Below are 57,054 nucleotides of genomic sequence, written 5' to 3' on the forward strand. Positions count from 1 at the left end.
CTCGGAAAGGGTTCGGCGATGTGGGCCGAAAGTCGGGCGCTTTTCCCGGTGCGGGTCATGGTGTGCCAATGATCGCGCACGCGACCGGTATTGAGGATTAGCGGGAAATCGAGGCTGGTGCGTACCGGCAGTTTTGCCGGCGTTGCAATGAAGCGTGCGCGGCGATCCGCATGGTAGAAATGGCCGTCGGCGAAGAAGCGCGTGTCGCCAGATGGCTTGCCGACCTGCTGCGGCCATTGGAAGGGGCGCAAGCTGTCATAGTCGTCTTCATCGATCGCGGCGTAGGCACCAATGTCGAAGTCACGTTCGTCATCATTCTCGAAGGCCGACAAGGCTGCATGTTCGGCAAAGATTTCGCTCGGCGAGGTGTAGTCGAATGCCTTGTCGAAGCCCATGCGCCTGCCGACTTCGGCAAGCTGCCACCAGTCGGGTCGTGCTTCGCCGGGTGCAGTGAGAAAAGGGCGCTGGCGCGATATGCGGCGTTCGGAATTGGTGACCGTGCCGGATTTCTCACCCCAGCCGGTCGCCGGCAAAAGAACGTCTGCCAGACGGGCAGTGTCGGTGTCCTTGAGGATATCCGAGACGACGACGAAGGGGCAGGCTTCGATGGCCGCCTTGACGCGGTCGGCATCGGGCATGGAGACGACCGGATTGGTGGACATGATCCACAGCGCCTTGATGCGGCCATCGGCGACGGCATCGAACATGTCGACAGCCTTGAGGCCGGCCTTGTCGACGATGACCGGCGATTGCCAGAAGCGCTGAACCCTTTCGCGATGGTCTGGGTTTTCGATCGCCATATGCGCAGCCAGCATGTTGGCGAGACCGCCGACCTCGCGGCCGCCCATGGCATTCGGCTGGCCGGTGAGCGAGAAAGGTCCCATGCCGGGACGGCCGATGCGACCTGTCGAGAGATGGCAATTGATGATCGCATTGACCTTGTCGGAGCCGACGGATGACTGATTGACGCCCTGGCTGTAGCAGGTGACGGTTTTTTCCGTCGTCTGGAACAGGTGAAAGAACTGGCGGATCTGCATGGCCGGCAGGCCGGTTGCCTCGATCAGGTCGGCCATGGACATATCCGCTTCGGCAAAAGCCTCGGCGAAGCCGTGGGTATGGGCGGCGATATAGCTCTGGTCGATCGCATTGTGCTGGACGAGATGGGCGAGCAGTCCGTTGAACAGCGCAACATCGCCATCCGGGCGAACCGAAAGGTGGAGATCGGCGATATCGGATGTCGCCGTGCGGCGCGGATCGATGACGACGACCTTGAGCGCGGGGCGAGCCGCCTTGGCTGCCGCCAGCCGTTGATAGAGGACCGGATGGCACCAGCCCATGTTGGAGCCGACCAGCACGACGAGATCGGCCAGCTCCAGGTCTTCATAGGTGCCAGGGACTGTATCGGCACCGAATGCGCGGCGATGTCCGGCAACCGACGAGGCCATGCAGAGGCGGGAATTGGTGTCGATATTGGCGGAGCCGATGAAGCCCTTCATCAGCTTGTTGGCGACATAATAGTCCTCGGTCAGCAATTGACCGGAGACATAGAAGGCGACCGAGTCCGGGCCATGCTCCGCGATCGTCTGGCGGAAAGTCTGCGCCACTATGTTGAGAGCCGTGTTCCAGCTGGTTCTCTTACTCATGATCTCGGGATGGAGGGCACGGCCGTCGAGGTCGAGCGTCTCGGCAAGGGCCGAGCCCTTGGAACAGAGCCGGCCGAAATTGGCCGGATGCTCCGGATCACCTTTGACGCTGACCTCGCCATTGTCGTCGACCCTGGCGATGACGCCGCAGCCGACGCCGCAATAGGGGCAAGTGGTTTTGACTTCAGTGGACATGCGTGTCTCCGCTAGTGGTTGCCGGCACCCCATTCGGGGTGCCGGCGCGGCAGGACGATTACTCGGCGGCGATCAGCGCCCGTTCGAGCGACATCGACAGTTGGCCATCGATGTTGCGCAGGGGAATGGTGCGCACGGCACCTTCGTCAGCGCCCATCGCCCGGCCGCTTTCCAGCGAGATCACCCAGTTGTGCAGGGGGCAGGTAACGGCCTTGCCGTGGACGATGCCCTGGCTGAGCGGCCCGCCCTTGTGCGGGCAGTGGTCCTCGATGGCAAAGACCTCGTTGTCGGCGGTGCGAAAGACGGCGATCTTGCCTTGCGGGGTCTTCACGCAGCGTGCGCCGCGCAACGGGATATCGTCGATATGGCCGATGTCGATCCAGTTCTGGTCCATGATCTTACTCCGCTGCCTGGCTGTAGCCGATGGTCGCCATCGGCTTGAACTCGTGCTTGTCCTTGCCGGAGACGCGCTCCGACCAGGGGTCCATCTGGGCGAAGGACTGGCTGAAGACGAAGCGCTCGTAATAGCCCTTGCGCTTTTCCTCGTTGGTCATGATTTGGCGGCGGATTTCATCCAGCCCGATGCGCTTGGCCCATTTGTAGATGCGCTCGAGATAGCGGGCCTGCTCGCGGTACATCTGGGTCAGGGCGACGATGTACTCGAGGGCTTCGTTCTCTGTCTTCACCAGGCCGAGCACTTCGGTGCCCTTGATGTCGAGGCCGGCGGCGCCGGCGAAATGGATATCGAAGCCACTGTCCACACAGATCACGCCGATATCCTTGCAGGTGGCTTCGGCGCAGTTGCGCGGACAGCCCGAGACGGCCAGCTTGAGTTTGGCCGGCGTCCACGAGCCCCACATGAATTTTTCGATGCGGATGCCGAGGCCGGTCGAGTCCTGCGTGCCGAAGCGGCACCAGTCGGAGCCGACGCAGGTCTTCACCGTGCGAAGGCCCTTGGCATAGGCCTGTCCGGAGACGAAACCTGCCTTGCCGAGATCGGACCAGACCGCGGGCAGGTCTTCCTTCTCGATGCCGAGAAGATCGATGCGCTGGCCACCGGTGACCTTCACCAGCGGGATCTCGAACTTGTCGACAACATCGGCGATGGCGCGCAGTTCGGCTGCATTGGTGACGCCGCCCCACATGCGCGGCACGACCGAATAGGTGCCGTCCTTCTGGATGTTGGCATGCACGCGTTCATTGATGTAACGCGACTGATAGTCGTCGGCATATTCGTCCGGCCAGTCGCAGACGAGGTAGTAGTTGAGCGCCGGGCGGCATTTGGCGCAGCCGCATGAGGTCTTCCACTCCAGTTCCTGCATGACAGCCGGAATGGTCTTCAGGCCCTTGGCCTTGATCAGGCGGCGGACGTCGTCATGGCCGAGTTCGGTGCAGGTGCACATCGGCGTGACCGCGGCCGGGTTGTAGCTGTCGCCCAAAGTGAGGGTCATAAGCTGTTCGACAAGGCCCGTGCAGGAGCCGCAGGAGGCGGATGCCTTGGTATGGGCGCGCACGTCATCCAGCGAGGTCAGGCCCTTGGACGAGATCGTGGATGTGATCTTGCCCTTGCAGACGCCGTTGCAGCCGCAGATTTCTGCATCATCCGGCAAGGCTGCAACGGCCGCCATAGGGTCCAGCGGGGTGCCCCCCTGGTAGGACTGGCCGAATATCAGGGTTTCGCGCATCTGCGAGATGTCGGTTCCGCGTTTCATCAGGTCGAAGAACCAGGAACCATCTCCCGTTTCGCCATAGAGCACGGCGCCGAGGATCTTGTTGTCCTTCAGCACGAGGCGCTTGTAGATGCCGGCAGAGGCATCGCGGAGCACGATTTCCTCACGGTCCGGCGCTTCGGCGAAGTCGCCGGCTGAGAACAGATTGATGCCGGTGACCTTGAGCTTCGTGTTGACGACGGAGCCATGATATTCGGCCGAACCACCGGTCAGCCGATCGGCGAGAACCCGGGCGGCCTCGTAGAGTGGCGCGACGAGGCCATAGCAGGTGCCGCGGTGTTCGGCGCATTCGCCGAGCGCAAAGACATTGGGGTCCGAGGTCATCATGCCGTCGTCGACGACGATGCCGCGATTGACGGCGATGCCGGCGTCCTTGGCAAGGCTCGAGGCCGGGCGGATGCCGACGGCCATGATCACCATGTCGCCGGCGATGACGCGCCCATCTTCCAGCTCGATGCCCTCGACCTTGTCGGTTCCGAGGATCTGCTTGGTATTGGCCTTGGTGATGATGTCGATACCGCGTTCGGTCAGCGCCTTTTCCAGCAGATAGGCGGCGGCCGGATCGAGCTGACGCTCCATGATCGTCGGCATCAGGTGGATGACCGTGACGTCCATGCCTTGGCGCTTCAGGCCATAGGCCGCTTCCAAGCCGAGCAGGCCGGCGCCGATGACGATGGCGCGGCCCTTGCCTGCGGCGATCTTCAGCATGTTGTCGACGTCATCGAGATCGCGGTAGGCCAGAACCCCAGGCAGCTGGTGGCCGGGAACGGGAATGATGAAGGGCAGCGAACCGGTGGCGATGACGAGCTTGTCATAGGAAGCGGTGATGCCGTTGGCCGAGGTCACTGTCTTGGCATGGCGATCGACCTCCGTGACCTTGGCGCCCTTGTGCAGGGTCACGCCATTGGCCGCATACCAGCCGTCATTGTGGATGACGATGTCTTCGTAGGCCTTTTCGCCGGAGAGGACCGGCGAGAGCATGATGCGGTCATAGTTGACGCGCGGCTCGGCGTTGAAGATCGTGACATCGTAAAGGCCGGGTGCCTTTTCGAACAGTTCTTCCAGCATGCGGCCGGGGGCCATGCCATTGCCGATGATGACGAGTTTTTCAGCCATTGATTTCACTCCGCGGCTTCGACGAAGCGGTGGCGTTCGTAGAGGAACTTCAACACGGCTTCGCGGGATTTGAGGTAGGTGCGGTCGGCAGCGAGCGCGATGCGGTCGCGCGGACGCGGGATCGGGACTTCGAGCACTTCGCCGATGCGCGCGGCCGGGCCGTTGGTCATCATGACGATGCGGTCGGAGAGCAGCACGGCTTCATCGACGTCATGGGTGATCATGATCATCGTGTTGCCGAGGCGGGCGTGGATCTCCATCACCGCATCCTGCAGATGGGCGCGGGTGAGCGCGTCCAGCGCGCCGAAGGGCTCATCGAGCAGCAGGATCTTCGGCTCCATGGCAAGCGCCCGGGCAATGCCGACACGCTGCTTCATGCCGCCGGAGATTTCCGCCGGGCGCTTGTCCTTGGCGTGACCCATCTGGACGAGATCCAGATTGCGCATCACCCATTCATGCTTTTCCGCTTTTGTCTTGCGGCCGGCAAAGACCTTGGAGACGGCGAGGTTGACGTTTTCATAGACGGTCAGCCAGGGCAGGAGCGAATGGTTCTGGAAAACGACGGCGCGTTCCGGGCCCGGTGCATTGACCTCGACGTTTTCGAGCAGGACGGCCCCCGCAGAAACCCGTGTCAGCCCGGCGATCAGGTTGAGCAGGGTGGACTTGCCGCAGCCGGAATGGCCGATGATCGAGACGAATTCACCCTTGTCGATGGTCAGGCTGACGTCTTTCAGGACTTCCGTCTTTGTGCCGGCACGTTCGAAGTTCTTGTCGATATGGTCGATCTTGAGATAGGCGCTCATGGGTATCGTCTCCTCAGTTCTTCGCGGTGCCGCGGGTGATGACACTGCCGAGCAGTCCGACGAGCTTGTCGAGGACGAAACCGGTCACGCCAATATAGGCGAGCGCCACGATGATGTCGGAGAGACGCGAGGAGTTCCAGGCATCCCAGATGAAGAAGCCGATGCCGACCCCGCCGGTGAGCATTTCGGCGGCCACGATCGCGAGCCAGGAGAGGCCGATGCCGATGCGAAGGCCGGTGAAGATGTAAGGGGCCGCCGCCGGCACCATGATGCGGATGAAGAATTCCAGCGGGTTGAGGCGCAGGACGCGGGCGATGTTGCGGTAGTCGTCCGGAATGTTGCGCACGCCGACCGCGGTGTTGATGATCACTGGCCAGATCGAGGTGATGAAGATGACGAAGATCGCGGACGGATTGGAATTCTGGAAGGCGGCCAGTGACAGCGGCAGCCAGGCGAGCGGCGGTACCGTGCGCAGGATCTGGAAGATCGGATCGAGACCGCGCATGGCCCAGACCGACTGGCCGACGACGGCGCCGAGGAAGACGCCGACGACGGCGGCAAGGCCAAAGCCGATCGCGACACGCTGCAGCGAGATGAGAACACGCCAGGCAAGGCCGATATCCTGCGAGCCATAATCAAAGAACGGAAAGGCAATCAGGTCGTAGCTGTCGATCCAGACCTGCGACGGTGGCGGCAGGGTGGCGCCAGGATGCGAGCAGGCGATCTGCCAGATGGCCAGCAGCGCGATCAGCACCACGAGCGGCGGCAATACATTGCGACAGATGGCCGCCAGCGCCGGCTGGATGTTAAGCTTGCGGGCCGGGCGCTGCGCCATCACGACGACTGTCGCACTTTTGTCAGACGACACTTGGGACACCGCTTTCGGTGTCGCCGTCTGGTCTGCCTTGCGGGCTGTTGCGGTCATGGTGTGATCCTGTTTCGAGTGGTGTTCGTTGCGGTGGAGCGTAGCCCCTCATCCCCCCTGCCGGGACCTTCTCCCCGTGAACGGGGAGAAGGGGATTTTGGCGAGGCCTTGGCTCCATCTCCCCTCGCCCCGCTTGCGGGGAGAGGGTGGCGGCAGCCGGGTGAGGGGCAGGCCCTTTACGCGCCGGCCTTGATCGACAGGCTGTCGAGATAGGCCTGCGGGTTTTCCGGATCGAAGACCTTGCCGTCGAAGAAGGTTTCGACGCCGCGGGAGCTCGATGCCGGGATATCGGCGGCAGCAACGCCCAGATCCTTGGCGGCTTCGCGCCAGATGTCTTCGCGGTTGACCTTGTCGACCAGCGCCTTGATGTCGGTGTCGGCTGCGAACTTGCCCCAGCGGACGTTCTCGGTCAGGAACCAGGCGTCGTGGCTCTTGAAGGGATAGGACGCGTGGTCCTTCCAGAACTTCATTTCGAGCCCGGTGTTTTCGACGAGGCGGCCGTTGCCGTAGTTGATCGTGCCTTTCAGGCGGCCAGCAACATCCTTCGGCGGCACGTTGAACCACTGGCGCTTGCCGAGGATCGCCGACATCTCTTCCTTGTTGTCCATGCTGTCGGCCCAGATCTGAGCTTCCATGACGGCCATCATCAGGGCCTTCGCGGCATTCGGGTTCTTCTCGATCCATTCGGTGCGCAGACCGAGCGCCTTTTCCGGATGGCCCTTCCACAGCTCGCCGGTGGTGCAGGCGGTAAAGCCGATGCCCTGGTTGACGAGCTGCTCGTTCCAAGGCTCGCCGACACAGAAGGCGTCCATATTGCCGACCTTCATGTTGGCGACCATCTGCGGCGGCGGCACGACGATGGTGGAGACATCCTTGTCCGGGTCGATGCCGCCGGCGGCCAGCCAGTAGCGGATCCAGAGATCATGCGTGCCACCGGGGAAGGTCATGGCGACCTTGATCTCGTTGCCGGCAGCCTTCTTGGCGGCGAAGGCTTCCTTGAGCTTGGAGGCGTCGAGCTGGACGCCGGTTGCGGCATATTCCTGGGCAACCGAAATGCCCTGGCTGTCGAGATTGAGCCGGGCGACGATCGACATCGGCACCGGCACATTGTTCTGCGTCACCTTGCCGGTTTCCATCAGGTAGGGCATCGGGGTGAGGATATGCGCGCCGTCTATGCCGTTGGCCTCGCCGCCGAGCACCAGATTGTCGCGGGTGGCCCCCCAGGAAGCCTGCTTGAGCACTTCAACATCGGCCATGCCGTGCTTCGCGAACAAGCCTTTTTCCTTGGCGATGATCAGCGGTGCGGCATCGGTGAGCGCGATGTAGCCGAGCTTCAGCCCGGTGACTTCAGGGCCGGCGGAAGCCGCGAAGGCGCCGGATGGGAAGGCGGAGCGCACCGCGCTGACCAATGCGGCCGCGGCGGTGGTCTTGAGGATATTGCGACGGCTGATGCCCGTTCCTGTAGTCTTCGTCATTGTGCGTGTCCCTCTGGTGGTGACGGAGATCCGGAAAAACAAAAAAAAGCCGCCCGGTTTTTGCGTTCACGGGAAAGGAGGATTCCCGGAATGCAAGACCAAGCGACTTCGATGTCTCTGGTGAGCGCTATGTGCACTCTTGTATATCCGATCGCCGTTGACCGGATTGTTTTTAACGAAGCAAGCAGCGTGCCAGTTTCGTGTTCGGTGACTTTAGTCGTTGTTTCTTATTGCGAAAATCTAATTTTGCGTTGCTGCGAATCGACACCTGCATTGCCTTGCGGGTGCGTAAAACTTGTGCGAATGCCCGCATTGCACAAATTTCGACGCCGCAGCATTGGGCAGTGCAATATTAAAAGTCGTGCGATGTCGAGGTTTGATGATGCCGGCTGCCGACCGGAAAAGCCCCGACATAGGCATCGATATCGGCAGGGTCGAAGACCATTGCATCCATGAAGCGATCGCCCTCCGTGGTGCCCTCGATGCGGATGTCGCCATCATCGGGCGCCGCGGCATCGCCCAGGGCCTGGCGGTAGATGTCCGGCCGGAAAGCGCTGGCGGCTTGCTGCGATCCCTTTTCGCTGAAGCCGACCTGCCCCCAGCGGATCATCTGGCTGTAGATCCACAGCGCCTGGCTCGGGCGCGGATAGTTGGCATTCTGGCGGTGAAAGACGAAATAATCCAGCAGCAACCGCTGATTGCCCTTTGCGTCGAGGCTGAATTCGCCGGCCAGAACGCGGCGAATGATGCTGACTTCGGTCGCGATGTAGCGGGTGTCGGCCAGCATTTCCGCCAGATGGTCATGGTTTTCGGGGGTGTCGCACCATCTGGCTGCGGCGTCGAGGGCGACGATCAGGCGTGAGACGGTGTCGCTGTTGGTTGCTGCCCAATCGGGGCGTATGCCGACCACTTTTTCAGGGGCCGATGGCCATATGTCCTGCTTGGCCGCAACGATCCGCCCGACGCCGCGCTCGGAGGCAACCATGTTCCATGGCGCGCCGACACAGAAGCCGTCTATGGCGCCAGCTGCCAACGCATCCGATGTCAGCGGTGGCGGCACGACAACGAGCTTTACATCCCGGTCCGGGTCTATGCCGCCGGCTGCCAGCCAGTAGCGGAACTCGTAGTTGTGCGAGGAGAATGGATAGGTCATGCCCAAGGTCGGCGGCTGTTCGCCACGAATGCGCATGTCGGCGAGCACGGAAGCCAGCGCCCTGGCATTGTCGAGCGCGGACGCGTCCTCGCCGATACCGGTCAGGGACTGCATGCGTTCGAAGAGCCTCAGCGACAGTGTGATCGCATTGCCGCCGCGACCGAGCGAAAATGGAGTGATTGTCGGTGACGGGTTGGATCCGAGGCCAAGCATCGAGGCGACAGGCATCGGTGAAAGCATATGGGCAATGTCGAACTGGCGAAAGGCGAGGCGATCGCGGACATTGGCCCAAGAGACGTCGCGCACAAGATCGAGGGTCAGCCCTTCGCGCTCGGCGAAACCGCATTCGGCAGCGGCGACCAGAACCGAGGCGTCCATCAGTGGGATGAAGCCGGCGCGCAGAACGCGCTGCTGCTTGCCGGGACCGAGACCCGGCGCGGCCAGTCCGCCGCTATCGTTTCGCCTGCTCGTCATGTCATGCACTCCGGTTCCTCCGGCGTCCTCTCGGGCGATCCGTCAAAGTAGCAGCCCTGCTGCGGTGACCACGCTCTGGGCGATGTCGGCCAGTTTCTTCTTTTCGTTCATCGCGGTTTGACGCAGCAGCGCGAAGGCTTCTTCCTCGCTCAAGCCACGCATTTTCATCAGAATGCCCTTGGCGCGCTCGATGATTTTCCGCTCTTCCAGGGCACTGCGGGCTTCCGCCAGTTCGCGCTGCAAGCGGCTGAAGGCGTTGAAGCGGCTGACGGCCATGTCGAGGATGGGTTTGACGCGCTCTTTCTTCAGGCCATCGACGATATAGGCCGAGACGCCTGCATCGACGGCGGCCTCGATCGAGGTGGTGTCCGACCGGTCTACGAACATTGCAATCGGACGCGCAACTGTGCGGGTCAGCTGGAACAAATGCTCCATCATGTCGCGGTTGGGGTTCTCGATATCGATGATGATGACGTCGGGCGCCAGTGTCTCGACGATGCGGGCAATGCCGTTGACCTCATGGACGACCGTGACATGCGTGTGGCCCGCTTCGCGCAATCCTTCATCGATGATCGCCGCCCGCACGGCGTTCTCATCGATCACAAGAATGGTGAGGTCGGTATTGCTCATGGCGCATTGATGGAGCAGTGCAGCATGTTTGACAAGCTGCACTGCACAAAAGAAATGCAAAAATCCGGATGGATAAAATTTAGACGGAGGTGCGTCCGCCGTTGGCCCGCTCGCGCCAGATTGCAGCATAGGTCTTCAGCTTTTCGATCGTGCCGGTAACGGGATGCATGGGCACCTTGAGCTGAAGGCCGGTCAAAAGGGCGGCGCCAATGGCGGTACCGGTGGTGGCTTCCGACGCGAAGACCGGACGGCCCGTCAGGCTGTGCAATGCTTCCAGATAGAGGTCGTTTGACGCAAAGGGTCCCTCGACGATGAGCGGACTGTCGGCACCGATCAGTTCCAGACAGGTGACCGTCATAAGCGCTTCGTAGAGGCTTGCGACGACGCGACGCTCGGCTGGATCTGTCGGCTCGAGGATCCATTCTGCCTTGCGGTCCGGATACGGCCCGGTCTTTTCAACGACGCTCGGGAGAAGCATGATGTGCTTGTCCAGCACCGAATTCAGGGCATTTGCCATTTTGCCCGGCGCTGCTTTCGGCAGATCCCTTGTCAGCATGTCCCATTCGCGTCCACCCATGAAGCGCGCCGTGGGAACCGGGCTGCCATAGGCATCGACGTTGACGAGGTTGTCGCGGTTCGGGTCGAGGTGGTCCGGCTTGGCTCCAACGCCAAAGCTGATGACCCATGTGCCGGTTGAAATAACAGAGCAGGGCGAGCCGAAACCGAGCAAGTGAGGCAGGAGCGAGGCGTTGGAATCGTGGATGCCGCAATAGACGGGTACCGCCTTTGGCAGGCCGAGGCGCTCGGCCAGTTCCGGCTGGATATCGCCGAGCGCATCGAAGGCGGACCGGACCGGAGCAAGCTGCTTGCGGACGCCAAGGCGATCGACGAGGCTGGAATAGCTGGCCGTGAAGGGTTGCCAGAGATCGGTGTGGCAGCCGAGAGATGTTCCTTCGTTGGCGGCGATGCCGGTCAACCGGTAGGCCCAGTATTGCGGGTAGGTGAGGATGGTCGCGACGCGGGTGAAAGCGTTGGGAAATGCCGTCTGCAGATAGTGCAACTGGGCCCCGACATTCAGCCCGCCGGCAAGTTTCGGCGAATAGGTCTCGGCGAAAGCCGGTCGCAGGGTCTCGTAGGCGGACTGGATGTCCTGCGGGTAGAGATGTTCGTAGTCGAGCACCGGCAGGGCAAGGTCGCCATTTTCATCCAGCAAGGCGGCACTGGCGCCGTGAGTGGTGATCGAGAGCGCATCAAAACCCGGCACCCTGGCGAAGTCCGCCAAGGTCTCAAGGATGAATTGCCAGAGCGCTTCAATGTCGAAATGGGGATAAGGCGGGCCTGCAAGAACTGAGTTGGCGGTCTTGCGGACAGCAATTTCCTTGCCGGTCTCTGCATCGACGACAACCAGCTTCGCATTGGTCTTGCCGATATCGATGACGGCGACACGTCTATATTTCGGCAGGGTGGCAGGCTTCATCATGGCAGATGAAACACCGTGACCAGATCCTTGGCAATGGGCGAATTGTCGGGATTGGAGGCCATGATGTCGGCCATGTGTGCCCACCAGCGCTTCATCACCGGATGATCGGGCAGCGCTGCCATTTTATGGTTTTTCGGGCGGGTCAGTACACCGAACAGGATGTTGGTCTCGGGATCGAGATGGATCGAATAGTCGCTGACGCCCGCGTCATGCAGGAGATCGACGAGTTCGGGCCAGATCTCGTCATGGCGCTTCCTGTATTCGGCTTCCATGCCAGGGTTCAGCTTCATCTTGAACGCATGTTTCTCAAGCTGGGCCATCAGGCTTTCCTCGCATGCTTGATCCGACGGGCGATGATCGGCAGGGCGATGGTGATGATCAGCAACAGGCCGATAAAGATCGACATGACGATGCCGGGGACGTTGAGCAGGCCGAGGCCGAAGGTGACGAGGCCCATGACGAAAGCGGCAATGACGACGCCGATGATGGTGCCGGCACCCCCGAGAATGGAGACGCCGCCGAGCACCACCATGGTGACCACTTCCAGTTCCCAGCCTTGCGCAATCGATGGACGGGTGGAGCCAAGACGGGAGGTCAGGCAGACGGCGGCGATGCCGCTCATCAGGCCGGTCAGAAGGAAAAGGATGAATTTCACCCGTTCCACCGGGATGCCGGAGAAGCGGGCGGCGAGCGGGTTGTTGCCGATGACATAGACATGGCGGCCGAAATTCGTCTTGTGCAGCAGGATGGCGAATGCAAGCGCCACCGCGAGGAACAGGATGAATTCGAAAGAGAAGACCCAGAACACGTAACCTTGGCCGAAATAGGCAAAATCGGCCGGATATTTGCCGAAGGCCTGGTCGCCGAGCACGATGTAGGAAATGCCGCGGAACAGGCTCATCGTGCCGATGGTGACGACGATCGAGGGCAGGCGGAGGGCAGCGACCAGAAAGCCGTTGAAAGCGCCGCAGGCGAGCCCCGTGGTGATGCCGATGGCGACGAGACCCGGCGTGCCGACGCCCATCTGCACGGCGTAGCCCATGGCGGTCGAGGCCAATGCGATGATGGCGGCGACAGAGAGATCGATTTCACCGGCAATGATCAGCAGCGCCATGGCAAAGGCGATCATTGCCTTTTCGGTGAAGTTGAAGGTCGCATCCGACAAGTTCCAGGCATCGAGAAAGTAGGGCGAGGCGAGAGAATTTGCGATGAAGATCAGAACGGCGACACAGAAGAGCAGGACTTCCCAACTGGCCAGCATACGGCGGAAGGGCGTTCCGAGCCGGTCTGGGATGATGCGCTTTTCGCGAGCTTCGATAGGGGTGGTGCTCATGCCGTCACCTCGGTCTTGGCGGCGCGATCGCGCAGGATGATACGGCCCTTCTTGCGCTCGGCGCGGGCATTGAAGACGACGGCAAGGACGATGACGATGCCGGAAATGGCCATCTGGGCGAAAGGCGAGATACCGATGACCGGAAGCGCGTTCTTGATGACGCCAAGGAAGAGGGCGCCGAGCACCGTGCCGATGACGGTGCCGATGCCGCCGGCGATCGAGATGCCGCCGATGACGTTTGCCGCGACGCTGTCCAGTTCGAAACCGCCGGCGATATCGACATAGGCGACGGCGTAGCGCGAGACCCAGAGATAGCCGGAGAGACCAGCGAGCGCGCCCGACAGGACGAAGGCGAGGAAGCGGGCGCGGCCGACGTCGATGCCGGCATAGATCGCAGCAACCGGATTGCCACCGGCGGCATAGGTGGAGCGGCCGAAGCTGGTGCGGGTCAGAATGAACGAGACGAGAATGACAATGGCAATCGCGACCCAGGACAGGATCGGCAGACCGAGAACCACCGTGCGCGGGAACCCGAGAAAGTCCGGCTGCATCTGGTGGGCGTTGACCCAGGCACCGCCCGACAGGACGAAGGTCATGCCGCGGTAGATGGTCAAGGTGCCGAGCGTCACGACGATCGGCGGGATCTGCAGAGCCCAGACGAGAAAGCCGTTGATGGCGCCCAGCATGGCGCCGATGCCGATCGCCACAACGATGAGCAGCGCAAGCGGCAGGCCGGGATATGCTGCGTCGAGCATGGCAACCGCCATACCGGTGAAGGCAAGGTTTGCTGCCACTGACAGGTCGATCGACTTGGTCAGGATGACCACCATCTGGCCGAGCGCCAGGATGATCAGGATCGAGGTATCGTTGAAGATATTGGCAAGGTTGCCGGGACTGGCGAAATTGTCGGCGCGGGTCGAGAAGCCGAGGATCATCCCGACGATGATCAGGCCCAGCAGCAGTTCGCGGTTTTTCAGCAGATTTTGCATGATGCTATCCTTACGCATTGCCTGTCGCCGCACGCACCAGCGTCTCTGCGGACAGTCCCTCGCGTTCATAGATGCCGGCGGACTGACCTTCGCGCATGACCATGACGCGGTCGGACATGCCGAGGATTTCGGGCAGTTCGGACGAAATCATGATGATTGACAGGCCTTCGCCGGCGAGTTCGGAAATGAAGCCATGGACCGCGGCCTTGGAGCCGATGTCGATGCCCTTGGTCGGTTCGTCGAGAATGATGACCTTGGGTGCGGTCGCTAGCCACTTGCCGATGACGACCTTTTGCTGGTTGCCGCCCGACAGCGTGCCGACCGGCACGGACAGGGCTGCGGCGCGCAGATCCAGCCTCTCTGCATAGCGGCGTGCGAGCTTCAATTCATTGGCCGCCTTCAGGAAACCCGAAACCGAGGTGCGGACCAGCGAGGGCAGCGATATGTTCTGGTAGATCGGCATTTCGAGGGCCAGACCATGGCGGCCGCGCTCTTCCGGTACATAGACGATGCCGGCGGCGATCGCATCGGCCGGCGAATTGATGATGATCGGGCTGCCCTCCAACGACAGGGTGCCTGAAGCGGGACGGGTGATGCCAAAGAGCGATTGACACAGTTCGGAGCGGCCGGCGCCAATCAGGCCGTAGACGCCGAGGATCTCGCCCTTTCTTAGTTCGAAGGAGATGTTGCGGAATTCGGTTTCATGGCTGTAGCCCTGGACGGAGAGCACGGATGCACCGATGACGGCAGGCGTCTTCGGGAAAACGTCATGCACATCGCGCCCGACCATCAGGCGGACGATCTCGTCTTGTGGGGTTGTCTTCAGCACACCGGTTCCGACCATGCGACCGTCGCGGAAGACGGCGTAGTTGTCGGCGATCTCGTAGAGTTCGTCGAACTTGTGGCTGATGAAGAGGATTGCCTTGCCCTGGCGCTTCAGGCCTTCGACGATGCGGAAGAGATCGTCGATTTCCTTGCGGGAAAGGGCGGCCGTCGGCTCGTCCATGATGACGATGCGCGCTTCGACGGAAAGAGCACGGGCGATCGCGACCAGATGGCGCTGGGCGATGGAGAAATCCTTGAGCTTGGTCGTCGGATCGATGTCGCTTTCGAGCGCCTGCATCAGGGTGCGGGAGCGTTCGTTGATCTGGCGCCAGTCGATCAGGCCGAGGCGGGTTTTCGGCGCGTGGCCGAGGAAGATGTTTTCGCCGACGGTCAATTCGTCGAACAGGACGGTTTCCTGGTGGATGGCGGTCACGCCGGCGTCGATTGCATCCTGGGCATTGGCAAAGGCGGTCGGCTTGCCGTCGATCAGGATTTCGCCTTCATTGGGACGATAGATGCCGGTGAGGATCTTGACCAGCGTCGACTTGCCGGCACCGTTCTCGCCGATCAGTGCCGTGACCTTGCCGGGATAAAGCGCGATGTTGACACCATCCAGCGCTTTGACGCCGGGAAAGATCTGCGAGATACCGCACATCTCCAGAATGGGCGTGTCGGCAGGCTCGGCATTCGTGCCGATTTTTGAAGCTTGAACGGTCATCATTCCGTGCACCAGAAAATGGGGAAAGTCCCGGCGGCTAGGACCGCCGGGTGGTCAGTTTTGTCTCGATCAGAAGATCTTCGAGAATTCGTCGATGTTCGACGCGTCGTAGACGAAGGGATCGGCCATGGCGGCTTCGCCATTGTCGCCGATCTTGATCTTGCCCATGCGGCCCGCTTCCACTTCAGAACCGGGAGCGCCGTCCGTTTCACCCTTGACCAGGCGATAGGCGATCTGGGTTGCCGAGTAGCCGAGGTCGATCGGGTTCCAGATGGCGAATTCCTTGGTCGCGCCGGACTTGATGGCGCCGGCCATTTCGGATGGCAGGCCGAGGCCGGTCACATAGACCTGGCCGATCTTGCCGGCATCCTTGACTGCCTGCGAGGCGGCGAGAACACCAACCGTTGTCGGAGCAACGATGACCTTGACGCTCGGCTGCGAGGTCAGGAGGCCCTGGGCTTCGCGGTAGCTCTTGTCGGCCAAGTCGTCGCCATAGACGGTGGTGACGAGGTTGAGGCCGTTGAAGTCCTTCAGCTGCTTCTTCATTTCCTCGATCCAGATATTCTGGTTGGTCGAGGTCGTGGTGGCGGACAGGATGGCGAAGTCGCCCTTGCCGCCTTCAAGATGGTTCGCGGCGAGCTGCAGGCACATCTTGCCGATCAGTTCGTTGGACGACGGGTTCAGGTGCATGATGCGGCCTTCGGCGGCAACACCGCTGTCCCACGAAATAACCTTGATGCCGCGCTGGGTGGCCTTCTTGAGGGCCGGGACGACAGCGTCCGGATCGTTGGCGGAAATCGCAATCGCGTCGACGCCCTGGGCAATCAGAGAATTGATGACTTCGATCTGGCCTTCAGCCGTGGTCGAGGTCGGGCCGGTATAGATGATCTCGACGCCGCCGAGCTCCTTGGCGGCTTCCTCTGCGCCCCTGTTGGCGGCTTCGAAGAAGCCGTTGCCGAGCGACTTGACGACCAGTGCGATCTTCATGTCGGCGGCCTGTACGGCCGAGCCCATGGAGGCGATGGCAAATACCACGCCCGCCAGCAATGTCTTAGACAGTTTCATATTTTTCCTCCCAGGTTGATGAACTGCTGAACTCCCCCGCGTCAGCCAGATAAAGGTCAGGCGACTGACGTGGTATCCTCCTTTTCCGATGAAGCCGCCGGCCTCACCGTAATCAGCTTGATGCCGGCGTCGGTGACCATATTGGCCGCCTCGTCGGAAATTCTGTCGTCGGTAATGATGGTCGAAACCTTGTCGAGCGGGCACAGAATGAGGCTGGACCGCTTGGCGAACTTGCTCGAGTCGACCATGACGATCAGCTCTTCCGCCTGGCGAACCAGTTTCTGCTCGCTCTGGATGACCAGGGCATCGGATTCCATCACGCCGAGGGCGTTGATGCCTTGCGCGCCAATGAAGATGCGTCGGGCGTAGAAATTGCGGATCGCGTCATTTTCGAAAGGCGACAGGATAAGGCTCTGGTCGCGATAGATCGCGCCGCCGGGCACCGACACGTTGCATTTCGAATGTTTGACCAGATGTTCGGCAATGGCGAAGGAATTGGTCATCACCTGCAGGCGGCGGGCCGACATGAAGTGCACCATCTGGAATGTTGTGGTGCCGCCATTGATGATGATCGAATCGCCTTCCTCGCACAAATCGACGGCGGCGCGCGCAATTGCGCGTTTCTTGTCGATGTTGACCGATTCGGAAACCCGGAAGGGGCGCGCGGCCAGATTTCCCAGCTGTGGCGGGTGCACGGCCTCGGCGCCCCCGCGGACACGACGAAGCTTTCCCTGCACATGCAGAGAGGCGATGTCCCGGCGGATTGTGGCTTCGGATGCCTCGGTCAATTCAGCGATATCCTGCACGGTGACAACCGGCTTTTCCTGGATCGCGCTGAGTATGATGCGGTGGCGTTCGCGTTCGTGCATGGGGTTCCTCCTAATCCTGATTTATTCGTATTGTTTTTATCCTGTCAATCAGAAACGATCAAAAAAGATAATATTGCAGCGCACAATGAAAAGAGATGAGCGAAATTGATTGACAATCGACGATTCGATGCGCGATACCGTTCGGCAAGAAGGAGATGGGTCCGTGCATTTCGGCCCATGAACAACTACCTGGGAGGATGTCATGACGGGCCAAACCCGCCTTCTCGATAATCGTTGGGATGATGCCTATGCTGCCAAGCTCGATGAGCCGGGCAAGCTGCTTTATCGTTCGAACCTGCTCGGTGCGGACAAGCGCATCACCAACTACGGCGGTGGCAATACCTCGGCCAAGGTGATGGAAACCGATCCGCTGACCGGTGAAAAGGTCAAGGTTCTCTGGGTCAAGGGCTCGGGGGGCGACGTCGGGACGATCAAGCTCGATGGCTTCTCCACCCTCTACCAAGACAAGCTCGAAGCCTTGAAGGGAATCTACAAGGGCGTGCATGACGAAGATCGCATGGTCGGCTTCCTGCCCCATTGCACCTTCAACCTGAACCCGCGCGCGGCATCGATCGACACGCCTTTGCACGGTTTCGTGCCGTTCACGCATGTCGACCACATGCATCCGGACGCGATCATTGCGGTCGCGGCCTCCAAGAATTCCAAGGAACTGACGCAAGCCATCTTCGGTGCCGATATCGGTTGGCTGCCTTGGCGCCGTCCGGGCTTCCAGCTCGGTCTCGATCTCGAAGCCTTCGTCAAGGCGAACCCGAATGCCAAGGGTGTGGTGCTTGAAAGCCACGGTCTCTTCACCTGGGCGAATGACGCCAAGGATTGCTACCTGCTGACGCTCGAAATCATCAACAAGGCGATCGAGTGGTTTGCCAAGGAAACCGAAGGCAAGACCATCTTCGGCGGCGCCATTTCTAAGAGCCTGCCGGTTGCCGAGCGTCGCGCCATCGCGGCCAGGCTGATGCCGGAAATTCGCGGCCGGATCGGCAAGGCGGAGCGCAAGCTCGGCCATTTCGACGATCAGGACGCCGTGCTCGAATTCGTCAACTCCAAGCAGTTGCAGCCGCTCGGTGCGCTCGGCACGTCTTGCCCCGACCATTTCCTGCGCACCAAGATCCGTCCGCTGATCGTCGATTTCGATCCGGCCAAGCCGGATGTCGATGCCGTTCTTGCCGGTCTCGACAAGGCGCTTGAGGACTACCGCGCCGACTACACGCGCTATTATGAAGCCTGCAAGCACGACAACTCGCCGAAGATCCGCGATCCCAATCCGGTAATCTTCCTGGTGCCGGGCGTCGGCATGCTGTCCTTTGCCAAGGACAAGGCAACGGCCCGCATCGCCGGCGAGTTCTATGTGAATGCGATCAACGTGATGAAGGGTGCCTCAACGGTTTCCGAATATCAGGGGCTGCCGGAACAGGAAGCCTTCGACATCGAATACTGGCTGCTGGAAGAAGCGAAACTCCAGCGCATGCCGAAGCCGAAGAGCCTGGCTGGCAAAGTCGCCTTCGTCACCGGCGGTGCCGGCGGCATCGGCCGCGCTACGGCCGAACGGCTGGTCTCGGAAGGCGCCTGCGTGGTCTTGGCCGATATCGATGCCAAGGCGCTTGCGGATACGACGGCAGACTTTACCAAGCGTCACGGCGGCGATGCTGTGCGTTCGGTGCCGCTCGACGTGACCCAGGAAGATGCGGTTCTGCAGTCCTTCCTCGAAGCTTCGGTCGAATTCGGCGGCGTCGACATTCTGGTCTCGAATGCCGGTATCGCGTCCTCGGCTCCGGTCGAAGATACGACGCTTGCGATGTGGAACAAGAATATCGACATTCTCGCGACCGGCTATTTCCTCGTTTCGCGCGAAGCCTTCCGCCTGTTCCGCCGTCAGGGGCTGGGCGGCAACGTCGTCTTCGTCGCTTCGAAGAACGGTCTTGCTTCGTCACCCAATGCTTCGGCCTATTGCACGGCCAAAGCTGCGGAAATCCATCTTGCGCGGTGCCTGGCACTGGAAGGTGCAGATGCCGGCATCCGCGTCAACACAGTCAACCCGGATGCCGTCTTGCGCGGTTCGAAGATCTGGAACGGCGAATGGCGCGAGCAGCGTGCGGCGTCCTCGAAGATCGAGGTGGACGATCTCGAGGAGCACTACCGCAAGCGCTCGATGTTGAAGCTCAACGTGTTCCCGGAAGACATTGCCGAGGCGATCTACTTCCTGGCGTCCGACCTTTCAGCCAAGTCGACCGGCAACATCATTAATGTCGATGCCGGCAACGCCCAGAGCTTTACCCGATAAGCTATCCTCCTGGGTCCCGCGGCGGCGCAAATGCCGCTGCGGGACTGACCTTACTTTCTGAGAATAACCCAGATTGCATGGATTATACCCGGCACATAGCCGCAGAGTGTCAGCAGGATATTCAGCCAGAATTGAAGGCCGATACCGACCTGGAGGAAAACGCCGACAGGCGGCAGGATAATGGCAAGCAGAATGCGTAGAACGTCCATGATGACTCCGGTTCTCTGGATTGGTTCAGTTAAACGCGGATGGAACAAAATCGTTCGCGTGAGGAGGAGGAAATAATGACGGACAGCAAGATTTCGGGCGATTTCATCGCCGAAGACAATGACAAGCGCGCAGCTGCGCTCAAATCCGATTACGCGGCGCTCGGCGAGAAGCTGGCGCGTAGCAATATTGACATCAACGCGGTTACCGCCAAGGTCGCCGAATTCTTCGTCGCCGTTCCGTCCTGGGGTGTGGGTACCGGGGGCACCCGATTTGCCCGCTTTCCGGGCCTTGGCGAACCGCGCCATATCTTCGACAAGCTCGATGACTGCTCTGTCATCAACGAACTGACCCGCGCGACACCGACGGTTTCGCTGCATATACCGTGGGACAAGACCGATCCTAAGGAGTTGAAGGCCAAGGGCGACCAGCTCGGTCTCGGCTTCGACGCGATGAACTCGAATACATTCTCCGACGCGCCGGATCAGGCGAATTCCTACAAATACGGCTCGCTCAGCCATGTGGATGCGGCGACCCGCGCGCAGGCCGTCGAACATAACATCGAATGCATCGAGATCGGCAATGCGATCGGCTCGAAGGCGCTGACCGTGTGGGTTGGTGATGGCTCGAACTTCCCCGGACAGACGAATTTCACCAGGAGCTTCGAGCGCTATCTCGCGGCCATGGCGGATATCTACAAGGCGTTGCCGGATGACTGGCGGCTGTTTTCCGAGCACAAGATGTACGAGCCCGCTTTCTATTCGACGGTCGTGCAGGACTGGGGCACGAGCTATCTGATCGCCCAGACGCTTGGCCCGAAGGCGCAATGCCTCGTCGACCTCGGGCATCATGCGCCCAATACCAATATCGAAATGATCGTTGCCCGACTGATCCAGTTCGGCAAGCTCGGTGGTTTCCACTTCAACGATTCCAAGTATGGCGACGACGATCTCGATGCCGGTTCTGTCGAGCCTTACCGCCTGTTCCTGGTGTTCAACGAGCTGGTCGACGCCGAGTATCGCGGCGTAAAGGGCTTCCATCCGGCTCATATGATCGACCAGAGCCACAATGTGACCGATCCGATCGAAAGCCTGATCTCGAGTGCCAATGAAATCCGTCGCGCCTATGCGCAGGCGCTTCTGGTCGATCGTGCAGCACTTGAAGGTTACCAGAACGGCAATGACGCGCTGATGGCGACGGAAACATTGAAGCGTGCCTACCGCACCGATGTCGAAGCGATCCTGGCCGAAGCCCGTCGTCGCACCGGTGGGGCTATCGATCCGATCGCATCCTATCGCGCCAGCGGTTACCGGGCAAAGGTCGCGGCCGAACGTCCGGCAGTGAAGGGCGGTTCGGGCGGCATCGTCTGAGCGGTCCCATTCGATGGCGCAAATGAAAACGCCCGGACCGCAAGGTCCGGGCGTCTCTCTTTGGGTGCTTCTCCCGACGCTATTTTGAGCGTTCTGTTATTCTTCGCGCTGGCCGGTCAGGCTCAGCAGCATCTGGAACAAGTTGACGAAGTTCAGATAAAGCGACAGCGCGCCGAAGACGGCCAGCTTCTGCTGGCTCTCCTGGTCGACGTTCTCGGCATACTGTTCCTTGATGTTCTGCGTGTCGTAGGCAGTCAGGCCGACGAAGACCACAACACCGATGACCGAGACTGCGAACTGCAGGGCGCTCGAGCCGAGGAAGATGTTGACGACCGAGGCGATCACAATACCGATCAGGCCCATCATCAGGAACGAACCCATCTTCGCCAGATCACGCTTGGTCGTGTAGCCATAGAGGCTGGTCGCGCCGAACATGGTGGCGGTGATGAAGAAGGTGCGTGCGATCGATGCGCCGGTGAAGACCAGGAACACCGATGCCAGCGAGAGGCCCATCACTGCGCAGAAGGCCCAGAAAGCCATCTGTGCGCTCGAAGCCGACATGGTCTGGATGCGGAACGAGAAGAAGAAGACGAAGGCAAGCGGCGCAAGCATCACGACCCATTTCAATGGGGACGAGAAGATCGGCACATAGAGGGCGGGCGTCGAGCCGACGAAGTAGGCGACCAGGCCGGTGATGGCCAGGCCAAGCCCCATATAGTTGTAGACGCGCAGCATGTGCTGGCGCAGGCCCTCGTCGAAAAGGGCAGCGGACTGTGCCTGGCTACCGTAGCCGAAGCGGTTCTGGATAGGATCCATCGTCAAGTACCTCCTTGGTGAGTTCAGTAAACGTGCGTTCAATAAAGGGTGCGTGCGAGTTTGCGGGCCTTGTCGGCCAGCGCATCCGCGTTTCGGGTTTCGGAGATCAGCGCGTAGGCGACTTCGCCAATCTGCCAATAGGCTGCCTGCGTTTCACCTTCCTGCTGCAGCAAGACCTGCTGGACGGCGAAGGTGCCTGGGCGAACGGCAAAAAGAGACAGACGCTCGCCCTTGCCGGCCTCGACTTCGAGCTCGACGCTCGGCCCATAGGTCGAGGGGAAAACCTGCGCGTTCCGGATCGACCAGTGCGCCGGCATCTCCGGCATCACGATCGCGGTTGCCGAACGGATGTCCGCCGGGTCGAAGGCATCTACCTCTGACTGCGACGGCATCTGTTGGCGCAGTTCCGCGGTCTGGTGGGCGCGCATGGCTTCCTCGACAAATGCCGGCGGCGGTACGGACGCGACGACCTCTCCGACACCCAGCGGAGCGATCCAGCCGTGGGCGGCCCAGCCCGCGCCGACGAACAGCGTTATCATCGCGGCACGACGAAACAGGTCGAAGGTCCGGCGACGGCTGAACGCTCTTTCAAGCGTTCGTGCGGCATCGCGGGTTTCGATCTTGCTGACGCTCGGCAGGCCGGCAAGCGACAGCCGAAGTTCGTCGCGCACGCGCAGGTCAGCCATCACCTGGGCGGCTACTTCAGGGCGCTCCGACAGATAGGCTTCCACCTCGATGCGGCGACCGACATCGAGCTGATCGTCGACATAGGCGTGCAGGTCGGCTTCGATTACGGGATCATTGCTGGTCATCGGGGGTGCCTCCAACGATGCGTAGGTGGGTCACCTGAGCGGTCCCTTCCTTGTCTTCAATTGCGCGAAGGCGGGCTCTCGCCCGCGAGATGCGCGACATCAGCGTTCCGACCGGAATGCCGAGCACATTTGCGGCTTCCTGATAGGACAGTTCTTCCATGGCCACGAGATGCAGCGCTTCGCGCTGGTCTTCCGGCAGAGCCAGAAACGCATTTCGAACCTGTTTAAGCCGAACGGAATGTTCCTGGTCGGCCGGTATCGACTGCGGCACCAGGTCCAGCGTAGCCGCATCGCGTCTCACAGTGGCGCGCTTGTAGCGCAAGCGGTCGATATGCGTGTTGTGCAGGACCGAAAGCAGCCAGTTGCGGATATTGGCGCCGGTGCGGAAGGTCGATTGCTTTTCAAGCGCGCGCACCAGCGTGTCGTGCACCAGATCTTCGGCTTCATCCGGATCACGCGCCAGGGATCGTGCATAGCGTCGCAAGGCTGCGAGCTGTCCAATCACGTTGAAAGGGTGCGTTCCGGGTTTCATGCCTCAGTATACGAACCCCGGGAGATGTTTATTCCCCGATGATCAAAAATATTTTGGCCCGCTCGATTATGCGCCGATTGCCCAACCAAGGCTGCGCAGTGCGCCATAGATCAGGCCGCCGGAGGTTGCCAGCGCAATGATGCCAAGCGCAACTCCGAGCATGGCCACCAAGCCATCCCGCTCCATCAGCCCGAGGGCGATCATGACCAGGGCGGCAACCGGCAGGAAGTTGCCGAACGGAATGGGCAGGGCGACGGCAATGGCCAGCAGGAAAACCGGAATGCCCAGCAGCGCTTGTGCCGTGCGGCCGGCAAAATGGCGCATGCGGTTGCGGCGCAGGAGCGTTTCAACGCGCAGGACCAGCGGGCTGGTATAGCGGACCATCAGGCTTATCACCTTTGCCGATATGCGTCGTCGACCAAGAAACGCGGGCAGCCATATGCGCTGGAAGCCGGCCATGACCTGCACGGAAATGATGGCGAGACAGGTGCCAAAGACCATGCCGAAGGGACCGGGTATCGGGGTCAGCGCGGGCAGGGACAAGATCAGAATGGCGAAGGCGATGCTGGTCCGGCCCATGGCTGCCAGCAATTCGTCAAGGCTGACCGAACCTGCGGTATCCGCATGGCTCACCAGCATCGCCAATCGCAAAGAAGCGACGCCGGGCTTGCGGTCATTGTTCGGTGACATGTCAGGGTCGCTCATCTCATTTCCTGCTCGTTTCGCGGGGGGACATGTAGGATCGGCTGGCGTCAACACAAGGCGGGGCAGGTCGGTTGCTGTTGCGCCGTGGAGACGGTCGCCGCTTCGCATGTCGCCGGAACGCATGTCAGGCCAGTGGAACCCTTGAGGAACTCTTTGGCGGTCGCTGTGTTGTTCTCCCATGACAACAGAGGAGATATCGAACATGGCCGACGTTGAAGCAGCAAAACATCACAACAGCCAGTCGCCGACAACGAGTGGTCCGGTGGCCGGCCCGCAGGCGCACCGCGCCGAACAGGGCGGCAAGGCCCCAGCCGAACGCGAGCCTTCAGGGGAGCGGAAGGGGGCTATCGCGGAGGATGAAAAGCAGACGAAAAGCAGCGGGCCGGTGGCTGGACCGCATGCGCGCAAGGATTTGCAGGACGACATGAAGACGCCCGGAACGGGAGCATTGCCCGATTCCGGCACGCGCGAAGTGGATGTCGGTCCCGATTGACCGAAACTCTCTTTCAGGCATCAAGATCATGGTTCAGGCCGGCGCGTGACGCCGGCCTGAACGAGTTTTGGGTCGTCTAACAATCAGATATTGTCGGCAACTGCTTCATGGGCCATCCGCGCCTCTTCCTCGCGTTCCCGCCTGTTGTAGCGGATCGAGGACCAGAGCGAGACACCGATCAAGCCTGCGCCGCCCAAGCCGGTGATCACTTCGGGGATGTGTACCAGCGTCTGGAAATACATGATCACCGAGAGGATCAGGATGGCATAGAAGGCGCCGTGTTCCAGATAGCGGTATTCCGCCAACGTGCCCTTTTCCACCAGCATGATGGTCATCGAGCGCACATACATGGCGCCGATCCCGAGGCCGATCGCGATGACGAAGAGGTTCTGCGTCAGGGCGAAGGCGCCGATAACGCCGTCGAAGGAGAAGCTGGCATCGAGCACTTCGAGATAGATGAACGCGCCGAGGCCACCCTTGGCCGCTTCACTCATGGCCTTTTGCGAGGCATCCAGCAGTCCACCCAGCACTTCAACTGCCAGGAATGTCACCAGGCCATAGATGGCCGAATAGACAAAGGTGGTCGCATCTTCACCTTCCAGAAGGTTGGAAAAGACGAGGATCAGGATCAGAACAAAGGCGATCTCAATGCCCTTGATCGAGGCCGAGCGCGCCATGTGCTTCTCGATGACCTCGATCCAGTGCACGTCCTTCTCATGATTGAAGAAATAGGTCAGGCCGACCATCATCAGGAAGGTGCCGCCGAAGGCTGCGATCGGCAGATGGGCGTCGTTCATGATGCGGGCATATTCGGCCGGCTCGCGGGCTGCCAGGATCACAGCCTCGATCGGCCCGATCTTCGCTGCAATCACGACGATCAGCAGCGGGAACACGATGCGCATGCCGAAGACGGCGATGATGATGCCCCAGGTCAGGAAGCGATGCTGCCAGACAGGCGTCATGTCTTTCAGCTTGTTGGCATTGACGATCGCATTGTCGAAGGACAGCGATATTTCCAGGACTGCGAGTACCGCGCAGATGAAGAAGACGGTTGCCATGCCACCGATCGTGCCGGTCGATTGCCAGCCCAGTACGCCACCGAGGACGAGCCCGAGAAAGGTGACGATGAAGGCCCAGCGGAAATAGCCAAGCGTGCTGGTGCCGCTTTTGAGTGAGAGGGGAGCGTTCATGCCAGGGCCTCCTGAGCGGGAGAAAGGGGCATGTCAGAATAGCGGGAATGTGCGTCGCGCAGCGCAGATGGCGCACACGCAAAGAGCATGATCCAAGTGTTCATTTGTTTTGAATCCGCCGGCTTGTCTTGCTGGCGGTACCGACATCACGAGAGCGCCGTAAACTCTCGCCAGAGGGGCCCGGCACCAGGTTCGACGGCGACGAGCATTAGGCCTCGTCGCGCAATGCCTCTTGTCTGCGAATATATATTAAACGTCAAGTGCTGAGGCGGCCGTGCATCTGGTAAGACAAGAGCGCTGATCGCAAACGATCAACAATATCGCGCGCGGTCTGATACAGATAGACTGTGCTTTTCTCGCTGGGGTTGGAGGCTTCAGATGGGCGATCCGAAGACGTTTGACAGCAGTCGTTTCCTCGACGCCCAGGCGCCGGTCCTGGAAACCGTCATGGCTGAGCTCAGTGCCGGGCGAAAACAAAGTCACTGGATGTGGTTCATCTTCCCACAGTTGCGGGGACTTGGGCTGTCTCCAATGTCGCTGCACTACAGCCTGGCCTCTGTCGAAGAGGCTCAGAGCTACCTCGGGCATGCCGAGCTTGGCCTGCGGCTTGTCGACTGCACGGGCCTTTTGTTGTCGATCGAGGGCCGTTCGTTGCGGCAGATTTTCGGCTCCCCGGATGACCGCAAGTTCCAGTCGTGCATGACCTTGTTTTCTCTCGCGGCTCCGGACGAACGTGGCGCGATATTCCGCCAGGCTCTGGATCAGTATTGCGGCGGCAGGCTCGATCACCGCACGTTGGAAATCCTGTCGCTTTAGAGCATTTTCGGCGAAAACGGAGTCGCCTTCAATGCTCTATCTCTTTGTTTTTACGCAATTCCGGACGCAAAACCGGTTCCCACTTTTGCTGGAATTGCTCTAGAATTCGCCGATCTCGATCACCGGTTTTGAGGCAAGACTGTTGCTGACGGTGCAGATCTCTTCGGCCCGGTTGACTACAAGTAACTGTTGTTGTGGCGTGAGATTGCCTCTGAAACGCATGACGACGTGAAAGCGCGCAATACGGGACGGACCATCGGTTGCCTTGTCTCCCGTTACCCTGGCCACGACTTCACTGAGACTATCCGCCAGACCAAGCTCGCGCACTGCAATGCGTGCGCTCATGGTCAGACATGCGGCCAAGGCGGCGTGTAGCAGGTCAATGGGATTGAAGCCCGGTTGGGATGCCCCCGTGGCGATGTCGAGCGTACCGCCGGTGTCGGACACGAGGTGCGGGTAGCCGGTTTTGCCAAGTGTTGCGGTCGCACCGACCGGTCGCGTCTTCAGTCCTGACACCTGATCACTCCGAGTTTCGTCGTGACGTCAGGATAGAATGCCAGGAGCCGATGTCAAAACACGGATGCCGTTAGTCGGGTTGCGTTAGATCTCGCTTCCGATCCGGGCCGTTCCGGTCTCGCCGTTGTCTCTCGTCCACTTCAGCTGCGTATCATCGATCCGCTGCAGTTCGAAGCACATGGGTGCTCCCTTGTACCAGCTGGTGAACTGCTGACAGAGGCGATCGCCATCGATCCACCATTTCCCGGTGTCCTTCGGCTTGGCAAAACGGCCAAGGCCCAAGGCTTCTCCCGTTCCGTCGACCTGTCCATTGGGACGGTAGTTCAGTGGAAACTCGCCGCCCATCGGCACGGCGAGATATATGCGCTTGCCGATGATGTCGTCGCGGATATCGGCGTCGGTGAAACGCTCGTTGGCGAATGCGCCGGTGGCGCCAAGCGTCAGCGTTGCGATTGCAATGAGGGTTGTGCGGATCGTGCCTTGCATCTGATGATCTCCCGTCCGAACCGGCTGCCTGAACATATTACGCTTGCAGCGGGGGACCGGATCAGCGGCGGCTATGAGCGGATGAAGATATTGACACTGGCAGCCCGCCCATCGGCATCGATGACGGTCAGGGTGGATTGTCCCGTTCCTTGCGGTTGCCATTCCCCGGTGCGACGGCGTGTCGATGTTTCCATCGGCTTGCCATTGGCCAGCCAGCGAAAAGGCGCGCGTCCGGCCTGCATCTTGACGATCAGCGGAAGGAAGGCCCCACTTGCGTCCCTGCCGAGTTCGATCTGGGCCCCTTCCGGAGGGTAGACGATCTGGGGCGGTCGCTCGCGGGTTGAGGTGACAACGAGCCCGTTTGTCCCCGTTGAGAAGCGGCGCAGGCTGACCGGCAAGTCGGATTGGGCAAGATGGGCGGCACCGCCTGGCGCGCGCGGCAAGGCGGTGCCAGTGAGACCCGACTTGGCAAAGGCTTCAAAGAGAACCGGTGCGGCGGTGGCATAGCCAGAGATCCCGGGCACGGCGGCATTGTCCGGGCGGCCGATCCAGACTCCCAGGACGTATTTTCCATCATAGCCGACCGACCACGCGTCACGGTAACCGTAGCTCGTGCCGGTCTTGTAGGCGATGCCGGCCGGTGGACTTCCGGCTGGAGGCAGGACGGCACCGAGGATGTCGGCGATATTCCACGCTGCCATCGGTTCGAACAGCGGCTGGTTTTCCAGCAAAGCGGGTTGCTCGCGGATCCCGTCGCCCAGTTGCACCGGCTGGTTCCTGTTGGCGAGACCGGCGTAAAGCTGGACGAGGTCCTTCAACGTGATGCCGACGCCGCCAAGCGCGATCGCCAGCCCCGGGGCCTCATTTGGCGGCAGCACCGGCCTGACTTCCGCGCGGCGCATGCGAACCATCAGTCGCGACGGGCCGATGCCGTCGAGCAGGCGCACGGCCGGGACGTTCAGCGACAGTTGCAGGGCTTGGCGGATGCTGACGTCACCCTGGTAATGCATGTCGAAGTTCTTCGGGCGATAGCCGAAGAAATCTGCCGGGCGATCCTCGACGATGGTTTCCTGTGCCACCAGTCCTTGTTCGAAGGCGAGGCCATAGATGAAAGGTTTCAGTGTCGAACCAGGCGAGCGCTGGGCCCGGGTCATGTCGATCCAGCCGGAGCGGCTGGCGTCGAAATAGTTGGCGGCGCCGACTTCGGCGACGATCTCGCCGGTCGTGGCATCTGCCATCAGCAAGGCGAGGGAGACCTTCGGGTCGAGCTCGCGGACAGCCTCGACCGCTACCTGCTCGAGCTTGGCCTGGACCGGGCGCAGGATCGTCGTCTGGTGCGTTTCGGCTTGTGGGGCTTTGCGGCGCGCGGCTTCGGCGAGGTGCGCGGCAAAGGCTGGCAATTGCCGGCGCTGCCGCGGCAGTTCGGCATTTGCGGCGAGCGCTACTTCGCTCTGCTCGAGCACCTTCGCCTCGGCTGCGCGATCAAGGACGCGAGCGCGGGCCTGCAAGGCCTGATCCGGGAAACGATCCGGCCGACGGCGTTCGGGAAGCTGGGGCAGGGCGACCAGAAGAGCCGCTTCCGCCGTCGTCAACCGTTTCGGCTCCTTGCCGAACCAGGCGAGGCTTGCGGCACGCACACCCTCGAGATTGCCGCCATAGGGCGCATGGGTCAGGTACAGATCGAGGATCTGCTGTTTCGACAGGCGTCGTTCAAGCTGCAGGGCACGGGCAATCTGGATGAGTTTTGCCGTCACTGAGCGCTCGCGGCGCGGCTCGATCAGGCGTGCGACCTGCATGGACAGCGTCGAGGCACCGGAGACGATCCGACCATTGGTCAGCAATTGCCAGGCGGCGCGACCGAGCGCCAGCGGATCGACACCGGCATGGCTTTCGAAACGCCGATCCTCATAAGCGAGGAGCATGCGGATCAGAGCAGGATCGACGTCTTCGGTTGTTGTCTTCAGTCGCCACAGGCCATCGCTGGTAGCAAAGGCACGCAGCAATTCGCCGTTGCGATCGAGGATTTCGGTGGACACCAGACGGGCCGGGCCGATCGGTGGCGGATAAAGACGGTCGGCGGTGTCGAGCGCAAAGAGGGCCGTGACCGTCACGCTGACGGTCATGGCCGATCCTACAGTCAAGGCGCGCCAGGTCGGCATCACTCGGCCACGGATACGCTCATGTTGCCGGCCGCTGTGCGTGCCGACAACTGGGGACGATACATATCCTCGACCGATGCCGCCGGCAGGGCGAATGTGCCTGGCGATACGGCGCGCACGACGTAAGCCAAGGTAATCTCGCTGTTGTCGTCGGCCTGGCGGTCGAGTGCGGCGACAAAACGATCGCTGCGGAATTCGAGATGGGCGGCCTGGGTTTGTCCGATCCACTCGAAATTGGTGAGCGTTGCGCTGTCGACGAGGCTTGGATTGTCGATCTCGAAGCCTGCCGGCAAAAGGTCGGTGACCATCAACTGGGCTGGCCAGTCATCCGATTCCGTTACCGTCAGGACAACGACATAACGCGCGTTCTGCTGTGCTTCCGTGATGTTGGCTTCCTCGCCATCCAACGTGTAATAGGTCCGCGTGATGTCGAAGCCGTTGCCGCCGGCGGCGGGAGCCGCGACGGGAGCCGCGACCGTGGTGATTGCGGCGCTGACCGGATCATTGCTGCGGTTGGTCAGTGTTACCGGCGACTGCAGAAGCGCTTCGCCCGGCATTGTCGCCGCATAGGCACCATCGCGGGCACCGCCGTTGACCTCAAGTTTCAGGCCGGCGTCATCCTGCTGCAGCGCGCGCGCCGCGAGCAACATCCAGGTTTGCTCCTGCGTGCTGAGCACCTGCTTTTCGTTCCATTCATCGGCCACGAGCTTGGCGAGGATCGGCACAACCGGCGGAACGGGACGGCTTTCGGCGGCAAGGGCCAGAACACCGGCGCTGTCGCGCAGTTGCGAGCCGTAGTCCGAGCGGACGAAGCTGACCTTCGAGATCCTCGCCTGTTCCGACATGCCGGCTGCGTCGAGGAAGGTGCTGCTGGAACGCTCCGCGTCGCCATAGAGCGACAGTGCCGCGGCCAGATGCGCCTTGGACAGAGGGGTCGGGAAGTCCTGCAGCATCGTGTCTGCATAATAGCGCAGGTCGCTCAGCGATGCCTTGCGGTTGCGGGCCAGCACATAGAGCGAATAGGCGATCTCGTTGCCCCGGCTCTTGATGTCGGTGTCATAGGCGATGCGGTTCTGCAGGTTCTGCAGCGCCTGAACCAGGGCTTCTTCCGGCACGTCGTATTTCTTTTCGCGGGCGCGAGTGAGGAAATCGGTGACATAGGCGTCGAGCCAGAGGCTTTCCGAGCCCGGCGCCCACAGGCCGAAGGAGCCGCTGGAGGACTGGTAGGCGAGCACGCGGTAGATCGCATCCTGCACGCGCTTGTTGATCGCTTCGTCTTCCGGCAGGCCGGAAAGCTTGGCGAGTTCGTCGAAATAGAGCAGCGGCAGGGCGCGGCTGGTCGTCTGCTCGGCGCAGCCATAGGGATAGCGGTCGAGCGCCATCAGGAGTGCCGGCACGTCGAAACTGGCGCGCGAGACGTTGAGGCTGACGGATGCATCCTGCAGGATGCTGTCGGCGAGCAGGTCGCCGCTGATCGTCAGGCTCTGGCCGGGGGCAAGTGCGACCACCTGACGCTCGGTGATTGGCAGGGTCGAGGGGCGCACGATCAGGTCAAGCGACTGGCTGACGGCAATACCATCAGCACCGGACAGCGCGATATCGATCGCGCCCTGGCCCGGCGTTCCCGCCGTCAGCGGGATGGTCACGGTGGTGGTCTTGCCGGCCGTCAGTGCAACCTGCTGCGTCGCGCCCGACGGATTAACCTCAACAGGCTCATTGCTGCTGACGACCAGGGTGTAGTCACCGGTCGGCGCATCGGTTGCCGCGATGTCGAGGCGCAGGTTGGCGTCGTCTCCGGGTGCGAGGAATTTCGGCATGCTTGCGGTGACGACGACCGGATCGCGGATGACGACATCGGTTTCGGCGTGGCCGACGCCAGCCTTCGACCAGGCGACCGCCATCACACGGGCCGTGCCGTTGAACTGCGGAATGTCGAAGGAGACGACTGCCTTTCCATCGGCATCGAGCTTGATCGGACCGGAAAAGAAGGCGACCAGCTTTTCTTTCGGTGGGTTGCCCGAGAGGGCAACCTGGCCGCCGTCGCCGCCGGTGCGCAGGCGACCGGTTGCGCCAAGCGAGCCGTCGATCAGGCGGCCATAGAGGTCGCGCAGTTCGATGCCGAGGCGGCGCTGGCCGAAATAATAGGTTTCCGGATCGGGTGCCTTGTAGCCGGTCAGGTTGAGGATGCCGACATCGACAGCGGCGACCATGACATAGGCTTCCTCGCCGATGCCGGCACCAGCAACCTCGATCGGGATGTCCAGCGGCTGGCGGGGCAGGGTCTTTTCCGGCGGTGTCAGTTTGACCGCCAGTTTGTCTGCGCCGGGATCGACGCTGAGCCAGGTGATGCCGATCGCGCGGGCGGGCATGCGGCTTTCCTCGGCGTCGCCGGGGCGGAAAAGCGTGGCGGTGACATAGGAGCCGACGCCAAAATCGGCAGTGACCGGGATCTGGATTTCCGTGCCGCCAGCCGGGACATCGGCTGTCTGCGACGTGACGAGGCTGTCGGTGCCGATGGTGACCAGAACCTGGCCGGCAAAGCGTGGTGAAATCTTGAGTTTTGCGGTGTCACCGACCGTGTAGGCCTGCTTGTCGAGGCCAATTTCCAGCGCATCCGGGGTTTCCGTCGAGCTTGCCGAAACGAACCAGCCGGCATCGAACTCGGTGCTGGAGGCCGCTCCATTGGCGCCCGCCTGCTCGATTTCGAGGCGATGACGACCCCAGGCGACGGGAACGGAAAGGGCTGTGCCCTCGGCGGTGATGTCAATCGTGCCATCGGCGACCTGTGTGGTCGTGGTGATCGGCTCATAGCGCCAGGATGAACCCTCGCGATACCATTGGTAATTCTGTTCGAGCTTGACCAGCTTCCAGCGTGCTCCGGGCATGGCCTGCTTCTGGCCGTCGGGGCCAACGGCGATCAGATTGAACGCGGCGTTGGAGTTTTCGGCAAGCTCGCCGGTGAATTCCGGCTTGATGCCGATCAGGGCGGTCTCCGACTGGACCGGCACGGTCAGTTTGCGTTCGACCGCCCGGCCGCCGCCTTCACTCAGGCGCAGAACCACTTCGGCGTTCAGCATCCTGGTGGTTGACGGCAGGTCGGACAGGGCAATGTCGATGGCGGTCTTGCCGTCGTCGTCGAGTGGTTCCAGCGCTTCGAGGGGTACGCGAACGTCTTCCACCTCGTCTTCGTCGGATAGGCCGAATACATAGCGCTCATAGGCGGGGTTGCTGGTGGTCGGGCGGATGTTGACTTCGCCTTCCAGGCTCAGGCCGGCAGCCGGAGCGCCGTAGAGATATCGGCCGTCGACGGCAACCGTGAACGTCTCGTCCGGCGAGACGCTTGTTGCTTCGCTGGTCATGTCGAAATCGAGCCGATCAGGGACGAAATCATCGACCAGGAACGATGACTGTGCGATCGCAGCCTTCTTCGGATCAGTGTGGATCGCGACCGTCCAGGTGCCGCGCATGGAATTGGCGAGCAGCGGCAGATCCACGGCATAGCCACCCAGCGTCTCGCTGGTCACGGCCATGCGGCGGAACTCCACGCCGTCGGGACGGGCGAAGATGAAGGTGAGCGGCAGCCCACCTATCGCATCGGCTTCGGTATCGCGGGCAAGGGCTGCCGCATGCACGGTTTCGCCTGGGCGATAGATGCCGCGCTCGGTCCACGACAGGATATCGATCGGGCCCGGTGCCGGGCGGCCGGTAACGCCACGATCGGAAAGATCGAAGCCGGCGCGGGTCATGTCGAGGAAGACGTTGTCGTCTTCGCCCTTGCGTGCGGCAATCACGGCCGGAGCAAGGGCGGCGCCTGAGCGCATCAGGCCGGCATCGAACTGGGCCTTGCCGTCGGCGTCTGTCGTCGCTGTTGCCAAAATCTCGTTGTTCTTGGCGATCAGTTGCAGTTCGACGCCCTCAAGCGGGGCGGCGGATGCCAGCGAGCGGGCAAACACATGCAGGGCGTCGGTGCCGGCAAAAGTCGAGAGGCCGATGTCGGAGATGACGAACCACTGGGTGGCAAGGCTATCCCAGTCCTCGCTCGTCGACGTCGGGGAGACGGCGGTCAGCACATAGATGCCGGGCTTGCGGGTCGGCAGCGCCTCATCGACCGGAATGCTGGTGACGACTTCCTTGTTGATGTCGTTGGCGATGTCGATTGTGCCCTGCCAGACGAGTTCACCGGTCTCGTCGCGCACGCGGCTTGCGCCATAGCCGTCGAGCTGGGTGAGGAACTGCGACGCGGCCAGAAGCGGGGCGATGTTGCGGTCGCCGATGCGGTAGAGTTCGAGCTTGGCACTGTCGCTGTTGACCGACACCAGCGGAATGCCGCGACGGGCGGTCGATGGCAGGACGAAGCTGTCGCCGGTGAAGCGCACGGTGGATGTGCGGTCGCGGACATAGAGATCGAGCTCGACCGGAGCGTCCAGACTTTCATCGACGGACGAGGGCAGGCCGGCACGAATGGCTAGCTTGTAGCGACCGCCGTGTTCAAGACCTTCGACGCAGATCTGGCTGTTCTTCGCTTCGAGGGCTTTCGATGCCTTGCCGTCCAGCGTCACGAACGGCGTGTAATCGACGCCCCGCTTGACCAGTTGTTCTGAGAATTCGACGCAGACACGCGGATTGGCACTGTCGGAATCGACCGTATTGCCAACGATACGAAACCCTTTGCGGGCGCGCAGCTCGCCGAGCTCCGCCTGGATTGCCGGGCTTGATGCCAGTTCGAGGCTGGCCTTGTAGGCGTTGATAGCGGCGCGGTAATTTTCCGAGTTGTCGAGGCCCCTGGCCATCGACGCCAAAGCTTCGGCGCGTGTGGAGGCGCCACGGGTCAGTTGGTAGCCGTTGATCGACGCCATCACCGCTTCGCCGGCATAGCTGGTGTTGCCGGTGACGGAATTGGCGAAACGGGCCAATTCGAGCCAAGTCGCGGCGTCATCCGGGTCGATCGCCAGCGCGCCTTTCAGGGCAACTAGGGCCGCGTCGATATTGCCACTCGTGAAGGCCGCGCGCGCCGTGTCGATCAGGTTTTCACGGCCGAAGCCGCTTTGTTCGTCGGACAGCGTCAGGTTGGCGCGTTGGTCGCGTGCATCGGTCAAAAGCTGTTCCGAGAGGAACGGCAGGCGCGGCGGCGCGCCGATGTCGGCTTCAGCCACGTTTTCGACGATACGGCCAGCCACGGCACCGACGAATGTGTTCAACTGGTCATAGTCAGATTTCAGAAAGCACCACTGGACCTTGGGGTTGTAGGTAAAAGCGCGGCATGAGCCGTCGGCGATGCAACTTGCCTCGCATTCGTCCAGGGAAACGTTCTTTTCCGTGCGAAGATCGAAGCCGAAATAGTCGCCGTCCTGAACGGTTTCTATGCGGCGGCTATCCTGGGCGCCTGCGGTCGGCGCAAGGATAATCATACCCAAGGCAAGAGCGAGGGTGGCCTTTGCAAGGTGCTTTAACATGGTTCTCTCCCGAAGGCTTGTGCGAGCCTATTCGAAAGTACTCTTGGTCCATGTCAGTGGCTTGTCAATCGGCACTGGCTATAGCCCGGCGATCCCACCTGCAAAGGTTCCTAGATCTTCTGCGCCTCGTTGCGCGCTGCGCTAAACTCCCTTGCCTGTTCAAGAATCCATGCGGAAAAGGCACTTGCCGGTGCATAGGCCATCTTCGACAATGGTCTGACGAGATAATAGGCGCTGGCGCTTTTGACTTCATGTTTCCAGGCGCGCACCAACTGGCCACTCGCCAGTTCCGGCTCGATCAGGAAGGTTGGGACAAGGGCGATGCCAAGACCGGCGAGGCAGGCCTGAACCACATTGGAAAACTGCTCGAAACGCATGCCGCCGCCCCGTCCGTCAGCGATGTCGAGGCTTGCAAACCACTGTTGCCAGGCGCGCGGGCGCGAAGCCATGTCGAAGAGCGGTTTGACCAGCAGGTCTTCCGGGCGTTTTACCGGGTTCTGTTCCAGGAAGGCCGGACTGCAGACAGGCGCCACCATTTCCTGCATCAGGAATTGGCAATCGGTACCCGGCCAGTTCGGTTCTCCAATATGGATGGCGGCGTCGAGGCCGGATCCCTCGAATTCGAACTGGCCGATGCGGGTGGCGAAGTCGATGATGACGGCGGGGTTGCGCTGCAGGAAGTCGGGAATGCGCGGCATCAGCCAACGGGTGCCGAAGGTCGGCAGGATGGCGAGCCTGAGATGGGTATCGTCGCGGGTGGCCATGGCTTCCAGCGACAGGGTGCGGATGGTCGCCAGCGCATCACCAATGCCCTTGGCATAGTTGCGGCCAATGGCAGTCAACTCGACGCCGCGATTGGTGCGCTCGAACAACTTGACGCCGAGCTGGTCCTCCAGCAAGCCGATCTGGCGGCTGATCGCGCCTTGCGTCAGGGCGAGTTCGCTGGCGGCGGCGGAGAAGCTGCCGAGCTTTGCAACGGAATCGAAGGCGGCAAGCGCGCTGGTCGATGGCAGGAAGCGGCGTTGATGTGTGAGCATTCGTCATGATTAGACCTAATAGCTGCATGAGTAAACATGGCTTGTTTTTGCGCCAGCTATGAGCAAAATGCTGCAAAACCGAATAAGGATACCAAACCATGAGCGAGATGCAGCCCTTTTCCTGGAGCGATCCCTTCCTGATGTCCGATCTGCTCAACGAAGACGAGCGGATGATCCAGGATGCAGCCGCAGCTTTCGCCAAGGCGGAACTCGCACCGCGCATCAACGAGGCCTATCTTGGGGAAACCGTAGAGCCCGAGCTGTTCAAGCTGATGGGGCAGGCGGGCTTGCTCGGCGTGACGCTGCCGGAAAAATATGGCGCGGCGGATGCCAATTACGTGTCCTATGGCCTCGTGGCACGCGAGATCGAGCGGGTCGATTCCGGCTATCGCTCGATGATGAGCGTGCAGTCCTCGCTGGTGATCTATCCGATCTATGCCTACGGCTCGGAAGAACAGAAGGACAAGTATCTGCCGGGTCTCGTCTCAGGCGAACTGATCGGCTGCTTCGGCCTGACCGAACCGGATGCCGGTTCCGATCCGGGTGGCATGAAGACGCGTGCGGAGAAGATCGAAGGGGGCTATCGCCTCAAGGGTTCGAAGATGTGGATCTCGAACGCACCGATCGCCGATGTCTTCGTTGTCTGGGCGAAATCGGAAGCGCATGACGGAGAAATTCGCGGCTTTGTGCTGGAAAAGGGCATGAAGGGCCTGTCAGCACCGAAGATCGGCGGGAAGCTGTCGCTGCGCGCTTCGGTGACCGGTGAAATCGTGATGGACAGCGTCGAAGTCGGCGAAGATGCCCTGCTGCCCAATGTATCCGGCCTGAAAGGCCCGTTCGGCTGCCTCAACCGCGCCCGTTATGGCATTTCCTGGGGCGTGCTCGGCGCTGCCGAGGATTGCTGGTATCGGTCCCGCCAGTATGGCCTCGATCGCAAGCAGTTCGGCAAGCCGCTGGCCGGCACGCAGCTCTTCCAGAAGAAACTCGCCGACATGCAGACGGAAATCTCGCTGGGTCTGCTCGCGTCCCTGCGCGTCGGGCGTCTGATCGACGAACACAAGTTCGCCCCGGAAATGATCTCGATCGTCAAGCGCAACAATTGCGGCAAGGCGCTCGATATCGCCCGCATGTCGCGCGACATGCATGGCGGCAACGGCATCCAGATCGAGTATCACGTCATGCGCCATGCGCAGAATCTCGAGACGGTGAACACCTACGAGGGGACGCATGATGTGCATGCTTTGATTCTTGGTCGCGCCCAGACTGGCATCCAGGCGTTCTTCTAAGGCCCAGATTGAATTTGTTGCTAAATCGGCACCAGTTTCTTTTCAGGGGTTCTGGGGCCGATGTGTAACATTCTTGCGTCTATCAGCATAAATATATATATATAAATTTCGTCATTCTATACAGTCGTGCCCTTGGAAGTGGGGCGAGATGCTTGGCATAACCGCGAGGCAGAGTGGGCTCGTCCGGGAAATGAGCGAGCGGAAATTCATGGATCGCATTGTGGCGATCCGCAAATTTCTCCAACAGGGCCATCTCCGCTTCATCGTCAGGCGATTGTATAGGAGAAGGCATGTATGCCGTTGCGGTTCTGAATAGTGAGGCGCTGGCGGCGTTCCGCAGTGAATATTCCTGGCTCGGCTTTCCAGAGGACATCTGTGAAGTCAGCCTGTATCTGGACGACAACCGTGCTCCAACCCGGCTGACCGCGTTCATACAGGATGCGCTGGGCGCAAGGCATGCGGCCAATGTCGACGAATTCGGTGTCGAGACCATCCTGGCATTGATCCGCTATGCGCCACAGGTCGGATCGAAGATTGAGAATTCACCCGAGGAGGCGCGTGTCTGGTCCCTGCTCGAAAGTCTGCCGATATCCGACGGCGTCACACCGATCGAAGAGGTCGAAGAACAGCGCAAGCTGAAGCTGGACGCCGCCTATCTGCTCACGCGGCAGATCGCGGTCAAGCAGTTCGAGTTTCTCATTCAAGCCGATTCCGTCAAGCATGAAGCCGCGCGCCTGCAAAAATTGATCTCTCAATTGCCGGACAGCCTGCGTGAGGTCGCCGAGAGCCACAAGCCGCTGTTCCTCGAGGTGGATCTCTGGCGTCTCGTTGCGGTCCTGCGCGACGAGTTGTCGCTTCCGGCAGATTATGACCTCGCACAGCGCGATGACATCGACGGCTACTCTCCTGCGGCCATGCAACAGGCGGAAGCGGTTGCGATGTCCGATCCGGTCATTCAGGCGCTTTTCGATTTGTCTCCGGTTGCGTTTTCCATCTCGACCATCGGGCAGAATACCTCCCGCTATATCAGGGTCAACAAAGCCTATCTCGACCTCGTGGGCCATAGCTGGGACAACATTCGTGGTCATGAAATGGTTGCTTCCGGCGTAGTGGTGGGAAGCGAGGCACGAGCGCACAGGCTGATGCTGCTTGATTGTGATGGTGGTTATGAGGGCCAGATTGCCGATATTCGCAATGCGGCGGGCGAGATCGTTCCGGTGCAGATTTCAGCGCGGCGGCTGTTCTTGGCAGGCCAATTCTACGATTTCGAGGTTTTGACCCGGATGGCGGAAGCCTGAGCATCAGCCATCCGGTCTCGTCATGCTCTGCGCAAGAGGGCCAGTGAGCGAGCCTGAAGGAGGAACGGCTGGCCTTCCTGGGCGACGTCGCCGGCGCGGTTCGGATCGAAAGTCGTCAGTTCCAGGCGCCAGTCGCGACCGTCAGTCTTCGGCAGGGTGAAATCGATGTCGTGGTCGACCGGATTGAACAGCAGCAGGATTTCTGGCCAAATGTTGTCCTGTTCGGCGAGATCCTCGCGCATGAGCTTCAGGGCGAGGGGGTTGCCATCAAGCCAGTGCTCCGGGCGCTGGGCACCGCCCGTGACGTTGTACCAGTCGATGACGGTCCCGTCGCGCCAATTGGCTCGACGCAACAGGGGTTGAGCCTTTCGAAGCGCGATCAGGCGACGGGTGAATTCGCGCAACTCGTCACAGGTGGGCGGCAGGTTGTCCCAATGCAGCCAACTGATCTCGCTGTCCTGGCAATAGCCGTTGTTATTGCCCATTTGTGAACGGCCGAACTCGTCGCCGGCCAACAACATCGGCGTGCCATGGGAGAAGAACAGCGTCGCCAGGAAATTGCGCTTCTGGCGCTCGCGCAGCGCGATGATGCCTTCGTCGTCGGTCGGTCCTTCGGTGCCATAGTTGTGGCTGCGGTTGTCATTGTGGCCGTCGTTGTTGTCCTCGCCATTCGCCTCGTTGTGTTTGCCGTCATAAGAGACGAGGTCATTCAGCGTGAAGCCGTCGTGCGCGGTGATGAAATTGACACTGGCCCAGGGACGACGACCTCGAAGGTCGTAGATGTCGCCGGAGCCGAGCAGGCGTGCGGCAAAGTCGGGTGCGCAATTGTCACCGTTGAGCCAATATTCGCGGGTCGAGTCGCGATACTTGTCGTTCCACTCCGCCCATCCGGGCGGAAAGCCGCCGACCTGATAACCTCCCGGGCCAATGTCCCAAGGCTCACCGATCAGCTTGACCTTCGACAGGACAGGATCCTGGCAGACCGCGTCAAAGTAACCGCCGCGCTGGTCGAAGCCTTCCGGCTCGCGTCCCAGAATGGTGCCCAGATCGAAGCGGAAACCGTCGACATGCATCTCTTCCGACCAGTAGCGCAGGCTGTCCATCACCATTTGCAGCACTCGCGGATGGGATGTGTTGACCGTGTTTCCGGTGCCGGTATCGTTGATGTAATAGCGATGATTGTCGGGCAGGGTGCGATAATACGAGAAATTGTCGATGCCCTTGAAGGACAGGGTTGGCCCCATTTCGTTGCCCTCGGCGGTATGGTTGTACACCACGTCGAGGATGACCTCGATGCCACCGTCATGGAAGGCACGCACCATGTCGCGAAAGCCGGCCAGGCCGTTCGGGCCATAGTAGCGGCTTGCCGGTGAGAAGAAGCCGATTGTGTTGTAGCCCCAGTAATTGCGAAGATCCCGATCGAGAAGATGGCTGTCGTCCGGGAAGGCATGGATGGGCAGAAGCTCGATCGAGGTGATGCCAAGGCTCTTGACATAGTCGACTGCCGCCTTGTGTCCCAAGCCTTCGAACGTGCCGCGCAGATGTTCGGGAATGGCCTGGTGCAGCTGGGTGAAACCCTTGACATGCGTCTCGTAGACAATCGTGTCGGCCCAGGGGATCCTGCTGAACTCGTTGCTGATACGGCTGGCGCTCGGGTCGATCACCCGGCATTTCGGTGTGACGGAAGCGCTGTCGAGGGTGTTGAATGACAGGTCCTTGTCATCGCTGTTCATGTCGTAGCCGAAATGCGCCTCCGACCAGGCGAAGTCGCCGACGAGTTCACGCGCGTAGGGATCAAGCAGCAGCTTGTTGGCGTTGAAGCGATGACCGTTGGCTGGATCATGCGGGCCATGAACCCGGAAGCCATACAGCATTCCAGGACCGACGCCGGGCAGGTAGCCGTGCCAGATTTCATTGGTGTATTCGGGAAGCTCGATCCGCGCGATCTCGGCGCTGCCGTTTTCGTTGTAAAGGCAGAGTTCGACGCGCTCGGCATGGGCGGAAAAGAGTGCAAAGTTGGTGCCCTCCCCATCAAAATAGGCGCCGAGTTGCTGCCAATCGCCGGCCTGGATGGAAAAGTGCGTGCTTCTGGCGTCCATCAAAAATCCTCGAATGGCTGGGGGTTGCGCTGCTTAAAGCGCCAATCGCGTTTTTTGTTCCAGACGCTCGACCCCGGGGCGGAACATTCAATACGCTTGCCGGTTTTGTGCTCATGCCAATCGGGCGCCGCACTTGCCCTCATTTTTGGACTGAGATCATGCCAGCAAAGTCGAAAGCACAGCAGAAAGCAGCGGGCGCTGTATTGGCTGCCAAACGAGGAGACATTCGCAAGTCCGATCTCAAAGGCGCTTCTCGCGGCATGGCTGAGAGCATGACGGAAAAAGAACTGACGGATCTGGCGTCGACCAAACGCAAGGGCAAGCCCGAGCATGTTGGTGGTCGTTGATGGCAGCGGATAAAAAGGAATTCGCGCAGCGGACCGCGCTTGTAACCGGCGCCGGATCGGGCATCGGAATGGGGGCTGCTCTCAAACTTGCCCGAGAGGGTGCCTTTGTCGGGTTGCTGGGACGCACTGAGGACGAACTGTTGTCGGTGTTGCGGGAAATTGAGGCAAGAGGCGGCCACGGCATGGTGCTGGTTGCTGATGTCAGTGTCGATGCGGACATGGCCAAGGCGGTGGGCGAGTTGATCGAGGCAACCGGGAGGCTTGATATCATTGTCGCCAACGCAGGCATCAACGGGATCTGGGCTCCGATCGACGATATGAAACCCGCGGAGTTCGACCAGACGATCGCGATCAATCTGCGCGGGACCTACCTGACACTGCACTACGGCGTGGCGCGCATGAAAAGCACCGGCGGTTCGATCATCGTCGTTTCATCGATCAATGGTACCCGGTCGTTCACCACACCCGGGGCGACAGCCTACTCGGCGACGAAGGCAGCCCAGCTTGCGATGGTCCAGCAACTTTCGCTCGAGCTCGGACGGCACGGGATCAGGATCAATGCTGTATGTCCCGGTTCTATCAAGACGGAAATCGACGACAATACCCAAATGCGCAAGCGCAAGCAGACGGAGGTGCCAGTGGTCTTTCCGGACGGGGATATACCACTCACTGGTGGCAAAGCCGGCACGATTGAGGATGTTGCGGAAGTTATCGCCTTCCTGGCCTCAGACCGTGCTCGTCACGTGACCGGCACGCCGATCTGGATCGATGGCGGGCAGAGCTTGCTTCGCTAGTCGGAGTTCACGTGTCGTCACTGTTGGGTAGCTTGGCACCAACGAAATGCAGCAGCCAAAGGACAACCAGCGCAAAGGTGCTGGCGATCAGGCCGATCTGCCAGAAACCGAGACCGCAAGCCAGTCCGATTGACCCGGCAAACCACAGTCCAGCCCCCGTCGTCAGGCCCTGAACCTCACCCTTGGAATAGACGATCATGCCGGCGGCGAGAAACGCAACACCGGCGGTGACCGCTTCAATCAGTCGGAGCGGGTCCATTCTGACTTCCTCACCCTGGAAGATGTCGTAGTGCACGATTTCTATGGTGAGAAGGGCAACGATCGCCGCTGAAAGGCAGACAAGGATGTGTGTGCGAAGCCCGGCGGCACGGCTGCGCCATTCCCGCTCGAACCCGATGGCACCACCGCATATCATGGCGACGAAAAGGCGCAGCACGATGGACGACAAAGGAAGACTGGTCTCGGTCCCGAAAGACAAAAGTTCGCTTGGCATGACGCCTCAATCCAAAAATGGGCAGCGATGCGCTATGATCGCCGCCCTTGCCTGTTTCAGTGGTTTTGTTCGGGCTTCTGTTCAGTCGCGGCCGTCGACGTGTAGGTCGCGGATACCGGATCGCTTGCCGGAAAGCTGTCTTCGAGACCTTCCTGCAAGGCGCTGCCGCTGCGGTTGTCGTCCTTGCGTTCCTGGTTCAGGCTTTTGACGGCTTCGCTGGCTTCGGAGGGGGCATCGCTGTCCTGTTTGCCCTCGCCACCCTTCTCGGTCGGGTTGAAAGAACCCGCCTGCAGCAGGATGACGCGGGCCTTCTGCACGGCGTTGTCGCGGGTCAAGGCATTGTTGCCGCTCTGCGCCATCTCCACCGAAATTCGCTCATTGCCATCGCCAATGAAATCGACTGTGAAGCCCGCCTTCACACCATTTCCTTCGCGAACCCGGGTTTCAATGATCTGCATGGCTGTTCTCCTTTTCACACACCGTGGCAAAACGTGGGAGAAAAACGCAGACTGTGCCCCGGAGTTCCATCGAGCTTTTCGATGGCATCTGACACCGTTGCCGAGGTGCTTCGACGCCAAAGGCCTTAAGGCCTTGTTTACCATGTCATTTGGCATTTTAAGAAAATCTGAACAAAGCCTTCGACAGCACGTTGTGTTGTCGAAGGAGATCAGTGATGCCAGCAGGACAAGCCTTAGCGATCGATACAATCCTCATTGTCGAGGACGATGTCTTCATATCGATGGATGCCGCCGATGCCGTCGCACGGGCTGGTGTCAATGTAATCACGACGGAGAGCGTCAGCGATGCGCTCGACATTCTCGAGCACGAGCACATCTCGGGGGCTATCCTCGACTTCCAGGTCCGCGATGGTGCGGTCACGCCGCTGGTGCAGCGTCTGCTCCGCCAGGGCATTCCGTTCCGCATCGTGTCAGGTTCGGCGATCCGTGAAATTGAGGAAAACGGCATCCCCAGGTCGCTCTGCGCTTCAAAGCCTGCGGACTACGGCAAGGTGCTCAGGGCCCTGATGGGCGACGGCTCACCAGGGCATGGTTCAGCAGGGCAAAGGCAGGGCCAGCATTGATGGAAGGTCACTGTGCCTTCGTCATCAGCCGTTCCAGAGTACGCTCCACGACATCGACCATGACCATCGTCTGGTGGTCGATTTCGATGTTCAGAGGGTCACCCGGCTTGTAGCGCGGGAATGTCGTCTGCCGCAGTGTCTCGGGAATGAGGTTGATGGTGAACATGTCTCCCTCCGCTTCTGCGACAGTGAGGCTGGCGCCGTTGACGGCCAGGTAACCCCGCTTGAACACGTATTTCGCCCATTCTTCCGGGACGCGGAAACGGATAAACGCGCCGGGCATGTCCATCTTCGAAGCGACGAGTTCTGCCGTTGATGCGATGTGACCGGCAATGTTGTGTCCGCCATTCTCGTCAGTCGGCTTGGCTGAACGCTCGACGTTGACGCCGTCGCCAATGCTCAGGATGCCCAGATTGGTCCGATCAAGCGTAGCATCCATGGCGTCGAAGGTGACGCGGTTGCCGGTGATGGTGGTGACGGACAGGCAGACGCCCTCGATCGAGACACTCGCGCCGATCTGGAGCTCTCCCATCAGTCGCTCCGGCAACTCGACATGGAACTGCGTGTAGCCGTCATGGCGAACGATGTTGGTGACCGGGGCCACGGCTTGAACGATACCGGTATACATGACTGTCTTTCCTTCGACGATTGTGCGGAACGTAATGTCTCTTTGCGCAAAGACAATCCCCATTTCCCGATCGCAGTGTTCAACAGTCGAGATGTATTTGTCGCACAAGCGTGGGATGAAGTGCCGTAGATTGGTGCGGGCACCCGTCTTTCGCCCGGGTTGCCGCGGCCAAATGGCAGGCGATATAGATCGTCTGTGAATTTCTCCTGTTTCAAAAAGCGGTCGATTGCATCATGACGAAAATTCTCTGCATTGCCCTCAATCCGGCCATCGATATTTCCAGCGATGCCGACGTGGTACGCCATACCCACAAGACGCGGACGTTCAACCAGCAGCAGTTTCCGGGCGGCGGCGGCGTCAATGTGGCTCGGGTGATCAGCGAGCTCGGTGGCAAATGCGAATTGATGTTCCTGTCCGGTGGCGCCACCGGGCAATTGCTGGAAACGATGTTGCTGCCGCTGGCGATTGCTACGCGCGCCTTTCCGATCCACGATCCGGTGCGGGTTGCCTATGCGGTGCATGAGCTGTCGACCAATATGGAATATCGTTTCGTGCCGGAAGGGCCGCTGGTCAGTGATGCGGAACTCGAGCCTGTATTCGAGGCCGTCGCCACGTCGGATGCCAAGTACATCGTTGCCAGCGGCAGCCTTCCCCGTGGCGTGCCGGATGACTGCTATGTGCGGCTGGCCGAACTTGCGGCAGCCAATGGTGCGCGTTTCGTGCTCGATACGTCCGGCCCGGCGCTGGCTGCAGCACTTGCGCGAGCCCGCATGTTTCTGGTCAAGCCGAGCCTTCGAGAGTTCGAAGCCTTCCTCGGCCGGACGCTCGATCACGACAGTGTCGGACCGGCGGCGCAGGACTATGTGCGCAAGGGATGCGCGCAGTATATCGCTGTGACCCTTGGAGCCGATGGCGCCATACTCGTGTCTGCAGATCAGATTGTCCGGGTGCCAGCGATTTCCGTGCCTGTTCAATCGGCTGTCGGGGCCGGGGACAGTTTTGTCGCAGGCATGACTTGGTCCCTGGCAGAAGGATATGGCATCGACGAGGCATTCCGCTTCGGGCAGGCGGCGGGCGCTGCTGCCGTGATGACGGCCGGCACGGAGCTTTGCCGCCGTCAGGATGTCATCGATCTTTTCGAACGCCAGTGAGATTGAATCCGATCTCTAACTTGTGCGCAACTGTCCGCTTTTTTGATTGGCGTGCATCATTATTACTTGTCACAAGTAGTCAGGTTTATTAAGGAGAGGCAGCGCAACCGGCGCGGCTTGATCGTTGCCGGTCCTTTTAGCACCGAGTTACATATAGGGAGCTCCCAATGCCTCTCACTCATTCGGGACCTTCGATCAGAATGATCGGCCTGGCCATGCTGGTCGGCCTCGCGGCCCATACGGCTGTTCTTGCCCAGGAAAACGGCGCGCCGGCCATCGCACCAGCTGCCTCAGCCGTGCAGAATTCTCCGATCGTACCCAATGTCCCCGCCGCTGCACAAAGTGTCACGCCGGCCGCCGCCACTCCCTCGACTGATGCTGCCTCTACGGCACAGGCGTCGGCAGGCAATGCACCGTCAGCCAGTGAACCCGCGGCCAGTGTGCCGCCTGTCGATGTCCCGGCACAAGCGCCTGCATCCGCGGCAACGGCTTCGCCCGTGGTCGGCACGCCTGGTGCCGAGCCTGCCGTCAACGCTCAAGCGCCGGCTTCCGGCGAACCTGCCGCTTCGGCTTCACCCGCACCTGCTCCCTCTTCCGAGACGGCGCCGGTCGATGCCGTCGCGCCTTCGGATGTATCGGCAGACGCGATCCTGCCGCACGACCTTTCGCCCTATGGCATGTTCATGGCGGCGGATTGGGTGGTAAAAGCGGTCATGCTGTCGCTGGCATTCGCCTCCCTCGTCACCTGGACCGTCTGGGTTGCCAAGACCCTGCAGTTGTTTGGCGCAAGGCAGCGCGCAAATCGTGGACTGAAGGCCGTGGTCAAGGCCCGCTCGCTGCAGGATGCCCTGATTGCGCTCGAGCGCCGTGGTGGTGTCGTTGCCACCATGGTCCGCGCGGCCAAGCATGAAATGTCTCTTTCGGACGCGGCGATCGATCATGCCGGTGGTGCCGGCGTGAAGGAGCGCGTGTCGTCTGCGCTGGGCCGGATCGAGGCCCGCGCCGGGCGGCAGATGGCCAAGGGCACCGGCGTTTTGGCCAGCATCGGCTCGACGGCGCCGTTCGTCGGCCTGTTCGGCACGGTCTGGGGCATCATGAATTCGTTTATCGGCATTGCGGAAACCCAGACGACCAATCTCGCGGTTGTCGCACCCGGTATAGCCGAGGCGCTTTTGGCCACGGCTGTCGGTCTGGTTGCGGCCATTCCGGCGGTTATCATCTACAATGTCTTTGCCCGCTCGGTCACCGGCTATCGCCAGTTGCTGTCCGACGCATCGGCCGGGATCGAACGGCTGGTCAGCCGCGACCTGGATTTCCGCAAGACGGCCCTTCGGGGTGGACGCGCCGAGACCGTGACGATGGCTGCGGAGTAAGATCATGGCCGGCGGTATTCGCGATAACAATTCGGGTGACGATCTCAGCGAAAATCATGAGATCAACGTCACGCCGTTCATCGACGTCATGCTGGTCCTGCTGATCATCTTCATGGTGGCGGCACCGCTTTCGACCGTCGACGTCAATGTCGACCTGCCGGCCTCCACTGCCAAGCCTGCGCAGCGGCCGGACGAGCCGGTCTATGTTACCCTCAAGGGCGACATGAGCCTTGCGCTCGGCAATGACGTGGTGACGCGTGAAGCGCTGGGCGGTGCCCTCGACCGCCTGACGACCGGCAACAAGGACGCGCGGATCTTCCTGCGTGCCGACAAGACGGTCGACTACGGCAACTTCATGGAAGTGATGAATCTGCTGCGGGACTCTGGCTATCTCAAGATCGCACTCGTGGGGCTCGAGACCCTGCCCATGCCGCAGAGCGCAGATGAAGCTGCGCCAACGGCGGAGCCGCAGCCATGAACATCAACGGCGAGCCCAGGTCTCCAGCACGGGTGGTCGGCGAATGGCTGCTCTGGACGACGGCAGGACTGACGGTTCTTGCCGCCCATGCTGGCGCCGTGGCGCTGATGCTGCGTGAGCCGCCGATCGAACTTGCCGATGGAGCCCCGCCTGCCGCCATCATGATCGAACTGGCGCCGGAGCCGGAAGCCGTGATCACCGAGGAAACCGAGGTTTCGAGCGAAACGGTCGATGCCGAAGAAATCAAGACGGCGTCGAACGAACCTTTGCCGGAACCGCTGGAAGAGCCGCCGGTCCAGCCCTTGCCGGAGCCGCCGCCACCTGAACCTGTCGTTGAGGAAGAGGTGGTCGAGCAGATCGTCGAGCCGCCGCCGGTCATACCTGAGCCTCTGCCGGAACCCGTGGAAGAAATCGATCCGATCGAGGAGATGGTGATGGCGCAACTCGACAATGTCGAGGTGCCGATCCCCATGGTGCGGCCACCAGTGCCCGAGCCGTCGGTGGAGAAGAAGCAGGAAGCCAAGCCGAAGAAGGTGGTGAAGAAGCAGCAGGCGCTGCCTGCATCTCAGGCCGCTCGTCAGGCCAAGGCGGATGTCACCCAGTCCAACCGCAATGCAGCCCAAGCAGTCAGCAGCGGTGCCGGACGCAGCGTTACGCCGGCCAAATGGCAGTCACGCTTGATGTCTCATCTTGAGCGGCGGAAGAAATATCCGTCGGAGGCGCGTAGCAACCGTGAAGAAGGCACGGTCTATGTGCGCTTCCGCATCGATGATTCCGGCAATGTTCTCTCCGTTTCCCTGTCGCGTTCCTCCGGTTATCCGTCTCTCGACAATGCTGTCCTGGCCATGGTCCAGAACGCATCCCCGGTTCCGGCTCCGCCGGCAGGCGTCAACAAGACGATCACGGCACCGGTGCGCTTCAATATTCGCTGACACCCGATTTGCGGACTTGTGCCTGCTTTCCAGTTGATCCAGTCTGACTGGGAGACGGAATGTGGGCGAGGTCTGAATGAATTTGCTGCAGGCGTATGAAGCCGACTATGCGCTGATCGAAAGCTGGCTGGACGAAGTCTTTCCGAGGGCCTGCGCTGATGCCAGACTGGCGATTGCGCCCGATGTTCCTCCGCGCCATGTGACGGCAGTTGCGCGCGATGAACGCTGGTGGCGGGTCAATCAGGGTGATGGCGTAGAGGCGGTGTTGCTGGTCCATGCCAATACCACGCGCTGTACTGTGGTGGTGCTCGCCGGCGCTTCGGTCTCGGCGACATTCCTCGCGGACAAGGTGACGGCGACCACTGTCGGGGCGACGGAAATCGGCTGGCGTTTCCATGCCATCGACAGCCACCGGCTGATCTGCTTTTTCGATCACATGGATCTCGGTGCTTCTGGCGGGCGCAATGGCAGCTGGGTGGCGCGGGATCTTGCCCGCATGCTGCGCTGGCTGCTGTCCGACGGCACGGCTTTTTAGCCAATCTTTAAAGTCTGGACGTCGATCCTTGATTTGATCTCGTCAACGAGAGCGTTGATCGTGCGCTTTGCATCGAGCTGGTGCCAGGTGATGGCGCCGGTTTCATGGGTGAGTTGCAGATCCAGAACATCGGTCGTGGCATCGGAATCGCCCTTTGGCCTTGCTGCGACCCGCGCCCGCAAGGTTTCTGCATCGGCCGCGAGCCAGATGCCGATGAACGGCACGTTGCATTCGGTGGCTACCGCTTCGATTGCCTGGCGGTCAGTCTGGCGATCGAACACAGCGTTGACCAGGACGCTGCCCCCGGCCGACACGATGGCGTGTGCTTTTTCGTTCAACTGGTCGTAGACCTTGTGGGAGATTTCCGGGTGATAGGCCTCGGGCGGAAGGGTTTCGCTGTGGTTGGTGGAAAACATCGCCTTGCGAATACGGTCGCTTTCAAGGATGCGCGCGCCAGGTGGTGCGCCGAAGACCGGTGCCAGGGCTTCGGCGAGCGTTGATTTGCCCGAGCCGCTGAAACCGCCAATCGCCACGAGACAGGGCTTGGTATCGACGAGCAGTTGCTCGGCCAGGTGGAAGTAGGAGAGTGCGTTCGCCTTTGCCGCGCCTGAGGCGTCACCGATTTCGGCGATCTGGGTGGCGGTCACATGGGCGCGAACGGCGGCGCGCACGGCCATGAAGAACGGCAATAGCGCGAAGCCGGCATCATCGCCGGTGCGATCGAGGTAACGGTTGACGACGACATTGGCGAAGTGTGGAAAGTCGCGGTGCCAGAGATCCATCAGCAGGAAGGCGAGGTCATAGAGTACATCGCAGGTGGCGATCTTCTCGTTGAAGTCGATGCAGTCGAACATGCGCGGCCCTTCGGGGCCGAGGAAGAGATTGCGCAGATGCAGATCGCCATGGCAGAGCCGGACCTGTCCCTGTCTCTCCCTCTGATCCAGCAGGGGCGCATATTGGGTCCAGGCATGCCGGAATGCAGATGTCAGGCCTGTAAGCGCGGCAGGCTCGAAGATCGTACCGGTGGCAAAGCCTGCCTCGTTGATATCGAGCACGCCGGCCATGTTCGCCGCGCCACGCTCGGCGTGACTGACCGGAGCATCTTTGTGAAAGGCGGCGATGCGTTCTGCGGTTTCCTCCATCAGCGCTGCCGTCAGTCGTCCGTCAGCGGCCATGTGGTCAAAGAGATCGGCCTGCGCAAATCGCGCCATCTCGACCACATGGTCGAGTGGTGTGCCTTCTCCGCCAAAATGAAGCCTGCCGTCCGCAGTCTGTCTGATTGTCCGAACGCGAAGATAGATTTCCGGCGCGGCGCGGCCGTTGAGTTCCAGCTCGCGTTCACAGAAATGGTGACGCAGGGCGCAGGTCGAAAAATCGGCATAGGGCAGCTTGACGGCGCGCTTCAGCTTGAAGGCGCGGTCGCCGATCAGAAAGACGATCGATATATGGGTTTCGATGATTTCGGCCGGATCCGACGTTCCGTAGCTTTCCGGCTTGCTGAGAAAGGCGATGACAGCCGATTGGTCTTGGATTTCCATATGCTCACCTGCAAGCGCATTCCGATGCAGGAGCTTCGCCGATTTCGACAATGATGGCCAGAGCGGGGTCCCGGCACTTTCGTTCTGTCGAAATGTGGTCCGGCGACATGGCGTGCCGCCGGACCTTATCCGACTTATTCGATATCGAACTTGACGCCCTGGGCGAGCGGCAGGGTGCGACCGTAATTGATGGTGTTGGTCGCACGGCGCATATAGGCCTTCCAGCTGTCCGAGCCGGATTCACGGCCGCCGCCGGTTTCCTTCTCGCCGCCGAATGCACCACCGATTTCAGCACCCGACGGGCCGATGTTGACGTTGGCGATACCACAATCGGAGCCACGGTCGGAGACGAAGGCTTCGGCTTCGCGAATGTCATTGGTGAAGATCGACGAGGACAGGCCCTGCGGAACCGCGTTGTTCAAAGCAAGCGCTTCGTCGAAGTCCTTGTATTTGATGACATAGAGGATCGGGGCGAAGGTTTCGTCGACGACCGGGCCCACCTGTTCCGGCATTTCAACGAGCGACGGACGAACATAGTAGGCATCCTGCGCTTCGTCGGCGAGGACGCGCTCACCACCGGAGACCTTGCCGCCGGATACCTTGGCAGCATCGAGGGCCTTCTGCATGCGCTCATAGGCGCCCTTGTCGATCAGCGGGCCGACCAGCTTGCCGGTTTCCAGCGGATTGCCGATGGTGACCGAGCCATAGGCCTTGATCAGGCGCGGTACGAGCGTGTCGTAGATGCTTTCGTGGACGAAGAGACGGCGCAGCGATGTGCAGCGCTGGCCGGCGGTGCCCATGGCGGCAAAAGCGACGCCACGCAAGGTCAGGTCGAGGTCGGCGCTCGGGGCAACGATGGCCGCGTTGTTACCGCCAAGCTCAAGGATGCTGCGGCCGAAGCGCTGCGCGACGCGCGGGCCGACGGTGCGACCCATGGCGGTGGAGCCGGTGGCGGAGATCAGCGGGACCTTCGGGTTGTCGACGAGGACCTCGCCGATGTCGCGACCGCCGATCAGAAGCGTCGAGAGATTGACTGGTGCCTTGCCGCCCTGGGCGACATAGCGCTTCACGGCCTTTTCGAAGATCGCCTGGGTGGCAATGGCAGTGAGGGGGGTCTTTTCCGACGGCTTCCAGACGGTGGAGTTGCCGCAGACGAGAGCGAGGGCTGCGTTCCACGACCAGACGGCGACGGGGAAGTTGAAGGCCGAGATGATGCCGGTGACGCCGAGCGGATGCCAGGTTTCCATCATGCGGTGCTCGGAGCGCTCGGTGGCGATCGTCAGGCCGTAGAGCTGGCGCGACAGGCCGACGGCGAAATCGCAGATGTCGATCATTTCCTGGACTTCGCCGAGGCCCTCGGACGTCACCTTGCCGACTTCGATCGACACGAGGCGGCCAAGCGCATCCTTGGCGGCGCGCAGTTCCTCGCCGAGCAGGCGGATCAGTTCGCCACGCTGGGGGGCGGGAACCAGACGCCAATCGAGGAATGCCTGATGGGCGGCATCGATGGCCGTTTTCGTGTCGGCGGCCGAGATTTCGACGAGGGCGGCAAGCTTTTCGCCATTGATCGGCGAGCGGACGGTGAGCGTGCCGCCTTCGAGCGCCTTGGCGTCGACGCCAAAGGTTGCCATCAGCGAGACGGTTTCTGCCGCAAGGTTGAGGTTTGCGAGGGTCATGGTGGTCCTTCCGTCAGGTCTTTTCAGATCGAGTGAGTTCAAAATCGTGCGCCGGCCAGATGTGCCACCTGGGCGCCGGCTTCGTACCATGCTTCCTTCAGGGTGCGGAAGGCAGGCGCTTCCGGCTCGGTCAGGGGCAGCGGCAATTGCTCTTCGTTGATCTGACCGAGAATGTGGTTTGCCAGCGTCTTGCCGAAGACTGTGCCGGGTGCGATGCCGCGGCCGTTGTAGCCGGAAAATCCGATAACGCCGGGAGCGAATTTGTGGAAACGCGGCAGTGCGTTGCTGGTCATGCCGATTTTGCCATACCATTCGCATTCAAATTCGATGTCGCCGATTTGCGGGAAAATCGACTTCAATGCACGGTGGGCCCAGGATTTGTGCACGGCAAGTCCGGTGCCGCGCAAGGCGCCGACGCTGCCGAAGACCAGGCGGCCTGCCTGATCCATGCGAAACGAGGACAGGATATCCTTGGTGTCCCAGCAGCCCTGGCGCTCGGCAAGAATTGTCTTGCGCAGGTTGTGGCTGAGCGGAACGGTGGCGAAATTGAAATAGGGCAGGTGGACCTGCTCTTCCCGCACCGCCTTGAACGGGCCTTCGCTATAGGCATCGGTCGCAACGATCACCCATTGGGCCGTGACACTGCCGTCCGCGGTTGCGACGCGCCAGCCATTGCCGTGTGTGTCGCCATGGCGGTCATAGCCCGTGACAGGGCTCGAAGTATGGAGCGTGGCGCCTGCTTTCATGGCGGCCGTTGCCAGGCCGCGGGCATAGGCGAGGGGTTGCAAAGTGCCTGCCCGTTTGTCGAGCAGCGAGCCGGTGTACACGCCGGTGCCGATCTTGCGCTCCGTTTCGCCTGCGTTCAGCAGTTCTACCGGCGCGCCGCGGCGCTGCCACTGTTCGGCACGTGCCTCGATTTCCTTCTGGCCGGTGGCGCCAACGGAACAATGCAGGGTGCCGGCGCGCTCCAGTTCGCAGGAAATGCCGTGGCGCTCGATGATGTCCATCACGGCGCTCGGGCCGTTGCCCAACAGTTCCAGCAGCCGCTCGCCATGGACTGCGCCAAGTTCGCCGGGCAGATCGTCGGGCATGACCCACATGCCGGCATTGATCAATCCGACATTGCGTCCCGCACCGCCGAAACCGATTTCCTTGCCCTCAAGCAGAATGACGCTGGTTCCGCTTTCTGCGAGATGCAAGGCGGCAGACAGGCCGGTATAGCCGCCGCCAACGATGACAACGTCGGCCTTGTGGTCGCCCACCAGCTTTGTCGTCTTCGGGGCGGCCGGAGCGGTCTTTTCCCAAAGACCGTGGGATCGCGGATCATTCAGCATGGCGGGCCTTGGGGTCAGCAGGTGTGCGTCGGTCGCAGGCAGAAAGCAGAGTCGAAAGTGTCGAGATCCGCCTGCGGATTCTTGGTGACATCATTCCGATCCGTACAGTCTTAAGATATCTAGAAGAGGAAACTACCGCGTTCCAGCGATAATTACTCAAGAGATCATTCCCAAAAGGCATAACCATGCTGTCACCCAGGCGCTTTCTTCCGTCATTGTCATTGCTCACGGCATTTGAGGCCGCCGCCCGGACCGGCAGTATCACTGCGGCAGCGCGCGAGCTTGACCTGACCCAGAGCGCGGTCAGCCGCCAGATCAAGGCGCTGGAAAACCAGATCGGCGTCGAACTCTTCCTGCGCGAACGCCAGACGATCCGGCTGACCATGGCCGGCGAGAGTTATGCGCGCGAGATCCGCGAGGCCCTGCGGCGCATTTCCAGCGCTTCGCTGAACCTGCGCGCCAATCCGAACGGAGGCACACTGAACCTCGCGATCCTGCCGACCTTCGGTGCGCGCTGGCTGGCACCGCGCCTCGGGCAATTCCTGGCAACGCACCCGGGTATTACGATCAATCTGGTGACCCGGCTTTCGCCGTTCGACTTCAGGCTGGATTCAATCGATGCGGCCATTCACTTCGGCGATCCGGTCTGGCCGGGCGCCGAACTCACGTTCCTGATGCAGGAAAAGACTTTGCCGGCCTGCAGTCCGCAATTCCGGCAGGCGCATGGCATTGCCGAACCGGGGGATCTGTTGTCCGTGCCGCTTCTGCACCTCACCACCCGGCCGGATGCGTGGGAGCGCTGGTTCACCGAAAACGGCGTCGGTTTTGAAAGTGTGCATGGCATGCTGTTCGACCAGTTCGCAACCGCATCGCAGGCTGCGATCGGTGGACTGGGCGTCGCACTTTTACCGACATTCCTGATCCAGGAGGAGTTGAAGCGCGGAGAACTGGTGGCGGCGGTGGACCGCCCGATGCAGAGCGCCCAGCGCTACTATCTCGCGTTTCCGCGTGAGCGTGCGGCCTATCCGCCACTGGTCACGTTCCGCGAGTGGATCGTGCGGGAACTGGCCGGCACGGAATAGAGGTTCAATAGAGCGAGGGCTTTATGCGGCCAGGCTCGCGGTCTTCGCGGCAGCAAGCAGGAGGGCGAAGCCCAGATGGGTCAGATGATGCAGCGTCTGGTCGATGCCGAGCAGCCACCAGAAACAGGAGCGGTCAGGCGTCATGGTCATGTGCAGTTGGATCCGGGCCTTGCCGCGATCGATCAGGCCGTGAATGACGATATCGACAAGGGCAAGCCAGGCGAGGCCGGGCGCGATTGCCAGCGTGATCAGCAGTGTTGCAAGCCCATGGATCGCGACGTGAATCGCCAGCGGCAAAATCCAGTCTTGCGAGCGTTCCTTGCCTTTGGCCATCCAGGCCGTCTGCAACAGAAAGTCAGCCACCCATTGTTTGACGAGGAACATGACGAGGCCCCAGATCATCCAGTGGGTCGAAATTTGCTCGGGCAGGGTGGGCATGCTGTGTCTTTCGCCATGTCGGTCGGAGATGACGATAGACCACAGTTTAAAGCGATGTGAAGATCGCTTTTCGTTTCGTCTGGTTCTAGCTTTTCGCTTTGTTTCGCCGAACAGCGCATTTCGCTGACCGGCGTTAGGTGGTTGGAAGCATTTGTTGGACTGTCTTGCCGGCTCACCAGCCCTCGGAAAGCACCTTTTCCAGCATGTCTGCAAAGAAGTCGGCGCTTTCGGCCGTGAAGCAAAGAGGCGGCTTTATTTTCAAAACGTTAAGATGGTCGCCTGTGGGTTGCATGATGACGCCAAGATCCAGCAACCTGACGCATATGTTCGCCGTCTCATCGGTCGCCGGTTCGAGCGTTTCGCGATCGCGGACAAATTCGAGACCGAGATAGAGCCCCATTCCGTGGACGGCGCCGACAAGAGGGAAACGCTGGCCAAGTGCCTCCAGCCGTCGCTTCAGATGGTCGCCTACGTCGCGGGCATTCTGCTGCAGCTTTTCGTCCGCCATGATGTCGAGCACTGTCATGCCGACGACGCAGCTGACCGGACTGCCGCCCGACGAGGAGAAGAAATAGCCTTCCTTTTCCAGGCTGTCGGCAATGTCGCGCCGGGTAATGACGGCGCCCAGCGGTTGGCCGTTGCCCATGCCCTTGGCGGTCGTGATGATGTCCGGAACGACGCCCTGCTGTTCGAAACCCCAGAAATGATGACCCAAGCGGCCATAGCCGACCTGAACTTCGTCGGCGATGCACAGGCCACCGCGTTTACGGATGCTGGCATAGACCTGCTGGAGGTAGCCGGCAGGTAGCGGAATGCCGCCAGCATTGCCATAGACGCTTTCGGCGATGAAACCGGCGAGACCCTGACCACTTTCCCCGATTTCAGCGAGTTTTTCTTCTACCGCCGTCACATAGCCTTCCGTTGCGTTGTCGCCACGGAATTTGCCGCGATATGTGTTGGGAGACAGGACCGGATGCACCCAGACGGGACGGGTTTCCAGCGCGCGTGGATTGTCCGCAATCGACGTCGAGACGGCGTCGCTGGCGACCGTCCAGCCGTGATAGGCTTCCAGGAGACTGACGATATTGCGGTGGCCGCTATGTGCCCAAGCCAGCCGGAGCGCCAGATCCACGGCTTCGGAACCGCTGTTGACCAGGAAGACGATGTCGAGACCATCGGGAGCGAGCGCGGCAAGGCGATCGGAGAATTCTGCGACCGCCGCATAGTGAAAACGGGAATTGGTGTTGAGCATCGCCCATTGCCGGCCGGCGGCTGCGGCAAGCTTCGGGTGACCGTGGCCGAGAATGGTAACGTTGTTGACCATGTCCAGATAGGACCTGCCCTGCACGTCGAACATATGCTCCTTCCAGCCCCGTTCGATCTGTGGCGGCTCGGCATAGTAGTTCTTCTGCGGCTTGGCGAAGCTCTTCTGCCGGCGCACGAGCAAGGCCTCGCTTTGCAGGTCGGGTGCATCGACCCCGACGCCCAGCATCAGGGAGGGTGACGGGCAGATCTTGCGCCATACTTCGCTTTGGTGCGGTTTGGCAAACAGCGGCGGAACGAGATCGGGGTCGCGGCAAAGCTGGACCCGTAGTCCGCCAATGCCGCCCGCAGCCCCTGCAACGACACCGATGCTGTCGCCGGCATTTACAGCCGTGCCGTCGTCCAGGCCGCAGTCGATGCCATCGAGATGCAGGGACACGTTCTGGCTCGACAGGATGAGATGGTGGCCGTCGCGAATGATGGTTGCGTCGAAAGGGGCGACAGCTTCGGTCGCAGCCGGCAGGCAGATGTCTATGTGAAGCGCGAAGGTCGCCGGCGCTGTGGCAGACAGGGTGCGGGTATAGGAGAGGCGGTATTCGCCGTAACGTGTTGAGGCTATGCCTGTTTCAGCGGCGGCGCGGGCCAGCAGCTTCCAGTCGATCTCCTGATCGGCCCAGTTGTCGCGCACCAGATCAGGACTTGTCACACTGAGGTCGGTCAACCGCATCTGATCGGGGGTGATGCCCGGCAGCAGCGGATGGGCAAAGACGAGTTCGGGACCGGTCAATTCAAAACCGGCAGCCTTGAGGATCGCCGTTTCCATCAAGGAGAACGGGGCGGAGGTTGCGACCTCGAACATCTCCCGCTCATGGGCCGCATTGCCGATCACATATTCATTGTCGGGATCGATGGCC

The 57,054-nt window shown here is 61.0% G+C and carries 50 protein-coding genes (1 of these 50 only partly in view); 15 read left to right on the forward strand and 35 right to left on the reverse strand.

The window, feature by feature from the left end:
- From PDO_RS00780 to PDO_RS00850, 15 genes are all read right to left on the reverse strand, one after another.
- The coding region (locus PDO_RS00780; RefSeq protein WP_007596599.1) for a molybdopterin-dependent oxidoreductase at nt 1-1,838 on the reverse strand (1,838 nt) is incomplete at its 3' end.
- Nucleotides 1,839-1,896: 58 nt separating this feature from the next.
- Nucleotides 1,897-2,232, reverse strand: coding sequence for a nitrite reductase small subunit NirD (gene nirD, locus PDO_RS00785; protein ID WP_007596602.1), 336 nt, complete (start codon nt 2,230-2,232; stop codon nt 1,897-1,899).
- A gap of 4 nt (nt 2,233-2,236) precedes the next feature.
- Nucleotides 2,237-4,684, reverse strand: coding sequence for a nitrite reductase large subunit NirB (nirB, locus tag PDO_RS00790; RefSeq protein ID WP_007596604.1), 2,448 nt, complete (start codon nt 4,682-4,684; stop codon nt 2,237-2,239).
- Nucleotides 4,685-4,689: 5 nt separating this feature from the next.
- Nucleotides 4,690-5,487, reverse strand: coding sequence for an ABC transporter ATP-binding protein (locus PDO_RS00795; protein WP_007596607.1), 798 nt, complete (start codon nt 5,485-5,487; stop codon nt 4,690-4,692).
- Nucleotides 5,488-5,500: 13 nt separating this feature from the next.
- Nucleotides 5,501-6,412 (reverse strand): nitrate ABC transporter permease, encoded by a 912-nt coding sequence (gene ntrB / locus PDO_RS00800; protein WP_007596609.1) that lies wholly within the window; start codon nt 6,410-6,412, stop codon nt 5,501-5,503.
- A 176-nt stretch (nt 6,413-6,588) separates the two neighbouring features.
- Nucleotides 6,589-7,887 (reverse strand): CmpA/NrtA family ABC transporter substrate-binding protein, encoded by a 1,299-nt coding sequence (locus PDO_RS00805; protein ID WP_007596611.1) that lies wholly within the window; start codon nt 7,885-7,887, stop codon nt 6,589-6,591.
- Between the two features lie 352 nt (nt 7,888-8,239).
- Nucleotides 8,240-9,514: a CmpA/NrtA family ABC transporter substrate-binding protein gene (locus PDO_RS00810; RefSeq protein ID WP_007596613.1), complete on the reverse strand. Its 1,275-nt coding sequence runs from the start codon at nt 9,512-9,514 to the stop codon at nt 8,240-8,242.
- Nucleotides 9,515-9,556: 42 nt separating this feature from the next.
- Nucleotides 9,557-10,144 carry an ANTAR domain-containing response regulator gene (locus PDO_RS00815; protein WP_007596615.1) on the reverse strand — a complete coding sequence of 196 codons (588 nt, stop codon included), beginning with the start codon at nt 10,142-10,144 and terminating at the stop codon, nt 9,557-9,559.
- 79 nt (nt 10,145-10,223) lie between these two features.
- Nucleotides 10,224-11,624 (reverse strand): FGGY-family carbohydrate kinase, encoded by a 1,401-nt coding sequence (locus tag PDO_RS00820; protein WP_007596617.1) that lies wholly within the window; start codon nt 11,622-11,624, stop codon nt 10,224-10,226.
- Entirely contained in the window at nt 11,621-11,944 is a 324-nt protein-coding gene (gene rhaM, locus PDO_RS00825; RefSeq protein WP_007596619.1) for an L-rhamnose mutarotase, read from the reverse strand. Before rhaM ends, PDO_RS00820 begins: the two co-directional genes overlap by 4 nt.
- Nucleotides 11,944-12,957 (reverse strand): ABC transporter permease, encoded by a 1,014-nt coding sequence (locus PDO_RS00830; protein WP_007596622.1) that lies wholly within the window; start codon nt 12,955-12,957, stop codon nt 11,944-11,946. The genes rhaM and PDO_RS00830 overlap by 1 nt, the downstream gene beginning before the upstream one ends.
- Nucleotides 12,954-13,946: an ABC transporter permease gene (locus PDO_RS00835; protein ID WP_007596623.1), complete on the reverse strand. Its 993-nt coding sequence runs from the start codon at nt 13,944-13,946 to the stop codon at nt 12,954-12,956. Before PDO_RS00835 ends, PDO_RS00830 begins: the two co-directional genes overlap by 4 nt.
- Before the next feature lie 10 nt (nt 13,947-13,956).
- Complete coding sequence (locus PDO_RS00840) at nt 13,957-15,492, reverse strand: sugar ABC transporter ATP-binding protein (RefSeq protein WP_007596626.1); 1,536 nt, start codon at nt 15,490-15,492, stop codon at nt 13,957-13,959.
- A gap of 66 nt (nt 15,493-15,558) precedes the next feature.
- Nucleotides 15,559-16,554 (reverse strand): rhamnose ABC transporter substrate-binding protein, encoded by a 996-nt coding sequence (gene rhaS / locus PDO_RS00845; protein ID WP_007596628.1) that lies wholly within the window; start codon nt 16,552-16,554, stop codon nt 15,559-15,561.
- A gap of 56 nt (nt 16,555-16,610) precedes the next feature.
- Nucleotides 16,611-17,423 carry a DeoR/GlpR family DNA-binding transcription regulator gene (locus tag PDO_RS00850; RefSeq protein WP_007596630.1) on the reverse strand — a complete coding sequence of 271 codons (813 nt, stop codon included), beginning with the start codon at nt 17,421-17,423 and terminating at the stop codon, nt 16,611-16,613.
- A gap of 202 nt (nt 17,424-17,625) precedes the next feature.
- On the opposite strand from PDO_RS00850, the gene PDO_RS00855 reads away from it, so the two are divergent.
- Nucleotides 17,626-19,722, forward strand: a complete 2,097-nt coding sequence (locus tag PDO_RS00855) for a bifunctional rhamnulose-1-phosphate aldolase/short-chain dehydrogenase (RefSeq protein WP_007596631.1) — start codon at nt 17,626-17,628, stop codon at nt 19,720-19,722.
- A 50-nt stretch (nt 19,723-19,772) separates the two neighbouring features.
- Here PDO_RS00855 and PDO_RS26865 read toward each other — a convergent pair whose 3' ends face one another.
- Nucleotides 19,773-19,931: a YqaE/Pmp3 family membrane protein gene (locus tag PDO_RS26865; protein WP_037072161.1), complete on the reverse strand. Its 159-nt coding sequence runs from the start codon at nt 19,929-19,931 to the stop codon at nt 19,773-19,775.
- A gap of 75 nt (nt 19,932-20,006) precedes the next feature.
- On the opposite strand from PDO_RS26865, the gene rhaI reads away from it, so the two are divergent.
- A complete protein-coding gene (gene rhaI, locus PDO_RS00865) occupies nt 20,007-21,299 on the forward strand; it encodes an L-rhamnose catabolism isomerase (protein ID WP_007596633.1) in 1,293 nt (430 codons plus the stop codon).
- Between the two features lie 96 nt (nt 21,300-21,395).
- On the opposite strand, the gene PDO_RS00870 is transcribed toward rhaI, so the two are convergent.
- The 4 genes from PDO_RS00870 to PDO_RS00885 form a co-directional block, all read right to left on the reverse strand.
- The gene (locus PDO_RS00870; RefSeq protein ID WP_007596635.1) at nt 21,396-22,115 is read right to left on the reverse strand and encodes a Bax inhibitor-1/YccA family protein; all 720 of its coding nucleotides are present in this window, start codon (nt 22,113-22,115) and stop codon (nt 21,396-21,398) included.
- Nucleotides 22,116-22,153: 38 nt separating this feature from the next.
- Nucleotides 22,154-22,927 carry an anti-sigma factor family protein gene (locus PDO_RS00875; protein WP_007596637.1) on the reverse strand — a complete coding sequence of 258 codons (774 nt, stop codon included), beginning with the start codon at nt 22,925-22,927 and terminating at the stop codon, nt 22,154-22,156.
- Nucleotides 22,914-23,459 carry a sigma-70 family RNA polymerase sigma factor gene (locus tag PDO_RS00880; protein ID WP_007596639.1) on the reverse strand — a complete coding sequence of 182 codons (546 nt, stop codon included), beginning with the start codon at nt 23,457-23,459 and terminating at the stop codon, nt 22,914-22,916. Before PDO_RS00880 ends, PDO_RS00875 begins: the two co-directional genes overlap by 14 nt.
- 66 nt (nt 23,460-23,525) lie before the next feature.
- On the reverse strand, nt 23,526-24,164 hold the full coding sequence (locus PDO_RS00885; RefSeq protein WP_007596641.1) for an exopolysaccharide biosynthesis protein: 639 nt from the start codon (nt 24,162-24,164) through the stop codon (nt 23,526-23,528).
- Between the two features lie 202 nt (nt 24,165-24,366).
- Here PDO_RS00885 and PDO_RS00890 point away from each other — a divergent pair, with 202 nt between their 5' ends.
- Nucleotides 24,367-24,657 (forward strand): hypothetical protein, encoded by a 291-nt coding sequence (locus tag PDO_RS00890; protein ID WP_007596643.1) that lies wholly within the window; start codon nt 24,367-24,369, stop codon nt 24,655-24,657.
- Nucleotides 24,658-24,740: 83 nt separating this feature from the next.
- Here the strand turns inward: PDO_RS00890 and PDO_RS00895 are convergent, their stop codons facing one another.
- Nucleotides 24,741-25,847, reverse strand: a complete 1,107-nt coding sequence (locus PDO_RS00895) for a DUF475 domain-containing protein (RefSeq protein ID WP_007596647.1) — start codon at nt 25,845-25,847, stop codon at nt 24,741-24,743.
- Nucleotides 25,848-26,225: 378 nt separating this feature from the next.
- Here PDO_RS00895 and PDO_RS00900 point away from each other — a divergent pair, with 378 nt between their 5' ends.
- Complete coding sequence (locus PDO_RS00900) at nt 26,226-26,663, forward strand: DUF1810 domain-containing protein (RefSeq protein WP_007596648.1); 438 nt, start codon at nt 26,226-26,228, stop codon at nt 26,661-26,663.
- Between the two features lie 99 nt (nt 26,664-26,762).
- Here the strand turns inward: PDO_RS00900 and PDO_RS00905 are convergent, their stop codons facing one another.
- The 5 genes from PDO_RS00905 to PDO_RS00925 all read right to left on the reverse strand — a co-directional run bounded on the left by PDO_RS00905 (nt 26,763) and on the right by PDO_RS00925 (nt 36,314).
- Nucleotides 26,763-27,179, reverse strand: a complete 417-nt coding sequence (locus PDO_RS00905; RefSeq protein ID WP_007596649.1) for an OsmC family protein — start codon at nt 27,177-27,179, stop codon at nt 26,763-26,765.
- Between the two features lie 84 nt (nt 27,180-27,263).
- Nucleotides 27,264-27,665, reverse strand: coding sequence for a hypothetical protein (locus PDO_RS00910; RefSeq protein WP_007596650.1), 402 nt, complete (start codon nt 27,663-27,665; stop codon nt 27,264-27,266).
- A gap of 71 nt (nt 27,666-27,736) precedes the next feature.
- Nucleotides 27,737-29,824: a penicillin-binding protein 1C gene (gene pbpC / locus PDO_RS00915; protein ID WP_037072166.1), complete on the reverse strand. Its 2,088-nt coding sequence runs from the start codon at nt 29,822-29,824 to the stop codon at nt 27,737-27,739.
- Nucleotides 29,824-35,277 (reverse strand): alpha-2-macroglobulin family protein, encoded by a 5,454-nt coding sequence (locus PDO_RS00920; protein ID WP_007596653.1) that lies wholly within the window; start codon nt 35,275-35,277, stop codon nt 29,824-29,826. Before PDO_RS00920 ends, pbpC begins: the two co-directional genes overlap by 1 nt.
- Before the next feature lie 110 nt (nt 35,278-35,387).
- Complete coding sequence (locus PDO_RS00925) at nt 35,388-36,314, reverse strand: LysR family transcriptional regulator (protein ID WP_007596655.1); 927 nt, start codon at nt 36,312-36,314, stop codon at nt 35,388-35,390.
- Between the two features lie 107 nt (nt 36,315-36,421).
- Here PDO_RS00925 and PDO_RS00930 point away from each other — a divergent pair, with 107 nt between their 5' ends.
- Nucleotides 36,422-37,600: an acyl-CoA dehydrogenase gene (locus PDO_RS00930; RefSeq protein WP_458574631.1), complete on the forward strand. Its 1,179-nt coding sequence runs from the start codon at nt 36,422-36,424 to the stop codon at nt 37,598-37,600.
- A 290-nt stretch (nt 37,601-37,890) separates the two neighbouring features.
- Nucleotides 37,891-38,898 (forward strand): PAS domain-containing protein, encoded by a 1,008-nt coding sequence (locus PDO_RS00935; protein ID WP_007596659.1) that lies wholly within the window; start codon nt 37,891-37,893, stop codon nt 38,896-38,898.
- A gap of 20 nt (nt 38,899-38,918) precedes the next feature.
- On the opposite strand, the gene glgX is transcribed toward PDO_RS00935, so the two are convergent.
- The gene (glgX, locus tag PDO_RS00940; protein ID WP_007596660.1) at nt 38,919-40,997 is read right to left on the reverse strand and encodes a glycogen debranching protein GlgX; all 2,079 of its coding nucleotides are present in this window, start codon (nt 40,995-40,997) and stop codon (nt 38,919-38,921) included.
- Nucleotides 40,998-41,155: 158 nt separating this feature from the next.
- Here glgX and PDO_RS00945 point away from each other — a divergent pair, with 158 nt between their 5' ends.
- On the forward strand, nt 41,156-41,344 hold the full coding sequence (locus PDO_RS00945; RefSeq protein ID WP_007596667.1) for a DUF3008 family protein: 189 nt from the start codon (nt 41,156-41,158) through the stop codon (nt 41,342-41,344).
- Nucleotides 41,344-42,138: an SDR family oxidoreductase gene (locus PDO_RS00950; protein WP_007596672.1), complete on the forward strand. Its 795-nt coding sequence runs from the start codon at nt 41,344-41,346 to the stop codon at nt 42,136-42,138. Before PDO_RS00945 ends, PDO_RS00950 begins: the two co-directional genes overlap by 1 nt.
- Nucleotides 42,139-42,145: 7 nt before the next feature.
- On the opposite strand, the gene PDO_RS00955 is transcribed toward PDO_RS00950, so the two are convergent.
- Nucleotides 42,146-42,631: an MgtC/SapB family protein gene (locus PDO_RS00955; protein ID WP_007596673.1), complete on the reverse strand. Its 486-nt coding sequence runs from the start codon at nt 42,629-42,631 to the stop codon at nt 42,146-42,148.
- Nucleotides 42,632-42,687: 56 nt separating this feature from the next.
- A complete protein-coding gene (locus PDO_RS00960; protein WP_007596675.1) occupies nt 42,688-43,089 on the reverse strand; it encodes a hypothetical protein in 402 nt (133 codons plus the stop codon).
- A gap of 215 nt (nt 43,090-43,304) precedes the next feature.
- Here PDO_RS00960 and PDO_RS26595 point away from each other — a divergent pair, with 215 nt between their 5' ends.
- Complete coding sequence (locus tag PDO_RS26595; RefSeq protein ID WP_007596677.1) at nt 43,305-43,712, forward strand: response regulator; 408 nt, start codon at nt 43,305-43,307, stop codon at nt 43,710-43,712.
- A gap of 7 nt (nt 43,713-43,719) precedes the next feature.
- On the opposite strand, the gene PDO_RS00970 is transcribed toward PDO_RS26595, so the two are convergent.
- Nucleotides 43,720-44,340, reverse strand: a complete 621-nt coding sequence (locus PDO_RS00970) for a riboflavin synthase (RefSeq protein ID WP_007596679.1) — start codon at nt 44,338-44,340, stop codon at nt 43,720-43,722.
- 233 nt (nt 44,341-44,573) lie between these two features.
- Between PDO_RS00970 and PDO_RS00975 the strand changes: the two genes are divergently transcribed.
- The 5 genes from PDO_RS00975 (at nt 44,574) to PDO_RS00995 (ending at nt 48,809) form a co-directional block, all read left to right on the forward strand.
- Entirely contained in the window at nt 44,574-45,491 is a 918-nt protein-coding gene (locus tag PDO_RS00975; protein WP_007596680.1) for a 1-phosphofructokinase family hexose kinase, read from the forward strand.
- A gap of 167 nt (nt 45,492-45,658) precedes the next feature.
- Nucleotides 45,659-46,864: a tonB-system energizer ExbB gene (gene exbB, locus PDO_RS00980; protein WP_007596688.1), complete on the forward strand. Its 1,206-nt coding sequence runs from the start codon at nt 45,659-45,661 to the stop codon at nt 46,862-46,864.
- A 4-nt stretch (nt 46,865-46,868) separates the two neighbouring features.
- Nucleotides 46,869-47,342, forward strand: a complete 474-nt coding sequence (exbD, locus tag PDO_RS00985; RefSeq protein ID WP_007596689.1) for a TonB system transport protein ExbD — start codon at nt 46,869-46,871, stop codon at nt 47,340-47,342.
- A complete protein-coding gene (locus tag PDO_RS00990; RefSeq protein WP_007596692.1) occupies nt 47,339-48,274 on the forward strand; it encodes an energy transducer TonB in 936 nt (311 codons plus the stop codon). The genes exbD and PDO_RS00990 overlap by 4 nt, the downstream gene beginning before the upstream one ends.
- A gap of 76 nt (nt 48,275-48,350) precedes the next feature.
- Entirely contained in the window at nt 48,351-48,809 is a 459-nt protein-coding gene (locus tag PDO_RS00995) for a hypothetical protein (protein ID WP_007596694.1), read from the forward strand.
- On the opposite strand, the gene PDO_RS01000 is transcribed toward PDO_RS00995, so the two are convergent.
- From PDO_RS01000 to PDO_RS01010, 3 genes are all read right to left on the reverse strand, one after another.
- Complete coding sequence (locus tag PDO_RS01000) at nt 48,806-50,347, reverse strand: bifunctional aminoglycoside phosphotransferase/ATP-binding protein (RefSeq protein ID WP_007596696.1); 1,542 nt, start codon at nt 50,345-50,347, stop codon at nt 48,806-48,808. The two genes, PDO_RS00995 and PDO_RS01000, sit on opposite strands and share 4 nt — an antisense overlap.
- A gap of 134 nt (nt 50,348-50,481) precedes the next feature.
- Nucleotides 50,482-52,023: an L-piperidine-6-carboxylate dehydrogenase gene (gene amaB / locus PDO_RS01005; RefSeq protein WP_007596698.1), complete on the reverse strand. Its 1,542-nt coding sequence runs from the start codon at nt 52,021-52,023 to the stop codon at nt 50,482-50,484.
- A gap of 38 nt (nt 52,024-52,061) precedes the next feature.
- Nucleotides 52,062-53,357, reverse strand: coding sequence for an NAD(P)/FAD-dependent oxidoreductase (locus PDO_RS01010; RefSeq protein ID WP_007596700.1), 1,296 nt, complete (start codon nt 53,355-53,357; stop codon nt 52,062-52,064).
- Between the two features lie 185 nt (nt 53,358-53,542).
- Here PDO_RS01010 and PDO_RS01015 point away from each other — a divergent pair, with 185 nt between their 5' ends.
- Complete coding sequence (locus PDO_RS01015; protein ID WP_007596702.1) at nt 53,543-54,439, forward strand: LysR family transcriptional regulator; 897 nt, start codon at nt 53,543-53,545, stop codon at nt 54,437-54,439.
- A gap of 21 nt (nt 54,440-54,460) precedes the next feature.
- On the opposite strand, the gene PDO_RS01020 is transcribed toward PDO_RS01015, so the two are convergent.
- Both PDO_RS01020 and PDO_RS01025 read right to left on the reverse strand, forming a co-directional pair.
- Nucleotides 54,461-54,877, reverse strand: coding sequence for a DUF3307 domain-containing protein (locus tag PDO_RS01020; RefSeq protein ID WP_007596704.1), 417 nt, complete (start codon nt 54,875-54,877; stop codon nt 54,461-54,463).
- A 172-nt stretch (nt 54,878-55,049) separates the two neighbouring features.
- Nucleotides 55,050-57,054: the 3' portion of an aminotransferase gene (locus tag PDO_RS01025; protein WP_007596707.1), read on the reverse strand. It continues 923 nt past the right edge of the window; 2,005 of the gene's 2,928 nt are visible here — the last part of the coding sequence; the start codon falls outside the window, past its right edge; its stop codon occupies nt 55,050-55,052.

It is taken from the genome of Rhizobium sp. PDO1-076 (assembly GCF_000247475.1).
Taxonomy (GTDB): domain Bacteria; phylum Pseudomonadota; class Alphaproteobacteria; order Rhizobiales; family Rhizobiaceae; genus Allorhizobium.

What these genes read in the sequence shown, in the direction of transcription:
- nirD (WP_007596602.1), bottom strand. Translation starts at nt 2,232, where the DNA reads ATGGACCAGAACTGGATCGACATCGGCCATATCGACGATATCCCGTTG.
- nirB (WP_007596604.1), bottom strand. Translation starts at nt 4,684, where the DNA reads ATGGCTGAAAAACTCGTCATCATCGGCAATGGCATGGCCCCCGGCCGC.
- PDO_RS00795 (WP_007596607.1), bottom strand. Translation starts at nt 5,487, where the DNA reads ATGAGCGCCTATCTCAAGATCGACCATATCGACAAGAACTTCGAACGT.
- ntrB (WP_007596609.1), bottom strand. Translation starts at nt 6,412, where the DNA reads ATGACCGCAACAGCCCGCAAGGCAGACCAGACGGCGACACCGAAAGCG.
- PDO_RS00805 (WP_007596611.1), bottom strand. Translation starts at nt 7,887, where the DNA reads ATGACGAAGACTACAGGAACGGGCATCAGCCGTCGCAATATCCTCAAG.
- PDO_RS00810 (WP_007596613.1), bottom strand. Translation starts at nt 9,514, where the DNA reads ATGACGAGCAGGCGAAACGATAGCGGCGGACTGGCCGCGCCGGGTCTC.
- PDO_RS00815 (WP_007596615.1), bottom strand. Translation starts at nt 10,144, where the DNA reads ATGAGCAATACCGACCTCACCATTCTTGTGATCGATGAGAACGCCGTG.
- PDO_RS00820 (WP_007596617.1), bottom strand. Translation starts at nt 11,624, where the DNA reads ATGATGAAGCCTGCCACCCTGCCGAAATATAGACGTGTCGCCGTCATC.
- rhaM (WP_007596619.1), bottom strand. Translation starts at nt 11,944, where the DNA reads ATGGCCCAGCTTGAGAAACATGCGTTCAAGATGAAGCTGAACCCTGGC.
- PDO_RS00830 (WP_007596622.1), bottom strand. Translation starts at nt 12,957, where the DNA reads ATGAGCACCACCCCTATCGAAGCTCGCGAAAAGCGCATCATCCCAGAC.
- PDO_RS00835 (WP_007596623.1), bottom strand. Translation starts at nt 13,946, where the DNA reads ATGCAAAATCTGCTGAAAAACCGCGAACTGCTGCTGGGCCTGATCATC.
- PDO_RS00840 (WP_007596626.1), bottom strand. Translation starts at nt 15,492, where the DNA reads ATGATGACCGTTCAAGCTTCAAAAATCGGCACGAATGCCGAGCCTGCC.
- rhaS (WP_007596628.1), bottom strand. Translation starts at nt 16,554, where the DNA reads ATGAAACTGTCTAAGACATTGCTGGCGGGCGTGGTATTTGCCATCGCC.
- PDO_RS00850 (WP_007596630.1), bottom strand. Translation starts at nt 17,423, where the DNA reads ATGCACGAACGCGAACGCCACCGCATCATACTCAGCGCGATCCAGGAA.
- PDO_RS00855 (WP_007596631.1), top strand. Translation starts at nt 17,626, where the DNA reads ATGACGGGCCAAACCCGCCTTCTCGATAATCGTTGGGATGATGCCTAT.
- PDO_RS26865 (WP_037072161.1), bottom strand. Translation starts at nt 19,931, where the DNA reads ATGGACGTTCTACGCATTCTGCTTGCCATTATCCTGCCGCCTGTCGGC.
- rhaI (WP_007596633.1), top strand. Translation starts at nt 20,007, where the DNA reads ATGACGGACAGCAAGATTTCGGGCGATTTCATCGCCGAAGACAATGAC.
- PDO_RS00870 (WP_007596635.1), bottom strand. Translation starts at nt 22,115, where the DNA reads ATGGATCCTATCCAGAACCGCTTCGGCTACGGTAGCCAGGCACAGTCC.
- PDO_RS00875 (WP_007596637.1), bottom strand. Translation starts at nt 22,927, where the DNA reads ATGACCAGCAATGATCCCGTAATCGAAGCCGACCTGCACGCCTATGTC.
- PDO_RS00880 (WP_007596639.1), bottom strand. Translation starts at nt 23,459, where the DNA reads ATGAAACCCGGAACGCACCCTTTCAACGTGATTGGACAGCTCGCAGCC.
- PDO_RS00885 (WP_007596641.1), bottom strand. Translation starts at nt 24,164, where the DNA reads ATGAGCGACCCTGACATGTCACCGAACAATGACCGCAAGCCCGGCGTC.
- PDO_RS00890 (WP_007596643.1), top strand. Translation starts at nt 24,367, where the DNA reads ATGGCCGACGTTGAAGCAGCAAAACATCACAACAGCCAGTCGCCGACA.
- PDO_RS00895 (WP_007596647.1), bottom strand. Translation starts at nt 25,847, where the DNA reads ATGAACGCTCCCCTCTCACTCAAAAGCGGCACCAGCACGCTTGGCTAT.
- PDO_RS00900 (WP_007596648.1), top strand. Translation starts at nt 26,226, where the DNA reads ATGGGCGATCCGAAGACGTTTGACAGCAGTCGTTTCCTCGACGCCCAG.
- PDO_RS00910 (WP_007596650.1), bottom strand. Translation starts at nt 27,665, where the DNA reads ATGCAAGGCACGATCCGCACAACCCTCATTGCAATCGCAACGCTGACG.
- pbpC (WP_037072166.1), bottom strand. Translation starts at nt 29,824, where the DNA reads ATGCCGACCTGGCGCGCCTTGACTGTAGGATCGGCCATGACCGTCAGC.
- PDO_RS00920 (WP_007596653.1), bottom strand. Translation starts at nt 35,277, where the DNA reads ATGTTAAAGCACCTTGCAAAGGCCACCCTCGCTCTTGCCTTGGGTATG.
- PDO_RS00925 (WP_007596655.1), bottom strand. Translation starts at nt 36,314, where the DNA reads ATGCTCACACATCAACGCCGCTTCCTGCCATCGACCAGCGCGCTTGCC.
- PDO_RS00930 (WP_458574631.1), top strand. Translation starts at nt 36,422, where the DNA reads ATGCAGCCCTTTTCCTGGAGCGATCCCTTCCTGATGTCCGATCTGCTC.
- PDO_RS00935 (WP_007596659.1), top strand. Translation starts at nt 37,891, where the DNA reads ATGTATGCCGTTGCGGTTCTGAATAGTGAGGCGCTGGCGGCGTTCCGC.
- glgX (WP_007596660.1), bottom strand. Translation starts at nt 40,997, where the DNA reads ATGGACGCCAGAAGCACGCACTTTTCCATCCAGGCCGGCGATTGGCAG.
- PDO_RS00945 (WP_007596667.1), top strand. Translation starts at nt 41,156, where the DNA reads ATGCCAGCAAAGTCGAAAGCACAGCAGAAAGCAGCGGGCGCTGTATTG.
- PDO_RS00950 (WP_007596672.1), top strand. Translation starts at nt 41,344, where the DNA reads ATGGCAGCGGATAAAAAGGAATTCGCGCAGCGGACCGCGCTTGTAACC.
- PDO_RS00955 (WP_007596673.1), bottom strand. Translation starts at nt 42,631, where the DNA reads ATGCCAAGCGAACTTTTGTCTTTCGGGACCGAGACCAGTCTTCCTTTG.
- PDO_RS00960 (WP_007596675.1), bottom strand. Translation starts at nt 43,089, where the DNA reads ATGCAGATCATTGAAACCCGGGTTCGCGAAGGAAATGGTGTGAAGGCG.
- PDO_RS26595 (WP_007596677.1), top strand. Translation starts at nt 43,305, where the DNA reads ATGCCAGCAGGACAAGCCTTAGCGATCGATACAATCCTCATTGTCGAG.
- PDO_RS00970 (WP_007596679.1), bottom strand. Translation starts at nt 44,340, where the DNA reads ATGTATACCGGTATCGTTCAAGCCGTGGCCCCGGTCACCAACATCGTT.
- PDO_RS00975 (WP_007596680.1), top strand. Translation starts at nt 44,574, where the DNA reads ATGACGAAAATTCTCTGCATTGCCCTCAATCCGGCCATCGATATTTCC.
- exbB (WP_007596688.1), top strand. Translation starts at nt 45,659, where the DNA reads ATGCCTCTCACTCATTCGGGACCTTCGATCAGAATGATCGGCCTGGCC.
- exbD (WP_007596689.1), top strand. Translation starts at nt 46,869, where the DNA reads ATGGCCGGCGGTATTCGCGATAACAATTCGGGTGACGATCTCAGCGAA.
- PDO_RS00990 (WP_007596692.1), top strand. Translation starts at nt 47,339, where the DNA reads ATGAACATCAACGGCGAGCCCAGGTCTCCAGCACGGGTGGTCGGCGAA.
- PDO_RS00995 (WP_007596694.1), top strand. Translation starts at nt 48,351, where the DNA reads ATGAATTTGCTGCAGGCGTATGAAGCCGACTATGCGCTGATCGAAAGC.
- PDO_RS01000 (WP_007596696.1), bottom strand. Translation starts at nt 50,347, where the DNA reads ATGGAAATCCAAGACCAATCGGCTGTCATCGCCTTTCTCAGCAAGCCG.
- amaB (WP_007596698.1), bottom strand. Translation starts at nt 52,023, where the DNA reads ATGACCCTCGCAAACCTCAACCTTGCGGCAGAAACCGTCTCGCTGATG.
- PDO_RS01010 (WP_007596700.1), bottom strand. Translation starts at nt 53,357, where the DNA reads ATGCTGAATGATCCGCGATCCCACGGTCTTTGGGAAAAGACCGCTCCG.
- PDO_RS01015 (WP_007596702.1), top strand. Translation starts at nt 53,543, where the DNA reads ATGCTGTCACCCAGGCGCTTTCTTCCGTCATTGTCATTGCTCACGGCA.
- PDO_RS01020 (WP_007596704.1), bottom strand. Translation starts at nt 54,877, where the DNA reads ATGCCCACCCTGCCCGAGCAAATTTCGACCCACTGGATGATCTGGGGC.